The organism is Paraniabella aurantiaca (genome assembly GCF_050309965.1).
Lineage (GTDB): Bacteria > Bacteroidota > Bacteroidia > Chitinophagales > Chitinophagaceae > Niabella.
The window spans coordinates 173,014-230,684 of record NZ_JBLOSY010000003.1 but is presented as its reverse complement, the minus strand read 5'-3'; the positions used below and the strand labels follow the sequence as shown (position 1 = coordinate 230,684).

Here is a 57,671-nt window from a genome sequence, read left to right as displayed (position 1 = left end):
TACTACTAACGGAAACTCTTTTTTCAAGATCTCTTTTTCTTTGTCTTTTAGATATCTCGGAAGCATCCAAAGGTGGCGTAATTTTTTTAACCCATGTAAAGCCGTCCAATCAGGATTCTTTTCCCCGATAGTGACGCCGAGGCGTAAATACTGAAGCTGGGTGAGTGCTGTTAACGGCTCAATGCTTTTAACTGGTTTTCCAGTACCGCTCATTTTTCCGTGGTCAATACAAAGCTCTTTTAAGCCGGTCAAACCTGCAATGGGACTTAGATCGTATAGATTGTTAAATCCATAGATATAAAGGGTTTTCAGGCTTTTCAATTTTTCGATAAAGTGGATATTTTCGACTTTTTTGATATTAGCCAGTATCAAAACTTCAAGCGATTGTAGTGCAGAAAGATCGGGTATTTCGTTTTGCGAATTAACGCTTATTTGTAAATATTTTAAATGGGGTAGTGTCGCAAACACAGCAAGGCGCTCTTCATCAATATCGTTTACACTTATCGCTTCTATTTGGTTGTTTCCCTTAAGAGATGAGAGGTTGGTGTATCCGAGTTTAAATTTTTTAAGTGGGGTACTCATGCTTACAATGTGTGCATCCACCGGCAATGCTGACAAGTCAAATGGAGCGTTAATGGTGCCGTCTAAAATACCTAAATGTGCAATAGCGCCGCCTGGTGCTTTCTCTTCTAACAAATAGTTATCCCAATTCATTGGTATGCATTAAATTTTACTGCTGGTCACAGGTGTGTGGGGGAGAACAACCCAACGAAACCTTATTTTTTTGGAGTGATCACTAAATTTCTAAAATAGGCTTCTGTCCCGGGACCTATCCATAAGCCGATACTCCCTTTGGCATCAGCGCCATGTTTCAGATCCGAAACGATCAAGGTGGGCTGACTGGCATTATGAACAAATAATTTTGCAGTGTTGCCCTGTACCTCAATTTTTACTTTTGTCCAGGTTCCCACTTCTAAGTCAACATAAGATTCATACTTCTCAGGAAAATCTTTACGCAGCTTATACCAGGGGAAATCGGGGTAGGAAATATATTGAGCAGCGTGGTTTCTTCGAACCTGGTCCGCCGCACGTCCGTTGGTGGGGCGCAGATAAAAGCATTCAAACTCTTTATTGGAGCTATCTATGCGAAACGCTATGCCCACAAAACCCCGGGCCCCTTCTGAGGCATTTTTCATCGGCTGACCCGCTAATTCAACTTCGATAGTGCCATTATGGAACGAGGTGTTTTCCAGTTTGGCTATTCTTAATTCGGTATCGGCCTCGGGTTCTACATCCGTCACTTCTACCGATTGTTGTTGCTTCAAAATCCCTGCTTGAGCAGCTACATTCAGGGTTTTTAGATGACTGGTATCCTTAAGCGGATATACTGTTTTGCCAGACTGGCTTTTGGCGATAAGGCCGGCCAGGGCACAGGCCAGGAACAGGGTGAGTCGCTTCATTGTTTTGAGTTTATCAGGTTATATGTTCACTGATTCTTATAGATGTTAAAATGCCGAAAGATGATTGACCCAGCTCTCTGCTTTCATCATACGCTTTATGTTGGGTTGTCTGCAGTTCGCAGGAAACCAAAAAGATGGCGACTAAGATGGTAACTACGAATTTCATGGTTATGGAATTGTCTTAACGCTCAACATTGTTAAGTTTATCGATGCTCTTAAAACCTTTCGCCTTTAGAATGCGTACTACCGCTGACTTGCAATCAACAGGTTGAGATCTGTATACTTCAGGTCAAAACGCTGACTTAAATAGAAATTGGTCAAATGTCCTTTAAACAGGTAAATGCCGTTACGTAAATGTATCCGGTGCCAGGCCAGGTCTTCAATGCCTCCTTCTTCGCCGGCATCTATCAATAAAGGCATTAAAACGTTACTAATGGCCTGGGATGCGGTACGCGAAAATCCTGATGGTATATTGGGCACACAGTAATGGATCACACCGTATTTCATAAATATGGGCGACTCGTGGGAAGTCACTTCCGAGGTTTCAAAAACGCCTCCGCGGTCGATACTGGCATCAATAATGACAGAGCCTGGTCGCATGCCACTAACCATTTCTTCGGTCACGATCATTGGCGTACGGCCACTTAAATTAGATAAACATCCCACCGCAACTTCGCAGGTACGCAGTTGTTTGGCCAATAATTTGGGTTCAATTACCGAAGTCCATAACCGGTGACCAATTGTATTTTGCAGGTTCTTTAAACGGCTTACGTTGTTGTCAAACAATTTAACCGATGCGCCTAAGGCCAGCGCCGCGCGCGCAGCATATTCGCCTACAATGCCGGCACCAATAATAATAACCTTAGTAGGAGCAATGCCCGAGATGCCACCGAGCAACACACCCTTGCCATGATTAGCAGAGCTTAAGTATTGCGCTGCGATCAACATAACCGCGCTACCGGCAATTTCGCTCATGCTTCGAACAATCGGATAGGAATCTGTATCGTCTTTGAGGTTTTCGAACGATAAAGCGGTAATCTTCTTCTTCATCATCGTGCACAAAACCTCGGGCTGCAGTACCGATAAATGCAATGGCGAAATAATAGATTGGTTCATTTGCAGCAATGGTAAATCTTCCTCAATAACCGGTGCGCTCTTTACCATTATGGGTGCTTTAAATACTTCTTCACGGCTGTACACAATTTTAGCGCCGGCGTCAGCATAATCCTTATCGCGAAAATGAGAGGCATCCCCCGCATTATGCTCCAGCATTACATTGTGTCCATTATTGACGAGAACGCTCACCGCATCGGGAGTTAATGCGATCCGGTTTTCCTGGAAGGCAATTTCTTTAGGTATTCCAATAGTCATACCTTCTCCCTTCAATTTAATGTCCAGGGTTTCTTCCAGCGTTTCGTAGCTGAATGATGTGCTGATAACAGGCTGTTTTTTACTCATACTTGTGACAGAAGTGTACTAGTTTATCTCGGTTATATTTAATACGACTAAAAAATATTCTTAACCAGGTTAATTGCTTACTTATAGTTCATCGGTGATCAATAATGGTTCATGGTCTGTTCTCGGTATCACTGTTTCATCTTACCTGATCACACATTATTCATCACTCCCCAAATTTACTCTTTTTTAAGCTATTTCCAGCGACCGGTGCATGTCTCCTTCTACGCTTAGGTGTACGTGTACGGTATCATCCGGCAACAAAGCTGCAGCCCTTTCAGGCCATTCTACAAAGCAATAATTGCTACTGTACAGGCAATCTTCTACACCGGTCCGGATGGCTTCTTCCTCGTCCTTAAGCCGGTACAGGTCGATATGGTACAATCGCTTTTGGGTCCCGTTATCATCGTAACGATATTCATTGATCACGGAGAAGGTAGGGCTGCTTACCACGTCTTCCACCTTTAATAAATGGCAAATGGCGCTGACCAGCGTTGTTTTTCCTGCGCCCATAGTGCCATGTAGCGCAATCACTTTGCGACCCTTCAGCTCGCTCAACAGCCATTGTGCCGCCTGGCTGATCTCGTTTAGTGTATATTTTTTTATTGTAGACATGCCTTAAAATGTAGAATGCAAATATCTTTTTTTATTACTAAAATACCATTACCCCGATACAACTATACCTGTTGCGATTTTGATAACTTGTAAAAATCGTAAGTGTAGGCATTGTAGGGAAGCAGCCGCTGCGAGAATAATTTAGCGGTAAAGCACCCGATGGTGATGGGGATAAACAAGCTATAGCCATTAGGTACCAGGTTACAGGTTAATATCAATGCAGTGAAAGGGGCGAAAATAGCAGATGAAAGGGTAGCAGCTGCGCCAACCAGGGCAAAATTAAGTGGTATCAAATCTGTATGAAAATAGGTATTACAGAAAATAGCCAGTAATAAACCCAGCAAAGCGCCCGCTACAATACTGGGCGCAAAAACACCGCCGTCGCCGCCGGCGCCCAATGTAAGCGAAGCTGCTAAAGGTTTTAAAAGGATCAATGAAGCCAGGAGTAACAATGAAACACGTTCTTTGCCGATTGCTGTTTCAAGTATATGATTCAGGCCATGGTAACTGTCGCCATATAAAGCCGGGAAGCACACAATGGAAAGGCCCACTATTAATGCGCCGATGTTTACCCTCAGGAAGTTATTATGTATCTGCGCAAAAAGATGCTTGATACGGGTTACCAGAAAAGTAAAGTACACTGCGAGTGCGCCACTTAACAAGCCCAGCAGCACAAAGAAAGGAATGGCATACCAGTTCCAGTTTTGAATAGAAAAATGAAGCAAGGGCTCATTATCAAAAAAGAAAATAAACGCGGCGGCTATAATGGCAGAAGCTGTGCAACTAATGATCAGTGATTTGCCTACTTTCCGGGCAATCACTTCCATGGCGAATAACCAACCCGCCAGGGGGCTTGCGAAAAGTACAGCTACTCCTGCTGCTACGCCAGCGCAGATCAGCTCGCGCTTATACATTTTTGCCGAAAACTCCCTTTTGTAACCCATATTACCCACAGTAGCTGTTGCTACTACGGTTGAAACTTCTACGCCAGTTGATCCGCCGAAGATCACTGTAAGAAAACCATTGATATAATGGGAGGGTATTTTAAAGAAGGGGAGATGCTCTTTTCGTTGGTCAAGGGTTTTATAGATTTCTGTAATGCCTTTGTTTTTGCGATTCAGAAACAGGTGTTTACGGAGAAAATAAATGGCCGTAATACCAATTGTAGGCAGTATCACCAATAATATCCTGTGGGTGTTTTCTACCGTATCAAATACCCGGTGCTCGAAATATTCTGTGACGTGTTTGAGTGAAAATGCCAGCAGGCAGCTGATTAAACTAATGAGAATAGAAATGAGTGCCAGCTTGTAATAATGATGAGCGATGACTTTTTTCCTTTCCACGCGGTTCCTGTTTAAATGAGGAGCAGGGAAAAGCCCAACACCTGTTTAATAGGGTGCAAAGGTAACAACTGTTGCTGTAAACAACAGTTGTTAATGGTTATTTGATTGGTTGTCAGCTAGCCTACAATTCTTAACCGGGCATAGTTGAGCAGGATCTTCTTCTCTCCGTTGGTCTCAAACTTTATGAGCGCCATAGGATTGTGGCTGGCTCCCTCCATTTTGATGATCTCTCCAAATCCAAATTTCTGGTGCTCCACTTTTTGTCCTACTGCTAATTCAGCAACCTCATTGGCTACGAAATTTTCTGTAGGTGTGTGGTCGGCCACCTTTTTCTCCATCTTGGGAGGTAAGTAGCTTGGAGTTGCTGACTTTTTACTGGGTGGCGGACCGTAACGTTTTTCCGCATCTTCAGTAGCTTTCTTACCACCGCTCCAGCCGCCGGCAAATCCATTGTTCATCCGTTCAAAAGCACTGCCGCCCCCAAAATTGTTGCTCATTTTGGTGCCTCCGCCTGCGTAGCTGCGGTCCAGCAGTTGCTCCGGCAGTTCTTCTATAAAACGGCTGGGCTCATTTTGCACCAGCTGGCCAAATTTATAACGGGTGTTGGCGTAAGTAACCCATAATTTCTTTTTAGCCCGCGTTACTACCACATAAAAAAGGCGGCGTTCTTCCTCCAGCTCTTCCCGGGTATTAATGCTCATAGCGTTGGGAAATAACATTTCTTCCAGCCCGGCTGCAAATACGCATTCAAATTCCAAACCTTTTGCTGCGTGAATGGTCATCAGCTTTACCGTATCCGCATCGGGGTCTTTCTCATCAGCGTCTGTCAGCAAAGTGATCTGTTGCAGGTAAGCACCGAGGCCTTTGTCTACTACTTCGCCATCTTCGTTATCCGGGCTCTCCACCCACTCTTTAATAGAGTTTAGCAACTCCTGTATGTTCTCGTAGCGTTGTAATCCTTCTGTGCTTTTGTCATTGAAAAGTTCTTTTACCAGGTTGGTATTCTTACCTACGTGAAAGGCTACTTCATAGGCATTGTGTTTCTCCAGCATGCTGGAAAAGCTCCGGATCATTGTAACAAAATTGTTGATCACTTCCAGTGTACCGGCGCGAAAACCATGCTGTGCAGCTTCAACCAGTATTTCCCACATGGTTTTATTGTGGGTGTTGGCCAACAATATAATTTTATCTATGGTTGTTTTGCCAATGCCACGTACAGGATAATTAATGATCCGCTTCAGCGCTTCCTCGTCGCGGCTGTTAATGATAAGCCTCAAGTAAGCCACGAGGTCTTTAATCTCTTTACGTTGGTAAAAGCTAACGCCTCCATACATCGTATACGGAATGGCCATGCGTCTTAAGGCTTCCTCGAAAGCCCGGCTTTGCGCATTGGTACGATACAGGATGGCAAAATCTTTATTTAAGAAGTGATTCCTTAGTTTTTGCTCCTGTATACTGTCGGCAACAAATTTTCCTTCTTCGTTATCCGACATGGTTTTTACGATCCGTATCTTCTCGCCCTCGGCATTTTCAGTAAACAGTACTTTAGGTATCTGTCCCTTATTTTTGCCGATCACGTCATTGGCAGCGTTGATGATCGTTTGTGTACTGCGGTAATTTTGCTCCAGCTTTACTACTTTTACTTCGTCGTAGTCTTTTTGAAATTGCAAAATATTCTGGATGGTAGCACCCCGGAAACTATAGATACTCTGGGCATCATCTCCCACCACGCAAACATTTTCGTGCATGGCCCCCAATAGCTTTATTACCTCATACTGTGCCGGGTTGGTATCCTGGTACTCATCAATTAGTATGAATTTAAATTTATGCTGGTATTTGCTTAGAGATTCGGGGTTGGTTTTAAGCAGCTCGTAAAATTTCAGTAACAGGTCGTCGAAATCCATTGCCCCGTTCTTAAAGCAGCGCTTGCAATAAGAATCGTAAATTTTAGCGATCGCCGGCCGGTTAGCGCGAATGTCTTCCTGCTGTACATAGTAATCCGTTGCATAATCGGCTGGTGAAACCAGCGCGTTTTTGGCAGAGGATATACGGTTGTACACCTGTGATGGTTTGTACAATTTATCATCCAGGTGCATTTCGTTGATCACCGCTTTTACAACGCTTTTGGCATCGTCGGTATCATAAATAGTGAAATTATTGGGATAACCGATCCGGTGTGCTTCTGCCCTTAGAATTCTTGCAAATACACTGTGAAAAGTGCCTATATATAAATTTCGTGCCTCGTTGCCTCCTAAAATGTGTTCTATACGTTCTTTCATCTCCCGCGCCGCCTTATTGGTAAATGTCAGCGCCAGTATATTAAAGGCGTCAATACCGCTGGCCATTAAATGGGCGATACGTGTAGTTAATACCTTGGTTTTGCCACTTCCTGCACCCGCAATAATCATAATGGGCCCCTGAATATGTAATACTGCCTCTTTTTGCCGCTCGTTCAATCCTTTTATATAATCCTGCATGGGCGCAAGGTACGAAGAGCGCATGATTTATAGGGTAGGCTACGCTCAAAAAGTATCGGCGTCAAAAAAATCTCCCGGCGAATTAGTATATTTTAACAAACACCCGTTAAACCTCCTAAGTTATTTGTAGTCAGATAACTGTTTGTAAATGTTTAACAATAATTAGCAGAAAGTTTGTTTTTTAAATATCATCTAAATAAAAAGCAAAGACGATGTATTTGATAACGAAAAAAGCAGGACTATTATCGTTGGTATGGCTGTTGACCAATGTGTTAATGGCCCAGGAAATTCCTTCAAGAACGAACGACGGAGTAAGTAGTGCTGCTCCCAGGGAAGCGCGTAAGGACGCATATTTTAATTTGAAACTTACCAAGGAGCAGCAAAAAGATCTGCAGGCAGTTAATAAAGAAAACCGGGAAAAGATCAAAGAAATTGCTGCTGATAGTGCACTGGCGGCCAGGGATCGGAAAGAGAAAATGCTGGTTGTGAGAAAGGAGCTGGCGGAGAAACGTAAGGCTGTTCTTACACCTGAACAATATGATACGTATGAAAAAAACTTAAAAGAGATCAAAGAAAAGGGGGTTGTGAGCGCGGAAAAAAATGTGGTAAGCAAGGTTGATAAAAATAAAGAGAAAGATCTCAATGGGTTGAGCAGGGATGAGCCGAAAAAGACATCTAAAAATGGGAGAAGTAACTGGAACGATTTGCAGATGACCGGGGAGCAGCGGGAAAAGATGAAAACGGCCAATCAGGATTATAATTCGCGGGTACAAACTATAAGGAGCAATATATCTGTTACATCCTCAGAAAAACAAGACCAGATAAGGGAAGCTTACCGGGCCTACGAGATGGAGGTAGGATCTATTCTTACTTCTGAACAGAAGTCGAAATGGGATGATCAGCAACGAAGAGCCAGGATGACCATGTCGCCAAGAGAATTGCAAGCCGATCGTAGCAGGAGAGGGATGAGTAAATTAATTTCAGATCAATAAATAAATGCCTTCACAGGCGTTTGGGATTACAACAACAAATAAAAAAACAAAAATGAAAAAGTCAATTTTCCTCGCTGCCATGATCAGCGCTTTCAGTATTACTGCCACTTATGCACAGGATGCTCCAAAAGAAAGACCTAAAGGAGAAGCACGCCAGGGAGGCGAAAGACGAGGTGGCGGTGGCGGGTACAACGCTGCTGAAATGTATAAAGATCTGAACCTGACCAAAGACCAGGAAACTAAGTTGAAGGATCTGAACGATGAGCAAGGCAAAAAGATGCAGGAGTTAAGAAATGACAATTCTTTAAGTGACGATGCGAGAAGAGAGAAAATGCAGGAAATGAGAAAAGATAGAATGGAAAAAGAAGGCGCTATTTTAACTAAAGAGCAGAAGGAAAAACTGGATGCTAAAAGGAAAGAAAGAATGGAAAGAGGCGGTAACAGGGGCCCTCGCGAGAACAAGCAATAAGCAGATGCTTCTATAAGGAACTGTGTTTGTAAACTACTTTCTCTGAGAAAAAGCTCGTGATTTAAGTCACGAGCTTTTTTAATGTTATCTTTGTGGTTTAATTACTGTTGGAAAACAGCAAAATATCATTACATGAAAAAAATAGATCCCCGCTTTCAGAAGTTTGCTAAAAAGAAAAGCAATGCTGCCATAAAAGAAGGCTTTAAGCAGGAGAAAAGAAAGTACAAAAAGGAAAGGGCAGAGTTCTTTGAGCAAAAAAAGAAAGAAGCCCGCGAAAAGCAGACAACTGCTCCTGTAATTGAGCGTGAAAAAGTAGCCTTGGAGCAAATGCCGCTTAACAAATACCTGGCGCACGGCGGGGTAAGTAGTCGTAGGGAAGCTGCCGATCTTATTAAGGATGGCAACGTGAAAGTGAACGGTAATGTAATAACTGAGCCTGGTTATAAAATGGCAGATGGGGATGAGGTCACCGTAAACGGAAAGAAGATCTTTATTACAAAAAACCTGGTTTACATCCTGGTGAATAAGCCCAAGGATTATATAACCACTACTGATGATCCTCAAAAACGTAAAACGGTTCTGGATCTTATTAAAAAAGCTACACAGGAGCGTGTTTACCCTGTGGGAAGGCTCGATCGTAATACTTCGGGGGTTTTATTGATTACCAATGATGGAGAGTTGGCGCAAAAGTTAACACATCCAAGTAATGAGGTGAAAAAGATATATGCTGTAACATTGGATAAACCGCTGGAAAAAGGAGACTTTGATAAGATATTGAAAGGAGTAACGCTTGAAGATGGCCCTGCTTATGTTGATGTGTTGGCTTATAGTGACGCGAATGACAGAACACAAATAGGGGTAGAAATTCATAGCGGACGCAACCGTATTGTTCGCCGGATCTTCGAAAGCCAGGGCTATGATGTAAAGAACCTGGACCGGGTGATGTTTGCGGGGCTTACCAAGAAAAATGTAGAACGTGGTAAATTTCGTTTTCTTACGGAAAAGGAAGTACGTAACCTGAAGTATTTTGGAAAGGAAAATAAGAAAGTCGGCAAGGGGCAGGCTTCGGCGAAGAAAGATAATTATGTTGCAGGTCAGGACGAAGAATTAAGTACCCCGGCGAAGAGATTAAGAAGGCCGGTCAAAAAGGAAGGATTCCCTGAAAAGCGACACTCCGGGACAAAGGACAGTCATTTCAAAAGGGAAGGTTTTGCTGACAAAGCTCCGGCTAAAAGAGCGGAACGATCTTTTAAACAAGATGATCACGCAGGAAAAGCTTATGCAAAGCCAGCTGGACGTGCTTTTAAAAAAGAAGGTCATGGAGGTAAAGCTCCTGCAAAAAAAACTGGCAAGACCTTTAAAAAAGAGGGATTTCCAGAAAAGCCTTATTCGAAGTCTGCCGGTAGTGGTTTTAAAAAGGAAAGCTATTCGGGAAAAGCTCCGGCTGGAAAGACAAGTAAGCCGTTTAAAAAGGAAGGTTCATCTGGCAGCGGTTCAAAGGGCGGCTATAAGGGAGCTTCAGGATCTGCCCGGCCAGCAAGACCGCGTAGAGACAATAATAAATAATTCATAAACTGATCAATATATTAATATGTCGTTAGAACAAACTATTAATGCAGATATTAAAACTGCGATGTTGGCTAAGGATGCCAACGCATTAACGAGTCTTCGTGCGGTGAAAGCTGCTATTCTTTTGGCTAAAACCGCCGAAGGTGCAAAGGGCGAATTGAGTACAGATGATGAGACTAAGATCGTGCAGAAGCTGGTAAAACAACGCAAGGATTCACTGGAGATTTTTGAGCAGCAAAATCGCGCAGACCTGGCTGAAAAAGAACGCCAGGAAATAGCGGTTATTGAAAAATATTTACCCGCACAACTTTCACCTGAAGAGCTAAAAGCAGCGCTTCAGCAAATTATTGCCGAAACCGGTGCTTCTTCTCCTGCTGATATGGGTAAGGTAATGGGGGCTGCCAGCAAAGCATTGTCCGGCAAAGCGGAAGGGAAAGCTATCTCAAGCATGGTAAAAGAATTACTGGCGTCTTAATTATAACGTTATAGGTTATTTAGCTGCTTGCTCCTGACGGGGCAAGCAGCTTTTTTATTGGGGATAATGTTTTTGTATTAAAAAATAATAGGGGGCAAAATGATGGTGAAGAAAATCATCTTTTCCGTCATCTTTGAACTTTGCATCATATGCTGCGTCAGGTATCAGTACAACCGGGCTTCCTGCTCTCATGTAATTATTGGATGCAGAATAGGCAGGTTGTTTAAATTGAGGCAGGGCTTTTTTGATGGCCATTTTATGAACGGTTTTGCCGAGGTATTTGGTATACATTTTCTGTGCCTTCCGTGGTTTACGGTTGACTCTTCCATATAAAATGCCGCCAATAAATCTTACACCAAATTTTTGCTTTTTCAGCAGCGCCTTTGTTTTAATCAACGGATTGGGCAGGCTCATATCCTGTATGCGTTGAATAGTGTAAGGGGACTCGGGTACCCAGTCTTTACGGTTAACAATTGTAAAGCCCCATCCGTTCCGGGTTATATTTTCATAGTCGTAGGCATAATACATATTGCCGGGTTTGGGAGCGGCACTGCAATAGGTTTTAAATTGTATGTCTTTAGCCAGTTTGCCATCCTGCTGTAAATAATGCAGGTAAGAGCGTAACAGGAACGCGATAGCCGCTCCCTGGCTATGACCGAATATGTAAATATCACGCACTCCTTTCTGGTAAAGACCCTGTATTTTTTCTACAATATCGGGCGCCATAGATGCCAGTGATACCGTCCAGCCTACATGCACAGTTGCTTGCTCGTCTGACGAAAGCTTATAGTGAAATTCAGTAGAGTCGTTCAGGTTAAGTTTGCCCGTTGCTGGTATCATAGCCGCATAAAAATTGGCCAGCCAGCTTATTTTATCTCCAATCGTTCCTCTTATTGATATCGCAGCCGTGTTATCCTCTCTCAAATAAAGCGACCATTGATTCTTCAAGCCCACTTCAGGAGAACGGTATAGCCTGTTATAAGGGTCCCTGGTAGTTTTACGCAGGTTGCTATCAGGAATACTGTTTCCAAAATAAAACAGGGAGAATAAGGAGATATACTCGTTTACATCAAAGCCTGGTTTTAATTTTGTTTGAGCCCGTAGTGCATGGCTACCGGATAAAAGCAACGTAGCAGCGATGCATAAGGTTGTTAGTAAGCGTTTCAATTGGATTCTTTTTAAGAGGTGAATATTTCCCGCTTTTTCAAATTGCTGAAATCAGTATTACAAAAAAGCCAGCGATTTAAATCGCTGGCTTTTTGAAGGAAGTATTATTAAAGCGTTTTCAAAACATCATTCATAGCTCTTACCGCATCAGCGCTTTTGTTGAAAGCAGCCTGCTCTTCATCGCTTAGTTTAAAGTCGAGAATTTGTTCCCATCCATTTCTACCGATAGTAACGGGCACTACCAGTGAAATATCATTTTGGCCATATTCGCCCTCCAGGAAAACACCACTTGAGATCAGTTTTTTCTCATCACGTAAAATACTTTCTACCATGGCTGCAGTTCCTGCACCTGGCGCATACCAGGCAGAAGTTCCGATGAGCTTGGTTAAAGTGGCGCCACCAACCATCGTATCTGCTACAATTTTCTGTTGCTGCTCCTCACTTAAAAAATTGGTTACGGGAGTGCTGCCCCATGTAGCGTGCTTGATTAAAGGGATCATAGTAGTATCGCCATGACCTCCAATTACCACTGCGTTCAGGTCAGCCGGAGAACATTTCAGCTCCTGGCTCAGGTAATAACGAAAGCGGGCCGAATCCAATGCGCCACCCATACCAATCACTTTATTTTTCGGTAAGCCCGAAGTAGTATAAGTGAGGTAGTTCATCGTGTCCATCGGGTTAGACACTACGATGATAATAGTATCAGGAGAATGCTTTAGTATATTTTCAGTAACACTTTTTACAATGCCCGCGTTTACACCAATCAGCTCTTCCCTTGTCATGCCTGGTTTACGTGGTAAACCTGACGTAATTACCACCACGTCTGAGTTTTCTGTAGCCACATAATCATTGGTAACACCTTTGATTTTTGTATCGAAGCCCAGCAAGGCAGCCGTCTGCATCATGTCTATCGACTTTCCTTCGGCAACACCTTCCTTTATATCTAATAAAATAAGTTCTGATGCCAGTTCTTTGCGGGCGATATTGTCGGCACAGGTGGCTCCTACTGCACCGGCTCCAACTACGGTTACTTTCATTTGCATTGTATTTTAAAGATGATCAATCGGTTACTTGCAAACGTACATTAAATTTCTCATCCATAAAATTACATCGGCGATGGATGAACAATTTAACAGAAGTTGCCGGCGACAAAAGTAAAGCCCGTAAATATTACCTGAAGAGAGGTTCATTGGGTAGATAGCAAACCAACCAGTTCTTTCGACTTTCAATATTATCTTTGATCAATAATTGATCAGTATGGAAAATCAGAAAGGCGGTTTTTTTAGCGGGTTAAAAAAAATGATCTTTAAAGAGGAAGACGTGCCATTACCTGCGCAGCAACCCGAACCTACTCCTGCTAAAGTGGCCAACCCGGTTGTAGTAGAATCCAGGCCGGCTAATACTTTTGATGCAGGCAGTGTACCGGTTGAAGCAAGGGAAGATGCGGCAAAGAAAGCCTACCAGCTTATTGAATCTATTAATCAACCCGGCGTTGATTTTTTCGAGGTGTGGAACGCGGTAGAAGAAAGCGGTGGTGCGCAAGCCGCATCATTGAAACAGGCATTTAATACTTTAAAATTCGCTGATAAAACCCTGACCAAGGAAAAGCTGTTGAGTAGTGGTAATTACTATAAAAACGAATTACAAAAAGCCCTGGATAGTGATGTACAAAAGAAGAACAGTGAGAAGGCTGCTATTACCAACAAGATTAAAGAGTCGAAAGAGACCTTAGCCGCAGAGGTTAATTCGTTGGAAGAACAGGTAATCAGATTACAAAAAACAATTGCAGAAAAGCAGGCTGAATTGTCGAACCTGCAGGCGCATTGGCAGCCTAAGTTAGAAGATATTGAGAAAAAGATTCAAACCGGAAAACATGCTATAGAGGGGGTGATCAGTAAAATGCAAACGCTGTTGGGCTTAGCGGAAAAAGAATTGTAGCGTGTTTAAGACCTTTGTTTCCTGTTCGTGTAATATCGAGAAATAGCAGTTCTTTTTGCCCTCATTTTTTGACCGATATTAGATCTGTATTTACCGATTTACACCGTGCTGAACCCAGTTTTATCAGTAATTTTACTCTATAAAAAAAATAGTTAATGACCTCATCCAACAACAATTCGCTCGCTAATACGATACCCGCGTCGTTAAAAAGTCAGCTCCCTATTTTCCAGGTAATTGGAGATAAGTTGCCTGCGGTAGTTAAAACGCCCGAAGCCAAGAAAACATTCAGTGCCCTGATCTTCTGGGTTCTGATGATCGGAGGGGTTATTGCTTTTGTAAAATACTTACCCCTACTGCTTCAATACGCCCAACAAAGTGTACTGTTTGTATTGTTTGGTATAGTATTTATTGTGCTGCTGATGCTGGCGCCAAAAATAATAAGTGTGTTGCATCGGCTAGGTACCGTGTTATTGTTTAAAGGCGAAAAGGCAATTATCCGCAATAATCCTATTGAGTCTTTACAATTATTATCGCGTGAAGCAAAAGATACTTTAAAGCGTGTTAAGGAAAAGATCGCCAATGTTGATGGTGTGCGCATTGACATGATCCAAAGCGGCGTAACCGCGCAAAATGCGGCACAGGAAAAATATACTTTCGCTAAGAGATTTACTACCGAAGCCGGCAACCTGGAGCAAAAAGGCAAGGAGGCCGAGCAGGCGCAGGACAGGGAGAAGGCAAATGCCTTAAACCGGGATGCCAAAGAAACCCGTACCAAGGCGTTTCTATTAGGAAAAGAAGGAGAGGCTGAAGAGCAGAATGCACGCAGCTATGCGCAATATGCTAACCAGTTTGCTAAAGTGCTGGAAGTATTAAAGGATAATGAAAGTGCTGCGCGTATTTATGTGAGCACGCTGGATAGTAGTATCTCCATCATCAATAAAAAAATGGAAGCTACCAGTAAAATGAAGAATGCTACAGATGGCCTGGCCGAGGTCTTCAATATTAAAGACGGCTGGGTCTTCCAGGAAGCAATGGGGGCGGCAACCAGCGCTATCAGCCAGAATATTGCGGCGATACGTTCGAACCTGGAGTTCCTGGATCAGAATAATTCAGTGACAGTGGGCGGTACGCCGAGCCAGGAAGAGCTGACTGCATTCATTCAAAAAGTAGATCAGAGAAATTTGACTAAATTAAATGTGAATGAAGTAGGACAAAGCTATCATGAGTTAACCAACGAAGAAAAAGTGGATAAAGGCTTTTCCCTGTTGGACTAATTAGAGTTTCATTTTAATCGCTATTAAAAATCTTTTTTTTACTAAACCCAACACAATCAAAATGTCAAACGGATCAACATGGAGCAGGCTGCGCTGGCCGGTAAAAGCGCTCATAGTAGGTATACCTCTTGTAGGTCTTATCTGGTATGGTAGTCAGAACGAAAAACTAAAGGACAAACTATCTTCTGATACCACAACCACCGAGGTAGCAACCGATGGAGAAAAAAAAGAAAGTTCTGAAAATAAAACTGCGACCAGCAGCGAACACAGAACTTTTGCTTACCAGCCTGAAAAGCCGGTAAATGGTGAGCTAAAAGGCGTAGTAGAAGTAGGAGCTTCGGGCTTTAACTCTTTTGTAGTTAAAATTGATAAGGAAAAAAGATGGGAAGTGGTATCCAAAGAATTTGGAAATTCAATGGTGTACGAAGGGTTGGCTACGGCTGACGATATCCGCCTGGGATTGAAAAAATACCTGGCTGGTATGTTTGATAAAGGGGTAGCCAATAAGAATATGCATTTCGTGATCTCTTCCGGCGCACAAAAGGAGCCTAAAACCGAAGGTATTGTGAAAGAGTTGAAGAAAATGGGTTATGTGGTAAACCTGGTTACTGCTGAGCAGGAAGGCAAACTGGCACTAAAGTGTGTGCAACCTGCATCCTATAAAGAAAGTTCTTTCGTAACCGATATTGGCTCAGGAAATACAAAACTGTCCTGGTATGAAGGTTCTAACCTTAAAGCGGTAGAGGCAGAGGGCGCCAAATACTATGAATTGAATAAAAGTGATGAGGCTGTTTATGATAATGTAAAGTCAAAAGCAAGTGCCATTCCACAGAAGAACAGGGATGTATGTTTTATCGTTGGTGGTGTGCCCTTTGAACTGGCAGATCAGACCAAGCAGGACGGAGAGCGTTATACGGTGTTGAAAGCTCCGGCTGACTACAAATCAGACAAGGCTAAAACAAAGGCCGGGATTAATATTTATAAAGCGCTTACAGATGCTACCGGTTGCGATACTTTTGTTTTCGACTGGGATGCCAACTTCACTATTGGATTTTTATTAGGTCTTCCCTAAAAAAATTGTTGATTAGTTTTGTTGCATAAAATGAAATTTCCTTATTTTTGCAACCCGATTGAGAAATCGGAGCAGGATTGACCCATGGTGTAACGGTAGCACTACTGATTTTGGTTCAGTCAGTTAAGGTTCGAATCCTTATGGGTCAACAAAAGAGCAGGTTCTTAAGAACTTGCTCTTTTTGTTTTAAATGAACTTTTGATACAGGTTATTTTAAAAATGAATATTTTTGACGATGCTTAAAATAGGAATAGTTGGTGTTGGACATTTGGGGAAATTTCACCTTAATAACTGGTTGGAAATTAATGATGTAGAAGTTGTTGGGTTTGTAGATCCCAGTGATGAGATTGCTGCCGATGTGATTGCCAAATATGGTGTCAAACGGTTTTTTGATACGGATGATTTCCTGAATCAGTGCGATGCCATTGATATTGTAGCTCCAACCAACTATCACTACGAGTGGTGTGAAAAAGCCATTAAGCTGGGCAGGCATGTGTTTGTTGAAAAGCCTTTTGCGCACACTATGGATGAAGCCCGGCAATTAGTAAAACTCGCTAAAGAATCGAATATTAAGCTGCAAGTGGGCCATGTAGAGCGGTTTAACCCCGCGTTCCTGGCTTTGAAGGGTTTCGACCTGAAACCAATGTTCATTGAAGTGCATCGCCTGGCACAATTTAACCCGCGTGGTACGGAGGTTAGTGTGATCCTGGACCTGATGATCCACGATATTGATATTATTTTAAGCCTTGTAAAAAGCGATGTAAAGAAAATTTCTGCCAGCGGCGTAGCGGTGATGACCGATACGCCTGATATTGCCAATGTACGTATTGAGTTCGATAATGGCTGCGTAGCGAATCTTACATCCAGCCGTATTTCCATGAAAAAGATGCGCAAGATGCGGGTATTTCAAAAAGACGCCTATATAGGTATTGACTTCCTGGATAAGAAAACAGAGATTATCAAGCTCAAAGAAGACCAGGATACCAACGTCTTTGCCTTTGATATGGCTACTCCTACAGGTACCAAAACCATTGCTGTAGCGAATCCGCCTGTTCCCCCAATCAATGCGATTAAGCGCGAGCTGGAAGAATTTAAAGATGCTATTAATAACAATACCCAAACGGTTGTTTCAGAGATTGACGGCCTGAAAGCAATGGACGTGGCCCACCAGATACTGGCAAAGATCGGCAATACCAGCATCGCGGGATAATACAATAATTAAGATTTTTATGGTACGTGAGGCAGCTAATTACTTAGTCCTGTCTGCGAGCACTTGTTCTACAATAGCCAGATCTACAGGGTGCGTAATTTTGAGATTTTGCTTCTCGCCTTCAACAAGTGTTACCATCATGCCAAATGCTTCTACCACACTGGCTTCATCGGTAAACCAGTCTTTATAATCGATATTAAAAGCCGGAATTAAGATCTTGCTGTGAAATACCTGGGGTGTTTGTACCAGCACAATTTTTTCGCGGTCGATTGCTTCGTTCAGTCCATCATCGTTGATCATACGCATGCTGTCGCTGCTTTTAACAACGGGAATCGCAGTTCCCATTTCCAGGGCAGTTTCATAACAACGATGAATCAGGCTGGTGGTTAATGCACAACGTACTGCATCGTGTACAAATATGATGGCTTCGTCTTCTACCAGGGCAAGCCCGTTCTTTACGGAGTCAAACCGGGTAGCGCCGCCAACAGCAATCCTGATCCGGTCGTTTTCAAAATAAGCGTCTATGATCTCACGCCCCATGTCAACATAATCCTCGGCTAATACCAATACAATTTGCAAATCGTCATATGCCGATAGAAAAGTATTTAAGGTATGATACAGAACCGGCTTATTCTGTAACATTAAAAACTGTTTGGGTAGCTCACTGCCCATTCTCTTGCCGGCACCTCCCGCCACTATGATCGCAACTTTGTTCATGCGCCAAAAATATCAATATTTGGTTGGAGAGATTTAAGATTTTTTAATTTTGTAGAGACAAAGCAAACCTTCCACCTGTTTATATTTGCGTATGAACTATCAGCAAACCTTAGACTACATGTATGCCCGGCTACCTATGTTTAGCAAGATAGGCGGACAGGCTATAAAAAACGGGTTCACTAATATAATAGCACTTTGTGAAGTATTGGGCAACCCTCATCAAAAAGGAAGGTTCGTGCATGTTGCAGGTACCAACGGTAAAGGATCAGTGAGCCATATGCTGGCTTCGGTTTTGCAATCGGCAGGCTATAAAACGGGTTTATATATTTCTCCTCATTTAAAGGATTTCCGGGAGCGCATAAAAATTAATGGTGAGATGATCGCCGAACAGGAGGTGGTTGATTTTGTTGAACAAATGCAAACGCATATCGAAAGTATTCAGCCCAGTTTTTTCGAATTGACGGTGGCCATGGCTTTCCATCATTTTACAAAGCACCAGGCAGATATTGCCATCATAGAAACAGGACTGGGAGGCCGGCTGGATAGCACTAATATTATTAAACCGGTTATTTCTGTTATTACCAATATTGGTTATGATCATGTGCAGATACTGGGTAATACATTAGAAGAAATTGCAGCAGAGAAGGCCGGTATTATCAAGCCCGGCGTACCGGTTGTAATAGGAGAGAAGGCTGCGGAAACCGAGCCTGTGTTCAGAAATAAAGCAACTATGGAAGCTGCTCCTATCTTTTTTGCCGGAGAACATTTACAGGTAGCCGACTGGAAGCAGGAGGAGCATGGTTTAGTAGTATACGTTGCAGAAAATAATAAAACCGACCATAAAAAACATCACCTGGATCTTACCGGGCAGTACCAGACCAAGAACCTTTTAACGGTATTGGAAAGTTGTCAGCAGTTGAAAGCGGCTGGCATTGATCTGCCGGAGCACGCCATAGAACAGGGTTTAAGGCAGGTGAAAAAGTTAACCGGTTTACATGGCCGCTGGGAAACCATACATCAGCATCCGCGTATTGTATTGGATGTGGCTCATAATGAAAGTGGCATGCGGGAGGTCTTAAATCAACTGGAGATAACTACTTATCATCGCCTGCATATTATATTGGGAATGGTAAAGGATAAAGATGTAGACACCGTGATAAAAATGCTCCCTGTAAATGCTACTTATTATTTTACCAATGCTGATATTCAAAGGGCTTTGCCTGCAGGTGAACTTCGCGACAAAGCGTTGCGGCAGGGTTTAACCGGACATGCGTTTCATAATGTAAACGAAGCACTGGCAGAAGCCCAGACACATGCTCATCCTGATGATTTGATATTGGTATGTGGCAGTGTATTTCTTGTAGGAGAGGTAGCGCTACATTAAACTGTTACTCACTCCTCAAAGAGAATTGTTGTCTCGACGCTTTTACGGCAGGAATCCAGGAAGCCAGGAAGGATACAATCAGAACAGTAGTAGCTACCAATACGAAATCAACCAATCGAAGCTCAACAGGGAAATAGTCGATAAGGAAGGAACCCCCTTCTAATGGTACCAGGTGAAACTGCTGCTGTAATAATACCACTGCCAATGCAATTAACATTCCTATGCCGCCGCCAATAGCTGCCAGTAAAAGTCCCTCGCTCAAAAATATTTTTAATACAAGGTTCTGGTTTGCCCCCAAAGCATTCAAAACGCTAATGTCTTTTCGCTTTTCCAATACCAGCATAGTAAGCGCGCCCACCATATTAAACGCAGCAACAACAAGTATAATGCAAAGGACTGCGTAAAAAATCCAGCGTTCGAGGTTCATGATGGCATAAAGACTTTGGTTTTGCTGGTAACGGTTTTGTATCTTAAATCCTTCTCCAAAAATACCAGATAATTGTTGTCCTACTTTATCTGCTTCCTCGGGGTTATTCACTGCAATCTCTACGCCGCTATATTCGTTGGGATTAAGCTTCATGGCATTTTGCAGGAACCGCAGATCAGTGATGGCGTATTTATTGTCAAAATCCTGTTGTATCATAAAAGAGCCTGCAGTATGAATAGTATCACTACTGATGTCTTCCATTTCATTCAGCTCTTCAGAATTATTTTTACGGGGAACATAGATCGTTAAAGGAAGCACATCGCTACCAGCCCTGACACCTAAAGTGCCTTCGATTCCTACACCCAAAACCAGGAGCGGTTTTTCTGTTGTGCCGATGCCAAATTTACCCGAGTAAATATGCCGGTTAACTGTTGTGGTTGTTTCATAATTATTGTCTACCCCTTTTAAGTGAACGATTGCCTGGTTGTCGCCATTTTGAAGTATTGCTTTTTCTTCCACTACCAATGCAAAGTTCCGGATACCTTTTACGTTCCTCAGTTGTTGTAATTGCTCAGCAGACAGGGTTATTGTTTTCCCTGATGCCGGGCTGATCTTAAGATCGGTATAAAAAGATGCGTACAAAGACTTGACCAGCCCCTCAAACCCGTTAAAGACGCTAAGCACCAGAATAAGCGCAGCCGTGCCCACTACCATTGCTACAATACATATCCATGAAATGATATTGATGGCATTGGTAGACTTTTTTGCTTTAAAATAACGCCACGCAAAAAGGGAATACAATGAATAACAGATTTATAATTTAGAGAAGATTGCTGTATACATACTATCACCGGTTACTTATTACTCACCATTGGCTTTCCGCTCTTCTTCAATTTTCTTGAAAAGCTCTTCCATTTTAAACACATGATCCAAAGTATCATCTGCAAAGAATTTTAATACCGGCATACTGCGTAACTGATGTCTTACCGCAGCGGTTAATTCTTTTTTTATTTCATGATGGCGTTCTTCTACTTTTTTCAATGCTGCATCTTTATCGTTCACCTGGAAAAAACTCAGGTAAAATCTTGCTTCCAGCAGGTCGGGTGTGATTTTTACGGCGGAGATGGATACCATTCCCCCACCAATCATATTTAACCCCAACTTTTGAAAAATAGTATTCATTTCTTCATTCAATAAACCTGCTACCTGCTTTTGTCGCTTACTCTCCTGCATAATCATTCATTTTATAGGTGTAAAAGTAGCTACTTTGTTGGTTTTTGAGAGCAATTCCTGATTTGTTGCAAGGTTTTAACGTATGCGGAGCAAGGGGAATTAAGTTTATTGGGATTTAGCGCGTGAAGACACGCGCAAAGCTGTGGTTGGGTATCTTACGGTTAAACCCAACTTGTTTTGATCAGTTTCCCTATTTGTATTCCCGTCTTTACCAGATTGATCCTGGTATTTTTAAGTGATGTTGCCAGACTTGTTTTCGTCGGATTAATATTGATCAGCTGGTCGAAATAATAAAGCAGCTTCTGGTTGACCGAATCTAACTGCCCACTAACCCCAATCACTTTAATGCTTGCATTTTTCGCTCTCTTTGCTACACCCAAAGGAGCTTTACCTTCCAGTGTTTGCGCGTCCAGCGATCCTTCTCCTGTAATAACAATGTCGGCGCCCTGCAGCAGATTATCAAACCGTATAATATCCAGGAAAAAGTTAGTTCCGTTTACCGCTTTTGCGTTACACAAGGCTGCCAGGGAAGCGGCTATTCCTCCTGCAGCACCGCCATGGGGCAATGAACTCATTTTAATGCCGGATGTTTGATGTACTATTTTATCCAGCCGCTTTTGAGATTTCTCAAGTACACGGATGTTTTCAGCTGTCGCACCTTTTTGAGGGCCAAATATTTTTGCCGCACCATTAGGTCCGAGCAATTTATTTTTTACGTCGCATAGTATTACCAATTCTGTTAGTTGAAGCCGGGCATCCATTCCCGACAGGTCAATATTCTGAAGCTGGGTAAGGTCCTGCGGCAATTTTTGAATTGCTGTGCCCTCACGATCTAAAAATCGAATACCTAAAGCGGTTAACATTCCGGTTCCACCATCTACAGTAGCACTGCCTCCGATGGCCAGCAAAATTCTTTTCACTTTTCTATCCAATGCTTTTTTAATGAGTATACCGGTGCCATAACTGTTAGCCCGCAGGGGATTATATTCTATGGGTTGCAGCAGTTTTAATCCTGAGGCATCCGAGAGTTCTATAATGGCTGTTTGATCGCTGGTATAATAAACAGGAGCAGTAATGGGCCTTCCGAAGGGATCAACCGTTTTATAAATTCGCTTTCGGGCTTTTAAATGCGATGCCAGTATTTTTCCCGTGCCATCACCACCATCGCCTACAGGGCAGCAATTAATAGTGGCCTCAATTCCGGATTGCTTCAGGCCTTCTGCTAATGCTGCTGCCACCTCATCAGCTCCTAGGCTGTTCTTAAAAGCATTGGGTGCTAAAAGTATATTTATTGAATTTGTATTAGAAGGCATCTTTTATTTTGTAAACCCATGCGTGTTGATTGCTCAATTCGCCGGGAGAGGGTGCAGGAGCTGTTATACTTACATTGTTTCCCTGGTGTTTGTAAGTTACTTTTCCTTTAAAGCCCAGCAATGCTACCGACGTAGCTTTTACAGCCGGAATGCTTACCTGTTGTTTCCAATTGGTAAGTATTACATATAGGTCGTTTTCTTTGCGGGTATAGAAAACAGTTTTATCTTTTTGCGTGGGTGCGTCCCGCCATGCAGTGGTGCCATAAATAGCATCGCCGTTGATTTTTAGCCAGTCACCCATGTCTTTTAACCGTTGTTGCATAATCACCGGAATGGTGCCGTCGGAAGCAGGTCCTATATTCAACAACAGGTTACCTCCGCGCGATACCACATCAATCAGCATATGTATCAGTTGTTGGCTGGTTTGATATTGCTCCAGGTTTTCGTTGCGATTGTAGCCAAATGATTCACCAATACCGCGACATTCTTCCCAGGGTCTTTCCAGGCTGGCTTTGCCGCTTCCGTATTCTGTTGTAGTAAATCCGCCATGATTACGGCCTCCGCCCCAGCGGTCATTGGTTACTACTGTTTTTTTCACAGGCGATTCATTATAAAGCCAGCTTAAAAATTCGCGGCTCCGCCAAACAGTGTCACTGTGATCCCATTCGCCGTCGGGCCAGATGATGTCTGGTTGGTAGCGGTTGACCAGGTCTTTTAACTGGGGCAACATGTGTTGATCTACATATTTGTTTACATCCTGCTTGTACAGAGGGTTATACCACTCGTATAATGAATAATAAAAGCCCATATGTAAGCCGGTTTTCTTAACCGCTTCGCTCAAGTCGCCCGCCAGGTCGCGATGAGGGCCGGCATCATAAGCGTTCCAGTTCCACGATTCGCGGCTGGGCCAAAGCGCAAAGCCTTCATGATGCTTGCTGGTTAGTACAACGTATTTAGCACCTGCAGCTTTAAAAAGCTCCGCCCATTGCGCCGGCTCAAATAATTCTGCTTTAAACCGGGTAACAAAATCCTGGTATTTAAAATTCGGTCCATAATTTTTGTTATGAAAATCAACGAACTCTTTGTGTATTTTAAGTTTGGTGTTATTGAGCCGCTCCCAGTACCATTCGGCATAATTACTGCCAAAACCATCGGCATTGGAGTTGGTGGCCCATGCCGGAACACTATACAAGCCCCAGTGAATAAATATTCCGAACTTGGCATCTGTAAACCATTTAGGTATTGGCCTGGATTCCAGCGAGCTCCAGGTAGGCTGATAAGTTTGGGCGGTTATGTCCTGACAGCAAAAAGCCAGGGCCAGCAACGTTATAATTTTTCGCATGAACTAAGTTTAAACAATTTCAGGCCTGTTCCTCAGGCAATGTCCAAACCTACATAAAAAAATGGCCGGTTCTTATCCAACATTAGTTTTTTAATAAGTGCTATGCAAATCTTAAATTTTTTATAAGCTGTTACAAATGGCAGCCGGTTTACGTCTTATTTAAGGGTCATTTACATCTATGATCTTTTAAATCAAAGACAAAATGAAAAAGATTCTCTTTTATCTTTCATTACTGCCATTGATGTACAGTTCTGAAAGGATTAGTATTGATCATATTCTTTGATCGTCAGTAGTTTGTATTTTGCTTTGTATATAAAAAAACGATTTTGGATGTAGTTTTTAGCTGCTCGTGAGTTATTTTTGTATAAGCCCCTCCTTCCCTCATATTGTTTCATTTCCTTCGGTTACGGGGTTATTGCCATATTTAAAACTAGTATAGCATGCAACAACGTAGCTGCACGGGTGCTTATTATGCCTTATTTCTCCTCTCTTTTATCAGTTGGGTAGTTGGCGTCGTCAACTTGGTTTTTTTTCTAAGGGAACCGGTTTTAGCTATTCTATGGCCGGTGAGCCTGGTGTTTGCAATTATGTTAATGTGGTGGATCAGCAGGCAGCAATGGGCGCCCCAACTGGATTTTGTAAGGACTGTTATCTACGGATTAGTGACCATAATTGTATCACTGCTTTGGAGCGCATTTTATTTTGATCTTTCCTGGGACGGACAGTGGTATCACCAGGCGGCTGTATATGCTTTGGCAGACGGATGGAACCCCATTGCAGAGCCACTAAAGACCTTTAGCGAACACAACGACTTATCTATCCGGCATTTTCCCAAGCTGGTCTGGTATTATAGCGCAGCGGTAACGGCCACTTTCGGAACAATGGAATGGGGTAAAAGCATACAGGTTCTGGTTTTCTTCATCGCAACAGCGACTTTTTGGGACGTTTTTCGCGATCTGGGTTTCAGCCCGCGAAGGTCTATAATAGCAGTACTGCTGGTTACCATTTGTCCCGTTGTATGGAGCGAGATGGCTACCTACCTGGTAGATGGGATGTTGTATCTATTTCTGTTGGTGTTTTCGGGAAGTGCGATGGCATGGATCAGAACCCGCAGGAAAATTTATTTAGGACTGATCGTTTTATCGGCTGTTTGGGCAATTAATATGAAGTTTACAGGAGTGGTTTTTATAGGAGTCGCTGCTTTTTTTATTGCTATCTACCTGTTAATAAAGAAGCGCGCGCTTTTTACCCGTTTTGCCGCGCTGATGGTAGCGGCCGTGGTGCTGGCCCTGTTTTTCTTCGGTTTCAACCCTTATGTCACTAACACCGTACAGCGTGGGCATCCATTATATCCTTTAATGGGAACAAAGGTTTATCCCGGTATATATGAGCAAACAGGAAAGGATAGTAACGAAGAGCTGGAAACACCAAAAAATCTTGTGGGCAAGCCAGGATGGTATTCTTTTTTGTACACCAGTTTCAGCCGGCCTGGTAATGCTCCTTATAATGACATAGAAAATGCAGAGCTGCTCTTTCCGTTTTCTTTATCGCTGAAGGACTGGAAAGCCTACGAGTTTCATGAAACCAGGGCTGCTGGGTTTGGCCCGCTTTATGGTATAGCGCTGCTCCTCTCCATAGCGGCCATCTTTTTATTATCTACCCGGTCAGCTAAAAGCATTCGATTGCCGCTGCTATTAAGTTTTGTGTCCATTATTGTTACCTTGTTCTTGAGCAGGCATTTCTGGTGGCCACGATTTTTACCTCAGCTTTGGTTGCTACCCGTTATCCCTGTATTATTTTTATTGTTAAAGGCCCGAAGGCCGGGGCACCGGCTTTTTGCCCTGGGCTGTGCGGTTGTCATAATCATCAACGGGTTGATAGTACTGGCAGTACACATGAGTTGGGAAATAAGGTCGTCGATTCAATTAAGAAGGCAATTAAACCGGCTGGCAGCCTCCGGGCGACCAATAGAAGTATTTTATGGAGCCTTTCAGTATTCGGTAGAACGAAAGCTGAAAAAATTTAATATTCGCTATGAACCTGTAAAAAGGAAAACGCTAAAGAGTACGCCGCATGACACATTGGTGAGCGTAGTACAGAAATATCCCAATGCTGTTTTGTATAGGGTGAAACCGAAATAGACTGATTTTTTGGGATAACATGCCCTTGAATTTACATAAGGCATGCCTATTTTGATGTTTCCACTTGTAAATTTTTAGACTTAATCCTAACTTTGCGCCGTGATGAGCACGGATGTGTTGCAGAATTTTTACGTTGATGATACCCGCTGTTTACAAATAGCGGAAGGGCTTTCTTTGTCCCAACCTTCAGAAACAGCCCTTACAGGCCTTTTTGGTAGCTCCGCTCCTTTTGTATTTGCTGCAGCCGCAGGACATGCTCCCGAATTCAATCATGTGATTGTTTTAAACGAATCGGAAGATGCGGCTTATTTTCATAATACGCTGGAAAACATTACCGGAGCACTGGATATTTTTTATTTTCCGTCCTCCTTTAAAACCAGGAAGAACTACCGGCAGCTAAATGCCTCGCATGTAATGTTGCGAACGGAGGCACTAACCAAGCTGGCTTCCGGTACCGATGCACAGCCCATAAGAAAGAAGATCCTGGTTACTTACCCGGAGGCATTATTCGAAAAGGTTGTCATCTCCAAAACATTATCGGAGAACATTATTCATATAAAAGCTGCTGATACCATTGATATTGGCCAGTTATTATTAAAGCTGGATCAATACGGTTTCGTACGTAGCGATTTTGTGTACGAGCCCGGGCAGTATGCTTTGCGTGGCGGTATTTTCGACATTTACTCTTTTGGAAACGAAAAGCCTTATCGTTTTGAGCTGTTTGGTAACGAGGTAGATTCGATCCGTATTATTGATCCCGAAACTCAGTTGAGTGAGCGGAAGCTCTTATCTGTATCGATTATCCCTAACGTAGATACGCAGTTTGGTTCAGAAGAGAGAGTCTCCCTTTTTGATTTCCTGCCGGCTAATACAGCAATTTGGCTGCAAGACCAGGACTTATGTGTAGAACGGCTGAAAGATAATGAGGAGGAACTGAACTATTTTTTAGAGTTGTACCCCGTAGGTCAGGCTGCGGCCAATAGTGATGATGAAAGGCTTTTGAAAAAAGACCTTTCTCCCGATGACTTTATCAAGGCAGATGACCTGGTTACCTCGTTGAAAGACAGGTCTGTTTTTCATTTCGGTGGAAACACTTATACGGCTAAACAGGAGTTGGAGTTTAATACAAAGTCGCAACCTGCTTTTAACAGGCAATTTGACCTGCTGATCAAGGACCTGAAGGATAAAGAAAAGAAGCAGTATAACGTTTATATTTTTTCTGAGAACTCCAAGCAACTGCAAAGGCTGCAAACCATTTTTGATGACCTGAAAGCAGAGCTGGTTTTTAACCCGGTATCTGTTTCTATTCACCAGGGATTTATTGATGATGATCTGAAGGTAGTGTGCTATACCGATCACGAAATTTTTCAGCGTTACCATAAGTACAGGGTTAAGCAAGCTTACAATAAAAGCAAAGCTATTACATTAAGAACGCTACGTGAGCTACAGCCCGGTGACTATGTAACGCATATCGATCACGGAGTAGGTGTTTATAGCGGCTTGCAAAAAATGGATGTAAACGGTAAGGTGCAGGAGGCGGTGCGATTAATCTATAAAGACAAAGATGTCTTGTATGTTAACATCAACTCCCTTCATAAAATAGCCAAGTATACAGGTAAGGATGGTAGTGTGCCCAAGGTGAATAAGCTGGGTAGTGATGTATGGAACCGTTTGAAGGAAAAGACCAAAGCCAAGGTTAAGGAAATAGCGTTTGATCTGATTAAGCTATACGCTAAACGTAAGGCCCAGCAAGGCTTTGCGCATACGCCTGATAATTATTTGCAGAACGAACTGGAAGCTTCTTTTATATACGAAGACACACCCGATCAAAGCAAGGCAACGGCAGATGTGAAGAAAGACATGGAATCGGCCTCACCTATGGATCGCCTGGTTTGTGGAGATGTGGGTTTTGGTAAAACAGAAATCGCTATTCGCGCGGCTTTTAAAACCTGCGTAGATGGCAAGCAGGCAGCAGTACTGGTTCCTACAACGATTCTCGCTTTTCAGCATTATAAAACTTTCAGCGATCGCTTAAAGGATTTCCCGGTTACGGTGGATTTTATCAATCGCTTTAAAAGCGCGAAAGAGAAAAAGGAAACCCTTGAAAAATTAAAAGCCGGAAAAATTGATATCCTTATCGGTACCCATGGTATTATAGGGAAAGATGTGAAGTTCAAAGACCTGGGTGTACTGATTGTGGATGAAGAGCAGAAGTTTGGTGTAGCGCATAAAGAAAAGATCAAGACCATTCGTACGACAGTTGATTGTTTAACATTGACGGCTACGCCAATACCGCGTACACTGCAATTTTCATTGATGGGTGCAAGGGATTTGAGTATCATCAATACACCGCCACCCAATCGTCAGCCGATACAAACCGAGGTGCAGGTATATAATGAAGATTTTGTGCGTGATGCCGTTTACTTTGAAACCGAGCGGGGTGGACAGGTATTCTTTATTCATAACCGTGTGGCGGGACTGGCTGAAATGGCGGCTCTTATCCAGGGCTTGTGTCCGGATCTTTCCGTTGGTTTTGCGCACGGACAGATGGAGGGCCACCATCTGGAAGAGCGAATTCTTGATTTTATCGATCGAAAATATGATGTATTGGTTTGTACCAATATTGTGGAAAGTGGTGTGGATATACCAAACGTAAATACGATCATTGTTAATAATGCGCATCACTTTGGTTTAAGTGATCTGCACCAGTTACGTGGCCGGGTAGGACGTAGTAATAAAAAAGCATTTTGTTATTTGCTGGCACCGCCTATGAGTACGCTGCCAAGCGATTCGCGTAAGCGCCTGCAAACACTGGAGCAGCATAGTGAACTGGGAAGTGGTTTCCAGATAGCGATGCGTGATCTGGATATACGCGGAGCCGGAAACCTATTGGGCGGCGAGCAAAGTGGCTTTATGGCCGAGATCGGTTTTGAAATGTACCAGAAGATCCTCGATGAATCGATTCGCGAATTAAAACGTACCGAGTTTAAAGATCTTTTTAAAGAAGAGATCAGCAAGCAGGATGATTTTGTACATGACTGTACCATTGATACGGATCTTGAAATTTTGATACCCGACGAGTATGTAGAAAATATCACCGAGCGTTTGTCGTTGTACCAGCGCCTTGATAATTGTGAGAATGACCGGGAGCTTGAAGAAATGCATAATGAACTGGCCGACCGTTTCGGAGCAGTACCCCCGCAGGTAGATGACCTGTTTGAAACTGTCAAATGTCGCAAACTGGCTATAGAATTGGGCTTTGAAAAAATGAGTTTGAAGAGTGAAACGCTTCGTTGCCATTTTATTAACCGTCCAGACTCTCCTTATTTTGAATCTGATATCTTTCAGAAAATTATTGAATACCTGCAGATAAAAACCAACAAAGCCCGGTTGAAGCAAACCGGTAAATTATTCTTATTGATAGCTGATCCTATTCCCTCGATGAAAGAGCTGCATGAGTTTTTAAAAGATATGCATGCTTTTGTATTTAACCATTCATAAAAGCGTAGTTATATAGTTCTCCGACCTGAGCCGTATAGCCAAGTAACTTAGAGCCATACACCCAAGTTGTTTTGATAAGTCTTCAGGAGCTTTGCATCAACAAAATGATACAACATGGAAAAAGTATGGTTTATTACAGGGAGCTCCAGGGGACTGGGCAGAAGCATAACAGAAGCCGTTTTAAAAAGTGGCGATAAGGTAGTAGCAACCGCAAGAAGCAAACAGGATTTGCAGGCATTGGCTGATCAATATCCCGGCCAGGCGTTGCTTTTGTCATTAGACGTAACCGATCAGGCACAGATCTTATCGTCGGTGAGTAAAGCAATAGAATACTTCGGCAGAATTGATGTTTTGGTAAACAATGCAGGTTTTGGCATTACCGGTGCAACCGAGGGATTCACCAATGAGCAGGTAAGCAGCCAGCTGGATGTGAACCTCGTGGCGCCTATTCAGGTGACGCGCGCCGTATTGCCTTATATGAGAAAGCAACGGTCAGGAAGAATATTGCAGATAAGCTCGGTTGGGGGCAGAGTGGGAAATGCGGGGCTGAGTATCTACCAGGCGGCTAAGTTTGGTTTGGCAGGGTTTTCGGAATCGTTAAGTAAAGAAGTGGCTCACCTGGGCATACAGGTAACATCGGTGGAGCCAGGTGGGTTTAGAACAGACTGGGCAGGCGCTTCTATGTCATTTGCTCCCCATATAGAAGGCTATGAGGCTACAGTAGATGCCACCAAAGAATTTTTAAGTTCAGGAAAATTTGTTCCATTGGGCGATCCTGGGAAAGCAGCTCAGGTGATTGTAGAACTGGCCAATCACCCGCACCCTCCGGTGCATTTAATATTGGGTAGTGAGGCTGCAGCTATTTTGCAAAAAGCTGATGCGTTAAGAAAGGCTGAGATGGAGCAATGGCTACCGGTTTCTCTGTCGACGGATCATGATGATTCGGCAAAGTTTTATGAAACGGCAGAAGGAAAGGATTACCTGGCGCTTAAAGGTATTGAGGTTTAAACATGGCTTTATATAGCCACTGTTTGCCCTTGTATTTTAAACAGGTTTAATGACTATCTTGGATAATATTTTGTAATGAAAGAAGAAGGAGATCATTTACGACCCGGTATCTTTTACTCCTGCTATCACCAAATTAGCAGGGATGGAGAACATTTTGTACCCGAGCATACATTAAGTTTTGTTACGGCCGGCTCGATGACGCTGAATGATGGCACCAGGGAATATCCTTCGCGGGAGGGGTATTTGAGATTTATAAGGAGAAACCAGTTACTGAAGTTTATAAAGCATCCACCGGCTCAAGACAGTTTTAAATCAATGAGTATCTACCTTAGCCAGGAAGTATTAAAAGAGTTTAGCCTGACACATGGTATGCATGCCGGTAATAAAATACAGCAACCCGGTATTATCGATCTGGAGAAAAATAAATCGACGGACGGTTATATGGATTCGGTGGTCCACTATCAGGAAGCAGGTTATTTGAATAATGCTTCCCTGGTAAAGGTGAAAATTTATGAAGGTATTTTGCTGTTGCTGCAATTATATCCCGGGTTAAAAGAAGTATTATTCGATTTTACTGACCCGCATAAAATAAACCTGGAGGCATTTATGAATCAGAGTTACCAGTTTAACGTGAAGCTGGATCGCTTTGCTTATTTAACCGGTAGAAGCCTGGCAACTTTTAAAAGGGATTTCGAGAAGATATTTAATACACCCCCACGAAAATGGTTGCAAACAAGAAGACTGCAGCGGGCACATTACCTGATTGTCAACGAGGGTAAAATGGCCTCTGATATTTACCTCGACCTGGGATTTGAAGATCTTACTCATTTTTCGCATGCCTTTAAAAGAGTGTACGGATATTCTCCTAAAAATGCCGCCGGTAATTAATGGTATCAGGCAGTGTTTGCGCGCTGCCTGTTGCTTTTTCATCATTAGACAACAAATGATTAGATTTACTTTTCCAACAGAAAAGTATGGCTAGAACAAAACGACTCCCCCAGGATATTTCTAATACAGGGTATACGGCTAATGCCGGTATGCAGCGAATCATGAACCGGGATGGAAGTTTGAATGTGCAACGAAAGGGGCTTAACTGGTGGCAGCGCAATAGCATTTATCATACCATGATCAGCCTTTCTCCCGGGCGATTTATGCTGGTGGTATTTTTGTTTTATACTTCTACGAATTTGCTTTTTGCTTCTATTTATACATTGCTGGGTATTGATAAATTACAGGGTATTGATCCTGTATCGGGGTTTGGTGAGAAGTTTATGCAGGCTTTTTTCTTCAGCTCCCAAACCCTTACAACGGTAGGGTATGGGCATATCAGTCCCAAGGGAATGGCTGCCAATATTGTTGCATCCTTAGAATCTTTTATCGGCATCATGGCTTTTGCCATTGTAACCGGTTTGTTTTTTGCCCGTTTTGCCCGGCCTCGCGCTTTTTTAAGGTTTAGTGATAATCTTATCATGTCGCCTTTTAAAGAATCGGCGGCTTTTATGTTAAGAGTTATATCCGCGAAAAATATTTCGCTTACCGATGTGCAGGCCGAAGTGACCACCGCCTTTGAAGTGGAGGAGCATGGTAAAAAAACTACCCGCTATTTTCAGCTTCCACTTCAGTTTAGCCGTATTAATTCCCTGGCTTTATCATGGACCGTTGTGCATATCATTGATGATAAAAGTCCTTTTTATGGTTTGAGTCTTGAAGAGATTAAAAAAAGCAACCTTGAAGTTATGATCAATGTAAGAGCTTTCGACGAGCATTATTCTAATACAGTGCAACAGCGAATTTCTTATAAAGGTGATGAGATTTTATACGGCGCCCGGTTTCTTCCGGCTTTTGCTCCTTCAGAAGACGGGAGGTCTACTATATTAAAAGTACAAAAGCTCAATCATCATGAAAAGTTAGAGGAAGCTCATGTAGCTGCTATACTCGAAAAGATCAAATTGGATCAGGGAAAGAATGTTGAAGTAAAAGCCTGATGTGATGGTTAGATATAGTATCATCTAAAAGAAAACCCTCCGCTATTATTTATAACGGAGGGTTTGACATATCTACTAAGTTAATTACTAGAAGTACTTTGTTTTACCCGGTGTAGCTATCGGGTAATTGCCATCCGCATCAGGTACAATAGGCGGTGTAGCGCTAAAGCTATATTCCTGGGGCATTAAACTAATACCGCTATTCAATGCCTTTTCAAAATCGATCACCTGCCCGCTATAAGTAGCCATACGGCCTATGATGCCTGTTAAGGTGCTTTTCGCGCCATGCTCTGCATCGGCAAATTTGTATTCGCCTTTGGCAATAGCGGCAAACAGCTCGTCGTGCTCTGCCTGGTAAGGGTTGTTTTCTCCTTTTTTATCAAATGCAAACAGGGTGTTGCCCTTATTGTCCTTAATAACGGCAGCATCTCCATAAATTCTTCCTTTGGTGCCAATGATCAGTTCATCTACCTTACTCATGGTTCTGGGTATGTGGCGGCACTGGCTGTTCATAATGCTTCCGTCGGCATAATGAAATTCCACGAAATGGTGATCATAGATCTCGCCATATTTTTTATCAGTTCGCACCTGGCGACCTCCCAATCCCTGTGCTTTTACGGGGTAACCACCCTTAAACCAGTTGATCACATCAATATTATGCACATGTTGCTCTACGATATGATCGCCGCAAAGCCAGTTAAAATAATACCAGTTGCGCATCTGGTATTCCATTTCAGTTTGACCGGGCTGGCGTTCTTTTACCCATACGCCATCGTTATTCCACCAGGCCTGGGCAGAAGTGATGTCGCCAATAAGGTCTTTCTTCTTATATAACTCACGATAAGAGTTTTGATATCTTCTTTGCAGGCCTACTACTACATTCAGCTTTTTTTGTTTAGCGATCTCTGCAATATCCAATACTTTTTTAATGCCGGCCGGATCGGTGGCTACCGGCTTCTCCATAAATATATGCTTGTTGTGTTTTACCGCAGCTTCAAAATGGATAGGGCGAAATCCTGGCGTGCTGGTAAGAATTACTACATCGGCCAAAGGAATAGCTTTTTCGTAAGCATCAAAGCCAACAAATTTTCTTTCTTCAGGAACATCCACCCGACTTTTATCAATACCCGATTCGGCCAGGGCACCGGTAATAGATTTATAACAACTGTCGAGACGGTCTTTGAACGCATCGGCCATTGCTACCAGTTGTACATTTTGTTTAGTGCTTAAAGCCTGTATCGCCGCACCGGTACCGCGTCCGCCGCAACCGATAAGTGCCACTTTTATTGTGCCGGCCGAGCCTGAGAAGAAATTGGCATTACTTAAAAATGGTGCAGCCACCAATCCTCCGGTAACCAGGGATGTTTGCTGTACAAATTTTCTGCGCGTTGTTTTATTATCCATTGTTGGTTGTTTTGATATATGTATTTTAAGGTGATTGTTATGTTTTAACTGGAGGAGCTGTATCTTATTATATGCTCACCACTCCTTACTCATCATTGATCACTTACAAGCTCAGATAAGTTTCAAAGAACTTTTCAGCTTCTTCCTTAGTTGGTTGCTTCACCGGGCGCACTAATCTAAATCCAACAAAAGGGGCGTCGGCATTCCACCATTTACTTTTAGGTATTTGCGGATCGCGACGATTCCAGATGAGATCGGAAGCCTCGCGGTTGGCACTGGTTAAAGCACTGGCCGGATCATTGTAGTCGCCACCCCGTACTACCAAAGGGTGTTTGCTGGTGGGCGTATTAACCGGATCTGCTACATTTTTTGCCGATTTAGCATAGGCGTCTGCACTATACTGGTCCAGCACCCATTCCTGTACATTGCCCAGCATATCATAAAGCCCCCAGGCATTGGGTTTTTTCAATCCTGCTTTTTGATACCGGTCGCCGCTGTTGGCTGCATACCATGCATAATTTTTTAACTGGCTGCTGTCGTTACCAAAAGGGTAAAGGGTAGTGGAGCCGGCACGGCAGGCATATTCCCATTCTGCTTCCGTTGGCAGCCGGTAAAAAATGCTTGTTTTCTCATACAGCCATTTACAATACATAATGGCGCCGTGTTGCTTCATGCTGTTGGCAGGAAAACCCCCTTCTTTTCCCATGCCTAATGTCATTTCAATATAAGGGCGTGAGGGCCGGGTGATGGCATCTACATCGCTATTCTCTGCGTAAGTTTCGTCGTTAAGGTAAAGTGCAAATTCGTCATGGGTTACTTCTTTGGCTCCCATCCAAAATGCGCTGAGCGTTACTTCGTGTTCAGGCTGTTCGTCAGCCTGCTTCGATATTTTACTTCCCATTTTAAAGCTGCCGGCCTTAACAGGTACCATTTCAAATTTTACCGGGCTGCCCGGAATAGCTTGTTCATATTTTTCGAACGACTGGTTTTGAGCGTGAAGGGCTGCTGCCATGGCACTGCAAACAGCAATCAATACAATTTTCTGCATGGCTTAAAGATATAGAAATTCGATGAAAACGATTTTGTGCAAACGGTTGTTTAGGTTGGTTAGCGAAGTTTTACTATTTTTCACGAAAAAATAACGATGCAAAGAAGGTCCTTCTTAAAAAACACACTGCTTACCACAGGTTCTTTTGCAGCCGCTACTGCAGCTTTCGGCCAGACTAAAACCAACGTTTCAAAAGGACAGCCGTTTCATTTAGATTATGCGCCACATGACGGCATGTTTGCTACCAGTGGCGGAAAAGATTTTATCGACCAGATCAAATATATGCACGACCTGGGTTTCAGGTCGATTGAAGATAACGGAATGACAGGGCGCTCTACCGAACAGCAAACGAAAATTGGCGAAACACTTGCTAAGCTAGGTATGCGGATGGGAGTTTTTGTGGTGCCTAAGGGCGGGAACGGTGCTAACACCCTGGCGGCAAAAAAGAAAGAGCATGTTGATATTTTCCTGGAGGGTTGCCGTAAGTCGGTGGAAGTAGCCAAGCGTTGTAATGCCAAATGGGTTACAGTGGTGCCTGGTGATTTTGAGAAGAATTTACCATTATCTATACAAACGGCTAACGTTATTGAGGCTTTACGTCGCGGTGCGGAAATATTTGAGCCGCACGGTATTGTAATGGTGCTGGAGCCGTTGAGCGACACACCGGATTTATTCCTGAGGTATTCTACCCAAACCTATGAAATATGTAAGGCTGTAGATAGCCCCAGTTGCAAAATATTATACGATGCCTACCACATGCAAAAGAATGAAGGTAACCTGATCAAGAATATTGAGCTTTGCTGGGATGAGATTCCTTACATACAGGTAGGAGATAACCCGGGGCGCAGAGAACCCTCTACCGGCGAGGTCAACTATAAAAATGTATTTAAGTTCCTGTATGAAAAAGGCTACAAGGGTGTTGTAGGGATGGAACACGGCCTGTCGAAATCAGGCAAAGAGGGAGAAGAGCGATTAGTGCAGGCATACAGGGAAGTGGATAGTTTTGTGTAGGGGGAAGTTGACAAGTTGACTAGTTGATTGGTTGAAAGGGATACCCCTTGTCAACTTATTAACCAGTCAACAGTTTTTCCATCATTCCGGCAAATCATAAACCGATTACTTATTTAGGGTCGTGGAAGTGAACATCGGTGTTCATCGATAAATCAACTGCTTCACCATATTACTCTGTGTGGGTTACTGGCCAACCAATTAGCTTATCAACCAGTCAACCAACTTACTTCACATCCCCCATCCATTTCTTTACCAGTGGTGATAATAGCAGTATCAACGCTCCGGCAATGGCTGACGCTATAGCGATCTCTTTTAATATAGTAGCATAATAAGGAAGAGAGGCAACCGCATTATTTTGTACTGCTTCGGGCACGCTCATCATTTTGCCAATTTTACCGGCCAGAAATTCACCACCGGCGCTTGCAAAAAACCAGATACCCATCATTACAGCTACCATTCTTATCGGTGATAACTTAGTAACCATTGACAGACCGATAGGAGACAGGCAAAGCTCACCCGAGATAATGAACATGTAGCCCATGGCAAAAGCAAACAAACTGATCAGCCCGCTTTCTGCATTTAAACAGGCCAGGTAAAATACCAGGAATCCCGCAGCCATTAACACAAAAGCAAAACCAAATTTTACGGGAGTTGCCGGCTCAAGTTTACGCTTAGCCAGCCAGGTCCATAACCAGGCGAAGAAAAAGCTAAGTATAACTACCCAACCCGGAGGAAGGAAGTTGTTTACCGACAATGCAGGCAGTTCGGTACCCATCACATGCATGTCTACATTACGCATGGCAAACAGGTTAAGCGCTCCGGCATTCTGCTCATAAAAGGCCCAGAACAGGATGGAGAAAATGATCATAAACAATGCAGCGATCAGCTTGTTTCTTGCAGCAGCTTCCATTCGGGAGGCTTCCCATAGCACATAGGATATAGCAACGATACCCAGTACCGCCATAAAATAATCCATGATCTCATAACGGTTAAATAATGCTACCACCACCGGGATGATCAATAAAGAGCCCACATAAATCAGCTGCTCGTTAGTAATGCCTGCTACCCTTTTCTTAAGTGCTGCCAAATTAGGAGGAAGGCCGCGATGCCCTAAAGATTTCTGCCCTATTACAAAAACGATTAACCCTAAAACCATAAAAATGCCGGCTAGCCCAAAGCCATAGTGCCAGTTGATTCTCTGGCCCACATAGCCGCAAAGCAAACCTCCCAGAGCCGCACCAATATTGATACCCATGTAAAAAAGGGAAAAGCCACTATCGCGCCGGGGATCGTTTTCTTCATACAGAGTACCCACCAGGCTTGATATATTGGGTTTGAAAAAGCCGTTGCCGCAAATAATAAAAGCCATACCGTAAAAAAAGCTCCATTCCTGGGGCAGGGCCAATACCAGGTGCCCAATGGTCATTAAAATACCTCCATAGATAACGGCTCTCCGGTATCCCAGGAAGCGATCTGCCAGCATACCTCCCAGCATCGGCATGGTATATACCAGCGCAGAGTAAGCTCCTAATATTCCGTAGGATTTGGGTTCGTCAAATTTTAATTCGGTAACCATGTAGGCGATAAGAAGCGCTTTCATTCCATAAAATGAAAAACGTTCCCACATCTCTGCAAAAAACAACAGATACAGTTGGCGGGGTTGTTTGCCGATAGTTCTTTCAGTCATATAGTACAATTAAAAAAGTCCCAAAACTTGTTTAGGACTTGCTAAATAAAAATAAAGTAAAATTATCTGATACCATGCATGAGTTTTCTGATTACCGGGGTAAGCAGTATAATTAAAACTCCCAGCGCCATAGGTATGAGTGTAAATATCAGGAAGAAAGTCTGCATGTCGTATTTGGCCGTAATCTTATCGATTTCGCCACCAATGCTGCCTGCAAGTTTGTTACCAATAGCTATTGCCAGGTACCAAATACCAAACATAATGCCTATCATTCTGCCAGGAACCAGTTTACTTACATAGGATAAGCCCACAGGTGATATAAAAAGTTCTCCCAAGGTATGGAACAAATAAGCTAACACCAGCCAGATGAGACTTACCTGGGCAACTTTCGCTCCCTGGGGAATCGATGAAGCACCGATAGCCAGAGCAGCAAAGCCGATACCCAGCAGGATCATGCCGATGCCATTTTTTACAGTAGCGGGTGGATTCAGTTTGCTTTCCCATATTTTGGATACCAGCGGAGCCAGGCTGATAATGAACAGTGAGTTCAGAATTCCAAACCAGGTAGCAGGTATTTCTGATTTTTCTTCTGCATATTGCTGGCTAAGCATGTATATTACCAGCCCCCAGATGAGTAAAAAACCAAAAGCCAGTACAATATTGCCCGCGCTATATTTTTTGAAGGTCTGTCCAAATAATTTCGCTAAAACAAAAGAGATGATCAGCATTGGAATGATGGTGATCATCGTGTTGACAATATTGAAAATTACTTTCCCGGTTCCCTCCAATATTCTGTCCGTATAATCTTTTGCAAAAATGGTCATGGATCCGCCGGCTTGTTCAAATGAGGCCCAAAAAAATACCGTAATGAAAGCAAGTACAACAATAGCAATCATACGGTCTCGCAATACAGGCGCATACTGCGTGATCCTTTTTACAAGAATAAATAGAAACAAGGCCAGGGCTATCAAAACAACAAGGTTGCTGCCATCAAGACTGCCCACCGAAAAATTAAAAAGGTTGAAGGAGGTAATTTTAGAAACCGGATCATTGATTACCCAAACCAATCCGATTGCAGATACAATAGTTATAACGATCAGATCGAAAGTAGAAAAAGGATTTTTAGGCGAATTGTCAATGTTTTCCACATTTGTTTTGCTCTCTACCACCTCGCCTTCGGTGCTTTCAGCCACATCGTTTAATCCATCATTTGTTTTAGGTCTCAGGCCAATTTTACCAAAAATTCCCTGGGTGAAATAGAACTGCAACATGCCCACGAGCATGAAAATACCGGCCAATCCAAAACCCCAGCTCCAGCCTACTTTTTCACCTAAATAACCGCATAACAGCATTCCCAGGAAAGCCCCGGAGTTTACGCCCATGTAAAAGATGGTATAAGCGCCATCTTTTTTTTCCGGATGTGACTTATACATTTCAGAAAGGATGGACGTCATATTGGGTTTGAAAAAACCATTACCAAGTACAAGCAATATCAAACCGAGGTATAAAAAGAAGGGGTTGACTTCTACTGCCATTGAGGCATGTCCTAGTGTCATTAAGGTGGCGCCAACTACTACTGCCCATCGGTACCCCAAAATTCGATCAGCAAAATAACCGCCTAAAATAGGGGTGAGGTAAGCCATAGCCGTGTAAGATCCATATAAAGCAAGAGCATGCTCTCTCGGCCATCCCCAGCCCGGGTTATCCCCTATTAATGATGACGTTAAAAAAAGTACCAAAAGCGCTCTCATGCCATAGTAAGAGAACCGCTCCCACATTTCTGTAAAAAATAAAACAAATAATCCCGAAGGGTGGCCTAATACGCGGCTCTTAAAAAAGTCATTTTCGGTTGCTGACATACGAATTAAATTTTATACAAGATCAGTAAATATAGGAATTTAGTTGAATGTGGATACAAAACTGTTATGAGCGGTTATAAGGGAAAAAATTACCCTATTCATTATCACAGCCTTCATAAGAGATTTATTACCTTCACGACCTTTAAAAATAGTGAAAAATGAAAATATTGATATTGGGCGGCGGGGGCAGAGAGCATGCGCTGGCCTGGAACATTAAGGAAAGAGGAAACGGGCAACATGAATTGTTTATAGCTCCTGGTAACCCCGGAACGGCACAATGCGGCACCAATATTAATATAGCAATCACTGATTTTGAAGGTCTGGGGCGATTTTGCCTGGACAATACCATTGATATGGTAATTGCCGGACCTGAGGAGCCGCTGGTAAAGGGCGCATGGGATCATTTTCAGCAGGATGCGCTTAAACACATTCATTTTATAGGACCGTCACAGTTTGGTGCACAATTGGAAGGCAGCAAGGCTTTTGCCAAGGCTTTTATGCAGCGGCATAATATTCCTACCGCTGCTTACCGCGAATTTACTGCCGAACAGTTTGAAGATGGTGTGAATTACCTGCAGCAACATTCTTTACCGATTGTATTAAAGGCAGATGGGTTAGCGGCGGGTAAAGGTGTGGTTATTTGTACCACGCATGCCGATGCGATCATAGAATTTGAAGCCATGCTGGTGCAGGCTAAATTTGGCGATGCCAGTAAAACCGTGGTAGTAGAGCAGTTTCTGGATGGCATAGAGATGAGTGTGTTTATTTTGACGGATGGTAAGGAATATGTGTTATTGCCCGAAGCCAAAGATTATAAGCGCATCGGGGAGAAAGATACCGGTTTGAACACGGGCGGAATGGGCGCTGTTAGTCCCGTACCTTTTGCAGCCGGTGATTTCATGCAAAAAGTAACAACTCAGGTTATTGAGCCAACCGTAAACGGATTGAATAAAGAAGAGATTAACTACACCGGTTTTGTTTTTATCGGTTTAATTAAAGTAAATAATGAGCCATTTGTAATTGAGTATAATTGCCGTATGGGCGATCCGGAAACCGAAGTGGTAATGCCCCGTTTAAAAAACGACCTGGCCGATCTTTGCCTGGCAGCGGCGGAGCATCGGTTGGACGGTATCAGCATTGAAACCGATCCGCGCACCGCAGTAACGGTTGTGGCAGTGAGCGGTGGCTATCCGGGTAGCTTCGAAAAGGGTTATAAAATAGAAGGCTTGTCTGATGTGAGTGGTGACACAATCGTTTTCCAGGCAGGAACTAAAGAGAAAGATGGCCAGATTGTAACCAACGGGGGACGTGTGCTTTGTGCTACTTCTTTTGGATCGAATACTTCCGAAGCGGTTACTCAATCTAAAGGCGCCTTATCAAAAATCAATTTTGACGATATGTACTACCGTAGTGATATTGGTTACGAGTTTGAATAGTTGGTTGAAAGGTTAATAATACATGGCATCAATCTTGCCTTTTCGAAAAATGTTCTTTAACAGGTACTCATCCTCTAAACTCTCGAAAAAATATACCATGCAGTTAAAAAAATTGGCTTTCATCGTATCCCTTACGGCTTTAACTGCCGGTGCCAATGCGCAGGGCAAAATAGATAATGATACGAAACAGAAGCTGGCAGCCCAGGCGCCAGTAACAGTGAAAACTACGGTAGGACCGCTGGTTTTACAGCCGCCTTTTAAAACAGAGTCTGCCAATAAAAACAGTAAAACGATTCCCTGGCCGGAGGGTGCAACCCCTAAAGCTCCAGAAGGATTTATAGTGACCCGGTTTGCCGATAAGCTCGAAAACCCGCGCTGGACCTATGTTGCGCCTAACGGTGATTATTTTGTGGCAGAGGCAGGCACCCGTAAAAGTGCCAACCAGATCACTTTACTAAGAGATACTGATAAAGATGGAAAAGTAGATGAACGCTATGTTTTTATCAATAACCTCAATCGTAATTTTGGTATGCTGGTATTGGGCAATTATTTCTATATCGCTAATACCGATGGCGTTTACCGTTATGCTTATAAAGCCGGCGATACTAAACTGGAAGGCGAAGGAGAGAAAATTGTATCACTTTATGCAGGGGGATATAATAATCACTGGACAAGAAATATCATTTCCAATAAAAAAGGCGACAAAATTTATATCACGGTAGGATCGGCCAGTAATGTTGGAGAACATGGTATGGAGGCTGAAAAAGGGCGTGCCCTGGTTTATGAAGCCAACCCCGATGGAAGTGATCTGAAAATTTATGCGAGCGGTTTGCGCAATCCTGTTGGGTTAGACTGGAACCCGGTTACAGGCGAGCTTTGGACCGCAGTAAATGAGCGTGATGGACTGGGTGATGAAATTGTACCCGATTATGCCACAAGTGTTAAACGTGGTGGTTGGTATGGCTGGCCCTTCAGCTATTTTGGAAAGGTGAAAGATCCGCGCTGGGCTCAGGATCCGCATGATGACCTGGTGAAGAAATCGATTATTCCTGATGTGCCCCTGGGGCCACATACAGCTTCATTAGGGCTGGTATTTTATAAAGCAGGCAAGTTCCCTGCAAAGTATAAAAATGGTGCATTTGTGGGGCAGCATGGCTCCTGGAACCGTTCTAAACTTTCTGGTTATAAAGTGGTATTTATCCCATTTGAAAAAGGCAAACCCAAACCAGCAGTGGACTTTTTAACCGGCTTTATTGCCAGTGACGAAAAGAGTGAAGTGTATGGACGGCCTGTAGGTGTTGCTGTGACAACAGATGGTTCCTTACTGGTGAATGATGATACAGCGGGCATTATTTGGAAGGTGAGTGCGAAGTGATGAGTAGTTGACAGTTGATAGGCGGCAGATGACAGTTGAAAGTGCGGAAGGTGCGAGGCATTGTGTGTTGAAAATTGAACATTGAGCATTGATTATTCTCATCACCTTAATAAGCTCTCTTATTATCTATTGATCATTCACTATTCACCTTCTCTATACTCCAGAATATCCCCAGGCTGGCAATCCAGTGCTTTGCAAATAGCATTCAGCGTTTCAATACGTACTGCTTTGGCCTTCCCGTTTTTAAGAATAGAAAGATTGGATAAGGTAATGCCTACTCTATCGCTGAGTTCATTCAGCGACATTTTGCGTTTTGCCATCATCACATCCAGGTTAATAATAATTGCCATACTATACTGTTAATTCGCTTTCTGTTTGCAGTAAAATGCCTCGTCTGTAATATTTGGCAAAGTATATACTTAATGCACCGAAGAATAGGTAAATGCCGCCACCAGAGGGGACTTTATATAAAGAATATCCCAAAGTTTTTAATAGCCACCAATTTAAAAAGTACTTATCCAGGTAAATGACTATACCTGCAAATATCAATATGCGGCCGATTTTGTAAATAGCTTCGAAGGTAGTCTGTTCAAAGCTGTCTTCGCTTTGCATGTTTTTTATCGCCTTCAAAATATACCACAAACTAATAAAGGCAAAAATAAATCCAGATAATTCCCGCACTAAAAAATAGATACCCCAGCTTGAGCCAGGTTGTATTTCGAGTTTAAAATCTGGTTGGGCTATCAATCGTGAATGAGAGATGCTGTCTGTTTGTATCAATGTGTTGCTAATTCGAACTGGCGCATTTTCCCTTTTTTGTACATCCAATCTTACCCAGTTCTCTCCGGTAAAATACCCGGTAAATTGCGGAACTATAAAGAATAAAGTAATAGCAATAAAAGCTGCAAATATGATATAAGCCTGACGGGTAGCATTTTTTCTTGTATAAGTAGCCATTATAAATTTTTATACAGTTAAGTCGGTTTCATTTTGTAATTCAATCCCTCTTTTAAAGATATAGGCCACAACAAAAAGCGCCAGACTCATAAAGATCCATACATCTGCACCGCCTATATGAAGTGCTTGCAGATCGGGTAATTTCACGCCTTGCACGCTTAACCAGACAGCACCCTTCGCACCCAGTATGGAAAATAATCCAATCAAAAGTGACAGGGAAGCAATCCGTACAATAAAACGCTGGGCAATAAAAGTGAACGGTTGTTCTATGCTGAGTTTTTTGTTATGTAGTATACTGATGATCAAATAAAACAAGATTGCTTTGAGTACCGTCACGATGCTGACGATCATTACCATGGTAAAGAAAAAGCCGTGTCCGTATTGAAACAGATCTCTGAGGTCAACCTGTTGCCACAGATGGGGGACCACTTCAGGCTTAGCCAGAATGAAAACAGTATTGGTGATAAAGCTACCTGCTTCTATGCTCAAACCCACAAATATGATCCAGGCAATAATGTAGAGCAGGATTAAAATGATTCTTGTTTTGGTAGAAGGCCTCCAGGAGCCCTGGGATACCTCGTTGGATGCAATATTGACTGATTTCATGATATAGATTTAAACAGTGAATATGTTTTCATCACAAAGATATACAAGTGTTTGTCAAATCTCAAAATAAATTTATTGAATTGCAATAAATTTATTTTGAGATTTGATTGATGAAATAAAATCAGCCTTATGTTCCGGACTTATTTTCCTATGAAAACCAGCATTTAACAATTAGCTATCATATCATCTGAGCGGTCTCAATTATATTTGGCGAATTAACTGCTATTTTCTTTTGTGAAATATTACATGCTAATCGGTTGGTTGATCGGGATACTGGGTACGGTTCGTGCCCAATCCATACCTGTATTAGATCCGTCCCGGGCTATCGACACCAGTTTTTCTGCTCTTTTTGAGGACGCTGAAATTATTCCTTTAGAAACCTCCCGTGCATCTGTCTTTGGAATCGTAAAGCAATTGCTGGTAACCAATCAATATTTTATCATCCTCGATCCTGATACTGACGCCGTGCTCTTTTTTGATAAGAATGGCCGCTTTGTAACAAAGTATAAAAACAAACAGAGCAGATACAGGATCAACTTTATCCGGTTGGACCCGGCGCATCATGCTTTGCTTATTTTCAGCCAGAATGAAAATTATAATATTTCCGCTACAAAGCTACAGGCTTACCTGGAGAAGGGCCCCGGAAAAGAGCTACCGGGATTGATACAAAGCACCAGGTTGTACCTGGGCGATATACTTAAGTTGCGCTCAGAAGAGTTACCGCCTTATGCATACTGGCTTGCCAATCCTGTATCGCTGGATAGTAATCACCTTGCTTACAGTGTCATAAAATCAAATCCCAATAATAAAGACACATTAGATCATCAGATACATATAGTGACAGGCAACAAATGGATAAAGAGTTTCTTTCCATACAGTATAAAAAAAGATTCAGCATTTAGCGGTAGTGGCGCCGTATGGCAATGCAGTTTTAGCGCTACATTAAATGATTCGGTATTCCTTATGACAAGGCCGTTCGATTCGATCATTTATGCTTTAACGCCTTCATCTGTTACCGAACGTTATAAAGTAGTTGCACCTGTACAAGAAACAAACGAAATGTCTTTCGGAACAGGGGCTGCCTCATTTTTTGTTGGAGATATGCCCATAATGTCAGCACCTGGTTTTGGCCCCGGGAGAACCGGTGCTTCAGTTGTCTTCAACACCAATAATATTCGCCAGGTATTTAGTCTAGAACCCTATCTTTTCTTTAGCATAAACAAATCTTTTGCTTATGACTATTTTATATACAACAGAATTAATCATTGTATTTATAAATACAAAGAGCTGTCGCCTGATAGCAGTAATTACATGTTCCCTCCAACGGGAGCGATACTGGCTGCTGATCAATCCGGCATCTATCAAAGCGTAACGGCGCGCAGTCTTTTTAGAAAGAGAAAAAACGCTGCCAAATCCAAATGGAAATACCAGGCGAGCCTTACCCGGTTTTATAATACAGCAAAGGAAACGGATAATCCTGTGCTCATTCGTGTAAAACCCAAAGAACAACAGGACCTTCAATGAGATCAATCGTCTTCATCCTATTCCTGCTGCTGCCGGTTATTTTATTTGCTCAAAAAGAGGGGAGTGTTAAGGGGTATGTGGTTAGTTCAACCGACAGCAATGCATTGCGTTCGGCAACAGTAACTGTTTATAAAAAAAGTGACTCTGCGTTGATAGGTTACCAGATAACCAAAGAGCGGGGTGCTTTCGAAATAAAAAGTCTTCCATTAAAAACGGATCTATTTGTTGCTGTAACTCATACAGGATATGCCGGCTTTTCAAAAGCTATCTACCTTGATTCTATAGAAATTTTTATTAATCTTCAAACAATTGGGCTGGTAAAAGACACCGGGCAATTGCTGGAAGAAGTAGTAGTGAAATCGGTAGCGCCGGTAACGATGAATGGTGACACGCTGGAGATTAATCCCGCCGGTATTAAGCTGGATTCTATAGAAGTGGTAGATGAGCTGTTATCAAGAGTGCCCGGTATTACAAGATGGCAGGATAGTTCGCTTACGGTGAATGGAAGGAAAGTGACTAAGTTATATGTAGATGGCAGGCCTTTCTTTGATGGCAGTTTTAATATGGCTGTAAAAAATCTGCCTAAACACGCAGTTGATAAAATACAGGTATACCAGGAAAAAGATATTTACAAACAAACAGCGGCCGATATCGCCAAAGACTCTACAGTGGTAATGAATATTAAGTTAAAGCCCGAGAAGCGAAAGGGATATTTTGGTAACACAACAGCACTGGCAGGTACCAACGATAGTTATGGAGGAAATATGTCGTTGCAGCTGTACAATAAAAAAACACATTTCGGTTTTAACGGTAGTGGCAATATCGTTCAAAGAGCCCTGGGTGATATAGAGCCGGTTCTTCAAAACAAAGATCTGAATATCCGCAATAACTGGACTATAGGTACTACGTTCCGGCAGTATTTTAAGGAGGCTCCGGGTTTATATAATGATCGGTCTTTGCATGGAGGGTACAATGTTTCAGGCAACCGCAATAGTTCTGTTACAAATCGTACAACAGTAAAGAACCTGGCTGATTCAAAATTAACCGATATTAACGAAGGATATAATCTTTCCCGCTCTTTCATGCAGTCTGTAAATGCAAACTACGAAGCCCGCAAAAAGCAACAGTCTTTTTCAGCCAACATCAACTTTTCCCGGTCGCAGGGCAGTAATGCATCAGATGGAAATATTACCACTTACCGGAACGATTCTGTAATGGCCAGCCGGTCTGCTAATACCTCTCAAGGTGAAAATGTAAATAACCAGTTTCGCCTTAGTGGAAACTATAACAACACTTCAGTCAATGAAGATCCGGGTGCGGGCGGCCTCTCCATCAGTTATTCGCTTAACTACGATAACAGTTTAAGTAATAGTACCACCTACAGTAAATTTGAAGCCCTGTCTGATAGCGCTTATACCAATCTTTATGATAGAAAATATAGTAACCGTAACTCTAATTTCAATGGTAATGTAAGCTTGAATTATAACGGGCTTCGGCAACTTTTGTTCAAGGATCATAATTTTTGGGGTATTAATATAGGTTTGAATAACACCACTCAATATGGAAGGTCGGATATCAACGCTGATGTAAGTGACATGGATAGTGTCACGAATTCGTATCTTACCAATAATAATCTTACCAACCTGAGCGGTGTTTCAGATGTAAACAGCAGAACTGGCTTGCGACTGGAGAAAATGTTTTTCAAGCAGATTACAGACCGCTACCAAAGAAGCATACAAGTTAGTACCAACCTGCAAAACCAATTGTTATATCAAAAAAATACATCTACTTTAAGTTACCGCAACCGGACCTTTATTTATAATTTTTTTACGCCATCAACCAATATCAACTACAACTACAATAAAACCGATCAATACAATATTGGTATTGGGTTGGGACATAGCAGCTCTGCAACTGCACCCACTATCGATCAGTTGTACCCGATACAGGATAGCGCTGCCAACAGGTATAATATGATTGTAGGTAACCCCAACCTCAAATCAAAGTTCAACGACGCATTTAATTTGGATCTTTCTTTTAATAAGAACAGGGGATTCGAGGAGCAAAGGTCATTTAATGCAAATGTGAATATGGGATATGATATGGAACGAAACGGGATCATCGACAGTACTATTTACGATAATGATGGTGGCCGCACGACTTATTTCATCAATACACCTGGATCGGGGTCTTTTAATACAGGACTTTATATGGCTATGTCGTTTAAATTCGACAAGACCACCTTACAAATAGGCGCAGGTGGTGGATGGAACACGGGATATACCCATTTTGCAACAGGCAGGGGTTATAGCAATGCTCTTTCCGGTAACATGAACGTAAATGTTTCGCATCCTTTAAAAAAGGGCAGTATTCAGCTTAGCTACCGAAGTGATCTTTCCGATGCTGAAAGACCCCAGTACATTAATATGGAAAGGCTTACCTATAACAACAACAATCAGAACCATTCAATTTCTTTATCTTTTAATTTACCCGGTGTTATAGAGGCCGGCCTGCAACAAGCCATACGGAGAACCAGTTCCGAGCAGGCAGGCAGTTCCAGTATTTATCCTGCTGCTCAAACCCGATCCTATAATACTACTGCGCGCTTTACCCTTAAAGTACCCAAAAATTTTAATTTGGGAAGTAACGTACGCTACAGCAACAATATTTCTGTAAATGCCCAGCCTATCAGAAATATTAACTGGGATGCCAACATGGGATACTTCTTCCCTAAAACAAAATTATTTGAGGCACGCGTGTCGGTGTTTAATATATTAGGACAAAATCAAAACATCAATAACTATTCATCGGGTAACACTACTACCACATCGGTTACACAAGGATTGCAACGATACTTTCAATTTACATTCTCTTACTTCCCCAGGCAATTTGGTGGTCGCGCCAAAAGGTCATCGCATATTGCAGATGATGCAGATTAGGGTTCCAGTCGATTTATTATTAAAACATCAACACCCTTTTCTTCTACAAGATTGATCATCTTGCAATCGTTTGCGGGATGCCAGGGCTATTCAACTATTTTACTAATCATTCCAAAAAAAGCATTGGGTGTTTTGCTAAGTATTTGATAATTAAAAAGATAGTTGTTAATAATGGCCAATTGATTGTTTGGGCTTGTTTGGCTTCTAAAGTGTTTTTTCTAATTTGTCTTCGAATTCAGGCAATATTCTCCCTGTTTGAACAGATCGATTGCAGTGTATAAGAACCGTTAAAAGAATCGTCAGTTGTATGAAAAGTATAAAGCCCGGTAATCCGGAGATGTCGCTAAATCCCCCAAGTTTAATAAACCAATATTGGGTAATGTCCGGGGGTGTCGCCCTGTATAAAGCTTAAAATCGAATATTCTCTATAAAGTACTGGTTGGTATCAAAATGCCAGATCGTCACCGATAGGCCTGGTTACCCCCCGGGTTGAGCAGGCCATCGCCAAATAGCATTGTAATAGTTTAAAGTAAGGTTATGAAGTATAAGTATTTAGTAACAAATGTTACAAGGATTGCGTTGCTGCAATTGATTTGTATGCTTTCTTTTTCGGGTAGTTTGCTCGCCAATAGTACAATGGCAAACGGGATTGAGTATTATTGGGAGCCAATAAAAGGTACCGTTCGTAATAATGACGGGGCTCCTCTTTCGGGGGCATCGGTAAATGTAAAAGGTACTACCATTGCAACTCTGACAGATGAAAAAGGACAGTTTACCATTGATGCGAATGTAGGACAAACACTGGAAATCACTTTTGTAGGCTATACGACAAAGGAGGTAGTTGTAGCTGGGCTTGAGGAATTAAACATCAATCTGGCAGCAACAGAGAGCAATATGGAAGGTGTAGTGGTAGTGGGTTATGGTACTATGCGTAAGAAAGACCTTACGGGCTCTGTGGTGCAGATACGCCCTGATAACATTGCTAATGAAAACCCTAAAACGGTTCAGGATATTTTGCGTGGGGCGCCGGGTGTTCGGGTTGGTTTCGACCCCTCTGCAAAGGGTGGTGGTAATATTGAAGTGCGCGGTAGAAGAACTGTTTATACTGCCGGCGGACATAATAATCCATTAATCATTTTAGATGGAATGCTCTTTTATGGAGAGCTTTCAGAAGTAAACCCCGACGATATTGAGCAAGTAGACATCTTAAAAGATGCCTCGGCCGCGGCTGTTTACGGTGCCAAAGCCGCAAGCGGTGTTATTTTGATTACTACAAAAAAGGGTAAACAAGGTAAGCCTGTTATTACAGCTACCATGAATGTGGGTGCCACTCAACGCAGTAATTTTAGAGAGCGGTTTAGTCCTGAAGCTTACCTGCAACACAGGGTTGACTGGTTTACAAAAAATACTTACGGGATCAATCCTGAAACCAAGGCTTACGAGGCTTATCAATCGGGTGTATACGTTAACAGGCCATGGTTTTTTACGCAACCAGATCGCCTGCCTTCAAATGTTTCCATTGATCAATGGCGTGGATATACCACTAATGTATCAGGTGAGTCTGATTTGAGTATCTGGGCTAAGCGGATAGGTTTTCAGGGAAATGCTTTACAGAATTTCCTGAATGGAAAGACTACAGATTGGACGGATCTTACTTTTCGCACCGGCTTTAACCAGGATTACAATGCGAGCGTGAGTGGTGCCGGCGATCGTGTTAACTACTATTTCTCCCTGGGTTACCTCAATAATCAGGGTGCTGTTAAAAATGATAATTATACAGCCATCAGGTCTAATTTAAAGTTGGATGCCAAAGTAACAAAATGGCTGGATATTGGAGCCAACATCAATTTCCAAGACCGGTCGGATGGTAATATTGGGTTAGACCAGGACCAGATGATGCGGAACAGCCCTTATGCAGATTACGTTGATTCTGCAGGAAACTTTACCCAATTTCCGTTAAGCGGTGAATTTAGTCAAAGAGGGTATAATTTTGATTTTCAGAAAAAATACCTGGAGCTGGAAAAAGGATATACAGTACTGAACAGTATTTTGTATGCGAAAATTAAACTGCCTTTTAATATTACTTATTCTTTCAACGCGTCTCCACGCTACCAGTTTTTTTATGACAGATATTTTATGTCGGCTCAATTACCTGGCTCCGATCCCAAGGCAAGGGGAGTTAACAGGGAACAGGCCAAGCGCTTCGACTGGTCTCTGAACAATACTATTAACTGGGAGCAGACATTTGCAAGAAAACATCGCTTAATGGTCACACTGGTGCAGGAAGCAGAGGAGCTCCGGTATTGGTCAGACCGCATAGAGGCTCGTAACATATTACCTTCTGATGCCCTGGGATTTCACAATACAGGCAATGGCTCTAAAGCTGATAGTAAGTTCTCAAGTAATGATGTACGCGAAACAGCTAGTGGATTACTGGCTCGTTTATTTTACTCCTACGATAACCGATACATGTTAACCGCCTCTGCGCGTAGGGATGGATATTCGGCTTTTGGTACATCTAATCCGTACGCTTTTTTCCCCTCTATCGCGGCTGCATGGAACTTTACCAATGAGAAATTCTTTAACTGGAGTGCAATGACAACTGGTAAGCTGCGTTTATCATACGGAAAAAATGGCAACCGTTCCTTAGCCAATCCATATGTAGCGCTGGCCAACTTGTATGAGGGCGCAGGAAAATGGCAGGGCTACCTTAATGCTTCCGGGCAGTTACAGTTGTATAAGTACCTGATGCAGGAACGTTTAGCCAACCCCAATTTGCAATGGGAAAAAACGGCGTCATGGAATCTTGGATTAGATTTCGGATTCCTGAATGATCGTATATCGGGAACGGTTGAGTACTATCGTATGCAAACACATGATATGGTGATGGATCAAAGGTTGCCTGAATTTACCGGTTTCCCATGGATTACCACTAACCTGGGGCAGGTAGATAATTCAGGATTTGAACTTGCATTGAATACCGTGAATATCACTAATGATAAAATACAATGGACCACGACAATAGGTTTATCGTATAATAAAAACAGGATCAAACACCTTTACTATGACAGGGAGAATATACTTGATGCTAATGGTAATGTGATCGGCACGAAAGAAAGGGATGATATTGCTAATAGCTGGTTTATTGGCCAGCCTATCGGCGCCATCTGGAACTATCGCGTTACGGGCATCTGGCAAGCCAACGAAGCCGCAGAGGCCGCTAAATATGGCCAATTGCCTGGTGACCCCAAAGTTGCCAATAATTATACAGCTGATGACGTAACAGATGAAACCGGAAAAGTTAAACATGTGTATAATGACAGGGACAAAGAGTTTATGGGAGTAACCGTACCACCTTTGCATTGGTCTTTGCGTAGTGAGGTTGTTATGTGGAAGAACCTGAGTGTTTCCTTTAATTTATATTCTTACATGGGACATAAAAGCTTAGCCGGCTTTTATCTGAATAACGATGATGATGGCGGACGTATGACCTATGCGTTGGCCAACCTGCAGGCTAAAGAGTACTGGACTATTGATAACCCCACTAACAAATACGGTCGTATTGAAGCAAGGGGTCCCGAAGGTGCTACCGGTGCCGGTAGACTTTATGACCGCTCTTTCATTCGTTTGGATAACATCTCTGTGGGGTATACTATTCCTCAACATTGGACCTCAAAATTCCATATCAACCGGGTTAAAGTGTTTGGTACCGTGCGTAATGTGGCGGTATGGAACAAAGACTGGGAGTTTGGTGATCCTGAAACTTACCATAGTGATGATAATCCTCAGGCCTGGGCCTCTAGAGTATACAACCTGGGATTAAACATAATTTTCTAATTGACTAAGATGAAAGATATGCAACAGATAACGCAAAAACTGAATCATGTATACAAAGCCCTGGCTTTGTGTTTAGGCAGCATCCTGTTCCTGGGGAGTTGCTCCAAAGAATTTTTAAAACCCGACCCGTTGTCATTTTACGATCCGGAAGCTACTTTCAGAACAGAGGCGGGGCTTGTATCCGCCATTGCTATCAGCGACCGCCATTTGAAGACTTACTGGGCCACCGATCATAATGAAATGTTGACGTTGGGCACTGAGTATATATTCTCCGATCTGATGGTTGCAGCTGCTACTGACAGACGCAGCATGCTCTGCGATGTAACCAATATGCTGACGCCCACCAGTGATCAATCCACTCTTCAAAATCTGGATAGAACCAATAGCATGTGGTATTTATGGCAGGAAACTTACAAAGGCATTATGTATGCTAACACTGTAATTACCTATGCCGACAAAGTTGAAGGCTTAAGCGAAGCTACCCGCAATACCTATAAGGGGCAGGCGTATTTCCACCGGGCGTTCCGGTATATGGCGCTGGTGTTCCAGTACGGGGATGTTCCGTTGGTTGCCAGAATTGTAGATGTTCCCAAGCAAAATTACCGCAGCACCAAACGCGACGCGATTTTGCAGATGATAACAAAAGACATGGAGTTTGCCGTGCAATGGGTGCCTGAACAAAAAGATATGCCGCTGTTAGGAAGAGTTAATAAAGGCGCATGTAGAATGTTGCTGACTAAATGTTACCTTGCTATTGGTGAATATGCCAAGGCTAAAGAGCAAACTGATATTTTAATCAATCAGTCGGGCTATGCACTGATGATGGATAACTTTGGTACTTTTAATGATGGTGGTGAACCACTTACGTGGCCCATTACCCGCAATGTAATCTGGGATCTCCACCGCGCCGAGAATAAGCTTATTGGGGCTAATAAGGAAGTGATTATGGGAATGCCTAACCGTGGATCCGATGCAGAATCTTTTCAACAAATGCTCACTATGCGTATTCTTTACCCGTTTGTATTTGACAATCGTATCCAGACTAAAGATGGCAAACAAGCCTTGTTAAATATAAGACGCCAAAATAACGGGGGTGTGCCTAATGCTGATTACAATTCCAGATATGATTATATGAGAGCTTTCGGGCGCGGTATCGCCACATTCCGCCCCACTTATTTTTCAACTCATACCCTCTGGAATGTAAATGGGGTAATGGATGCAGGCGATCTAAGGCATAATTCTGCCAGTGGTAACTGGGTGCGCATGGAAGACTATAAGGTTAATAATAAAGCTTCAACGGAGTTTGGCAAGAGTATAACATTGCGTAATCCAGACAACGGAGCATTATTATGTAGTGATACCATTCGCCGCTGGTTCGATGTGCCGCACTATAAGTTTTTCCTGGATGATCCGGTTAATGAGGCGAATATTGTGGGTTCCGACGGATTAAGGGGAGCTACGAATGGTGGTATTGCCGACTGGTATTTGTATCGTTTGGCTGAGGCCTATCTTTTGAGAGCAGAAGCCAAGTTTTATCTGAATCCCGGTGATGCAACTATTGCGGAGGACTTAAATGTTATCAGACGTCGCGCCAAGTGCACTCAGTTATACCAGGGAGCAGTTACCATCGGCGATATTATGAATGAGCGTGCCCGCGAATTATACTGGGAGGAATGGCGTAATGTGGAATTGAAACGTGTATCGCTTTGTCTTGCCCGTAGTGGAAAGCCTGATGAGTGGGGTAATACCTACAAGCTTGATGATTTTGACAAACAAAGTGGTACGGGGTCTTCCGGCGGAAGTTACTGGTATCAGCGCATTGTACATTACAGTATATATAACAAAGGCCCAATCCAGATCAATGCTACAGGAAATAGTAATCCGAATTATACGATGGATAAGAAAAATATGTACTGGCCCATTCCTTTCAAGGCCATTACCTCAAATAATAAGGCGCCATTAGCACAAAATTTCGGATATGATGGCTATGATGCCAATACTCCCAAATGGGATACCTGGGAAGATGCTGTGGCCGACGAAAATTCAACAGGTGAATAGATTAGTTGCAGCAAATAATAGATAAAAAAATGGTGGTCAGCAAGCTGATCACCATTTTTTATTGGCGGCTCTAAGGGCCGATATTCTGTTGTTTTTTTATAATCCTAAAACGCCTTTTAGTTTACCGTATCCATTGCGGCTTACATTGATCTTAGCGCCATTTTTAAGTATAGCCACGTGTCCGTCTTTCTCGTAAGGATCAATGCGGGTGATTTCCTGAATATTTACGATAAAAGAACGGTGGCTGCGTACAAACATATCTGCCGGGAGGAAAGATTCAAAAAATGACATCGTCTTATTCTTGAGGTAATAACCTTCTTTGGTAAATATTTTTACAAAGTCATCAGCAGCTTCAAGGTATAATACTTCCTGCACCGGTATGATCTTGATCTTACTGCCATTTTTTACAACGATGCGGTTATTGCTGCCGGGTAACTGAGCGTCGTTCAGTAATTCTTTGGTATTTTCCACTGCTGCCGGGCGATTCTGGGCTGCAAATTTAGACACGGCCTTATCAAAACGCTCCTGGTCGAAAGGCTTTAAAAGGTAATCGATAGCATGCGCTTCAAAAGCTTTTATAGCATACTCATCGAAAGCAGTTGCAAAAATAACTGCAGGAGGATTTTCTACGAGTTCCAGCATTTCAAAACCACTGATCTTTGGCATTTGTATATCCAGGAAGATGAGGTCGGGCTCGTGTTCCTGGATCGCCTTCAAGCCCTCGAAGCCATCGCCGCATTCCGCCACCACTTCGAGCTGCGGATGTTTTTTCAGATATTCTTTAACCATGCTCCTGGCTAAAAACTCATCATCTATAATAATTACTTTACTCATACCTGTTGCGGAATTTTTACGGTTGTTTCAAAAATAGTATCGTGTGTAGCAGTGCTTAACAAATCATTTCTTGCGAAAAGCAAATATAATCTCCTTTTTATTGAGGATAATCCAAAGCCGGTTCCTTTTTTAGGCATAGATGTTTCAGGATCGAAAGGGTTTTTGACACTAATGATCAGCTCATTACCTTCTGAGCGGCAATCAATGGTAATCAGTGTTTGGCCGGTGGTGTCGTATAAACCAAACTTAATAGCATTTTCAACAATAGGTTGCAACAATAAAGTGGGTAATAAGGCCTGCTTGCAGCCTTCGCTAATATCTATTTTTGTTTGCAGCCTGTTGCCAAAACGCACCTTTTCTATTTCGAGGTATAGGTTTAGGTAGCCTATTTCTTCATCTAAGGTAACCATTTGCGACTCTTCCTTTTTAAGTGTGCCTCTCAGGAAGTCAGATAGCTGCTGTACCATTTTTCGCGCCTGTTGAGGGTCCAGCCCTATCAATGCATTAATGGAGTTCAAACTGTTGAACAGGAAATGGGGTTGTAACTGCTGACGCAACTTAAATAATTCTGCTTCCCGGGAAAGTGCCTCCACATCAGATTTTCTTTTGAATTCCTTTTTTCGCTCCTGCCAGTTATACCATAAGATAGAAGCAATAGTGACAATAGTGAGTACCAGGAAGGCAAAGGCATACCGTATAACTAATGAGTTGTGCAGGAAGCCCAGGTAGGCAGCCTGTTCTTCAAACATGATCTTCAGGGAACTGTTCGAAATCAGTAGCCATAAAAGGGATAGTACAGATGAAGATGCGATAATACCAATGTACTGGTAGGAAGTAGGTAGATAATAACGGGTTATATTCAATACCAGGAGGCTGGCCAGCAATAGCATAGTAATACTTAAGAAACTATCGCCCAGTACGATGCTGATAGGAAAATTATAGTCGTATAGAATAAGTGCCTGTGCGCTTACCAATACTATCCAACCAATGATTAGCGACGCAATAAATCTTTTTGCTGAAAGAGGTGAAGCCATCGGGTTGGTTTATAGTTATTTTGAATTTAATGCCAAGTCCATGGCCGTTAAAACCATGGACTAGCCAGTTTGGATATATTGATTTGATCGGTATTCTTATGGTTGCTAGAAACTTTTAATGTCAATACCTCCGAATATCACGGTTCCCTTAATTAAAAGCGTTTTGTTGATTTCGGGTAATCCTTTCATAACACGTTTATCCTTTACTTCGCCCATAATAGCAACTGCTTCTGAAATAACATTCCAGTTAGAAGGTACAATTAATGTGGCTCCGCCAAATAAAGCGGTTACATCTAAAACGGCCGTGCCCATTAAATCAGCCTGCGAGAGGTCAATCTCGGTACCGCCAAAAATATTAGTCATATCGCCGCCCCTGAAGTTTTTGGAAAATACTTTTTTCTTAGAGCCGCCAAATATAGAGGTTGTGTCGATATAATCCTGTCCGGAAGCGCCCGCGATGGGAGAAGTGCCCCCATCATCAAACTGGATGTAGTTTTTTGAACCTTTTGGACGGAAAATAAAAAACAAACCTGATCCTATTAAAATAATGGGCAGTATAAACCTCCTTAATTCTCCCGGAAAAAAGTAATTGTTGATAAGGAATATAGAACCAATCAGCACCATGATCATCCAGCCCGGTCCTTCGAAATTTTTACGTATGCCAACGAACAGGCCTAATGTGATAAGAAGCATCGGCCAGGAGAAGATGAAATCCGGCAGGTCGATGCCAATACGTCTTAATAAATAAACAACACCTATGATCAGCAGGAAGCCGCCTATCCAAAGATGGCTCTGTGATTGTTTAGGTCGGAAATTGTTAGGATCTGGCTGCTGGTAGCCTCCTGGCTCACTTTTATACATTTCTGTGTTGTATGGATTGTTTTCGCTCATTGTTTTCAATTTTAAGTAAAAATAGCACGCCTTAACTCCTGTTGCAACACATTTATTGTATGTAAACTTAATATATCGGTGAACGGCGGAGTTGGGTCGGTCAGTAACATTGCTAATTTTCTGTTACCTCCACAAATTCAAATTTAGTGCCGTCAAAAAGCCCTTTATCGCTCAGTTTCAGGGCCGGAATCACCAGGAGGGCCATAAAAGACAAGGTCATAAACGGGGCACTTAGGCGGCTGCCCATGTCCTTAGCCATTGAGTCGATAGCGGTATAAGACTTGGCAATTGTATACCCGTCTTCAACGCTCATTAACCCGGCAACCGGCAGGGATAGTACTGCTTCTTTTGTGCCATTTACCGCACTTATGCCCCCTTTCTGCTCAATTACCAGGTTTGCTGCTTTACAGATGCTTTCATCATCTACACCTACCACTACAATATTATGACTGTCATGCGCTACCGATGAGGCCAGCGCTCCTTTTTTCAGGCCAAAATTCTTAATAAATGCAGTGGCTACCGGAGCATCATAATACCGGTTGACAACCGCTATTTTAAGAATGTCATTTTCAACATCGGCAATGATATATCCGTTCTCGGTTTT

Annotated in this window: 45 protein-coding genes and 1 tRNA gene (2 of these 46 only partly in view); 22 read left to right on the top strand and 24 right to left on the bottom strand. The window is 42.7% G+C overall.

The genetic code is table 11. The features are described 5' to 3' along the window. The 6 genes from ACLOAU_RS24185 to ACLOAU_RS24160 form a co-directional block, all read right to left on the bottom strand. A protein-coding gene (locus tag ACLOAU_RS24185) for a leucine-rich repeat domain-containing protein (protein ID WP_427864502.1) crosses the window boundary here: on the bottom strand, window positions 1–714 show its 5' portion. The gene continues 9 nt to the left of window position 1, outside the view; the window shows 714 of its 723 coding nt (coding positions 1–714); it begins with the start codon at window positions 712–714; its stop codon lies beyond the left edge, outside the window. A gap of 62 nt (window positions 715–776) precedes the next feature. Then, window positions 777–1,460 carry a hypothetical protein gene (locus tag ACLOAU_RS24180; RefSeq protein WP_427864501.1) on the bottom strand — a complete coding sequence of 228 codons (684 nt, stop codon included), beginning with the start codon at window positions 1,458–1,460 and terminating at the stop codon, window positions 777–779. Window positions 1,461–1,703: 243 nt separating this feature from the next. After that, window positions 1,704–2,918, bottom strand: a complete 1,215-nt coding sequence (locus ACLOAU_RS24175) for an alanine dehydrogenase (RefSeq protein WP_427864500.1) — start codon at window positions 2,916–2,918, stop codon at window positions 1,704–1,706. Window positions 2,919–3,104: 186 nt separating this feature from the next. After that, window positions 3,105–3,530, bottom strand: a complete 426-nt coding sequence (gene tsaE, locus ACLOAU_RS24170) for a tRNA (adenosine(37)-N6)-threonylcarbamoyltransferase complex ATPase subunit type 1 TsaE (RefSeq protein WP_427864499.1) — start codon at window positions 3,528–3,530, stop codon at window positions 3,105–3,107. A gap of 62 nt (window positions 3,531–3,592) precedes the next feature. Beyond that, window positions 3,593–4,873, bottom strand: a complete 1,281-nt coding sequence (locus ACLOAU_RS24165; RefSeq protein ID WP_427864498.1) for a chloride channel protein — start codon at window positions 4,871–4,873, stop codon at window positions 3,593–3,595. Window positions 4,874–4,989: 116 nt separating this feature from the next. Continuing rightward, window positions 4,990–7,374, bottom strand: coding sequence for an ATP-dependent helicase (locus tag ACLOAU_RS24160; protein ID WP_427864497.1), 2,385 nt, complete (start codon window positions 7,372–7,374; stop codon window positions 4,990–4,992). Between the two features lie 188 nt (window positions 7,375–7,562). Here ACLOAU_RS24160 and ACLOAU_RS24155 point away from each other — a divergent pair, with 188 nt between their 5' ends. From ACLOAU_RS24155 to ACLOAU_RS24140, 4 genes are all read left to right on the top strand, one after another. Next, window positions 7,563–8,342, top strand: coding sequence for a hypothetical protein (locus ACLOAU_RS24155; protein WP_427864496.1), 780 nt, complete (start codon window positions 7,563–7,565; stop codon window positions 8,340–8,342). A gap of 52 nt (window positions 8,343–8,394) precedes the next feature. Beyond that, a complete protein-coding gene (locus ACLOAU_RS24150; RefSeq protein WP_427864495.1) occupies window positions 8,395–8,811 on the top strand; it encodes a Spy/CpxP family protein refolding chaperone in 417 nt (138 codons plus the stop codon). A 132-nt stretch (window positions 8,812–8,943) separates the two neighbouring features. Beyond that, window positions 8,944–10,377, top strand: coding sequence for a pseudouridine synthase (locus tag ACLOAU_RS24145; protein WP_427864494.1), 1,434 nt, complete (start codon window positions 8,944–8,946; stop codon window positions 10,375–10,377). A gap of 25 nt (window positions 10,378–10,402) precedes the next feature. Beyond that, window positions 10,403–10,855, top strand: a complete 453-nt coding sequence (locus tag ACLOAU_RS24140; protein WP_427864493.1) for a GatB/YqeY domain-containing protein — start codon at window positions 10,403–10,405, stop codon at window positions 10,853–10,855. Window positions 10,856–10,909: 54 nt separating this feature from the next. Here ACLOAU_RS24140 and ACLOAU_RS24135 read toward each other — a convergent pair whose 3' ends face one another. Next, window positions 10,910–12,022 (bottom strand): lipase family protein, encoded by a 1,113-nt coding sequence (locus ACLOAU_RS24135; RefSeq protein WP_427864492.1) that lies wholly within the window; start codon window positions 12,020–12,022, stop codon window positions 10,910–10,912. A gap of 107 nt (window positions 12,023–12,129) precedes the next feature. Beyond that, complete coding sequence (mdh, locus tag ACLOAU_RS24130) at window positions 12,130–13,059, bottom strand: malate dehydrogenase (RefSeq protein ID WP_427864491.1); 930 nt, start codon at window positions 13,057–13,059, stop codon at window positions 12,130–12,132. A 220-nt stretch (window positions 13,060–13,279) separates the two neighbouring features. Between mdh and ACLOAU_RS24125 the strand changes: the two genes are divergently transcribed. The 5 genes from ACLOAU_RS24125 to ACLOAU_RS24105 all read left to right on the top strand — a co-directional run bounded on the left by ACLOAU_RS24125 (window position 13,280) and on the right by ACLOAU_RS24105 (window position 17,516). Further along, window positions 13,280–13,960 carry a hypothetical protein gene (locus ACLOAU_RS24125; protein ID WP_427864490.1) on the top strand — a complete coding sequence of 227 codons (681 nt, stop codon included), beginning with the start codon at window positions 13,280–13,282 and terminating at the stop codon, window positions 13,958–13,960. Window positions 13,961–14,115: 155 nt separating this feature from the next. Beyond that, window positions 14,116–15,234: a hypothetical protein gene (locus ACLOAU_RS24120; RefSeq protein WP_427864489.1), complete on the top strand. Its 1,119-nt coding sequence runs from the start codon at window positions 14,116–14,118 to the stop codon at window positions 15,232–15,234. Window positions 15,235–15,295: 61 nt separating this feature from the next. Further along, complete coding sequence (locus tag ACLOAU_RS24115) at window positions 15,296–16,306, top strand: hypothetical protein (RefSeq protein WP_427864488.1); 1,011 nt, start codon at window positions 15,296–15,298, stop codon at window positions 16,304–16,306. A 78-nt stretch (window positions 16,307–16,384) separates the two neighbouring features. Next, window positions 16,385–16,455, top strand: a tRNA-Gln gene (locus ACLOAU_RS24110). A gap of 86 nt (window positions 16,456–16,541) precedes the next feature. After that, complete coding sequence (locus ACLOAU_RS24105; RefSeq protein ID WP_427864487.1) at window positions 16,542–17,516, top strand: Gfo/Idh/MocA family protein; 975 nt, start codon at window positions 16,542–16,544, stop codon at window positions 17,514–17,516. Between the two features lie 39 nt (window positions 17,517–17,555). On the opposite strand, the gene ACLOAU_RS24100 is transcribed toward ACLOAU_RS24105, so the two are convergent. Further along, window positions 17,556–18,233, bottom strand: a complete 678-nt coding sequence (locus ACLOAU_RS24100; RefSeq protein WP_427864486.1) for a 2-C-methyl-D-erythritol 4-phosphate cytidylyltransferase — start codon at window positions 18,231–18,233, stop codon at window positions 17,556–17,558. Between the two features lie 91 nt (window positions 18,234–18,324). Between ACLOAU_RS24100 and ACLOAU_RS24095 the strand changes: the two genes are divergently transcribed. Beyond that, window positions 18,325–19,617 carry a bifunctional folylpolyglutamate synthase/dihydrofolate synthase gene (locus tag ACLOAU_RS24095; RefSeq protein ID WP_427864485.1) on the top strand — a complete coding sequence of 431 codons (1,293 nt, stop codon included), beginning with the start codon at window positions 18,325–18,327 and terminating at the stop codon, window positions 19,615–19,617. Window positions 19,618–19,621: 4 nt separating this feature from the next. Here the strand turns inward: ACLOAU_RS24095 and ACLOAU_RS24090 are convergent, their stop codons facing one another. The 4 genes from ACLOAU_RS24090 to ACLOAU_RS24075 all read right to left on the bottom strand — a co-directional run bounded on the left by ACLOAU_RS24090 (window position 19,622) and on the right by ACLOAU_RS24075 (window position 23,932). Beyond that, window positions 19,622–20,845 carry an FtsX-like permease family protein gene (locus tag ACLOAU_RS24090; RefSeq protein ID WP_427864484.1) on the bottom strand — a complete coding sequence of 408 codons (1,224 nt, stop codon included), beginning with the start codon at window positions 20,843–20,845 and terminating at the stop codon, window positions 19,622–19,624. Between the two features lie 60 nt (window positions 20,846–20,905). Then, the gene (gene rbfA / locus ACLOAU_RS24085) at window positions 20,906–21,277 is read right to left on the bottom strand and encodes a 30S ribosome-binding factor RbfA (protein ID WP_427864483.1); all 372 of its coding nucleotides are present in this window, start codon (window positions 21,275–21,277) and stop codon (window positions 20,906–20,908) included. Between the two features lie 161 nt (window positions 21,278–21,438). Beyond that, on the bottom strand, window positions 21,439–22,590 hold the full coding sequence (locus ACLOAU_RS24080) for a glycerate kinase (RefSeq protein WP_427864482.1): 1,152 nt from the start codon (window positions 22,588–22,590) through the stop codon (window positions 21,439–21,441). After that, window positions 22,580–23,932, bottom strand: coding sequence for an alpha-L-fucosidase (locus tag ACLOAU_RS24075; protein WP_427864481.1), 1,353 nt, complete (start codon window positions 23,930–23,932; stop codon window positions 22,580–22,582). Before ACLOAU_RS24075 ends, ACLOAU_RS24080 begins: the two co-directional genes overlap by 11 nt. A 440-nt stretch (window positions 23,933–24,372) precedes the next feature. Here ACLOAU_RS24075 and ACLOAU_RS24070 point away from each other — a divergent pair, with 440 nt between their 5' ends. From ACLOAU_RS24070 to ACLOAU_RS24050, 5 genes are all read left to right on the top strand, one after another. Then, on the top strand, window positions 24,373–26,073 hold the full coding sequence (locus ACLOAU_RS24070) for a hypothetical protein (RefSeq protein ID WP_427864480.1): 1,701 nt from the start codon (window positions 24,373–24,375) through the stop codon (window positions 26,071–26,073). Window positions 26,074–26,175: 102 nt separating this feature from the next. After that, window positions 26,176–29,574, top strand: a complete 3,399-nt coding sequence (gene mfd, locus ACLOAU_RS24065; RefSeq protein WP_427864896.1) for a transcription-repair coupling factor — start codon at window positions 26,176–26,178, stop codon at window positions 29,572–29,574. Window positions 29,575–29,688: 114 nt separating this feature from the next. Beyond that, on the top strand, window positions 29,689–30,582 hold the full coding sequence (locus tag ACLOAU_RS24060) for an oxidoreductase (RefSeq protein ID WP_427864479.1): 894 nt from the start codon (window positions 29,689–29,691) through the stop codon (window positions 30,580–30,582). 75 nt (window positions 30,583–30,657) lie between these two features. Beyond that, window positions 30,658–31,470, top strand: coding sequence for a helix-turn-helix domain-containing protein (locus ACLOAU_RS24055; protein WP_427864478.1), 813 nt, complete (start codon window positions 30,658–30,660; stop codon window positions 31,468–31,470). Window positions 31,471–31,556: 86 nt separating this feature from the next. After that, window positions 31,557–32,567, top strand: a complete 1,011-nt coding sequence (locus tag ACLOAU_RS24050; RefSeq protein ID WP_427864477.1) for an ion channel — start codon at window positions 31,557–31,559, stop codon at window positions 32,565–32,567. Window positions 32,568–32,654: 87 nt separating this feature from the next. Here ACLOAU_RS24050 and ACLOAU_RS24045 read toward each other — a convergent pair whose 3' ends face one another. Together ACLOAU_RS24045 and ACLOAU_RS24040 are read right to left on the bottom strand one after the other, a co-directional pair. Continuing rightward, window positions 32,655–33,971, bottom strand: coding sequence for a Gfo/Idh/MocA family protein (locus tag ACLOAU_RS24045; protein WP_427864476.1), 1,317 nt, complete (start codon window positions 33,969–33,971; stop codon window positions 32,655–32,657). Between the two features lie 103 nt (window positions 33,972–34,074). Continuing rightward, on the bottom strand, window positions 34,075–35,019 hold the full coding sequence (locus ACLOAU_RS24040; protein WP_427864475.1) for a formylglycine-generating enzyme family protein: 945 nt from the start codon (window positions 35,017–35,019) through the stop codon (window positions 34,075–34,077). A 96-nt stretch (window positions 35,020–35,115) separates the two neighbouring features. Between ACLOAU_RS24040 and ACLOAU_RS24035 the strand changes: the two genes are divergently transcribed. Next, window positions 35,116–36,030 (top strand): hydroxypyruvate isomerase family protein, encoded by a 915-nt coding sequence (locus tag ACLOAU_RS24035; RefSeq protein WP_427864474.1) that lies wholly within the window; start codon window positions 35,116–35,118, stop codon window positions 36,028–36,030. Window positions 36,031–36,253: 223 nt separating this feature from the next. On the opposite strand, the gene ACLOAU_RS24030 is transcribed toward ACLOAU_RS24035, so the two are convergent. Together ACLOAU_RS24030 and ACLOAU_RS24025 are read right to left on the bottom strand one after the other, a co-directional pair. After that, the gene (locus ACLOAU_RS24030) at window positions 36,254–37,717 is read right to left on the bottom strand and encodes a peptide MFS transporter (protein ID WP_427864473.1); all 1,464 of its coding nucleotides are present in this window, start codon (window positions 37,715–37,717) and stop codon (window positions 36,254–36,256) included. A 62-nt stretch (window positions 37,718–37,779) separates the two neighbouring features. Continuing rightward, window positions 37,780–39,576, bottom strand: a complete 1,797-nt coding sequence (locus ACLOAU_RS24025; protein WP_427864472.1) for a peptide MFS transporter — start codon at window positions 39,574–39,576, stop codon at window positions 37,780–37,782. A 158-nt stretch (window positions 39,577–39,734) separates the two neighbouring features. Here ACLOAU_RS24025 and purD point away from each other — a divergent pair, with 158 nt between their 5' ends. After that, window positions 39,735–41,012 carry a phosphoribosylamine--glycine ligase gene (gene purD / locus ACLOAU_RS24020; protein ID WP_427864471.1) on the top strand — a complete coding sequence of 426 codons (1,278 nt, stop codon included), beginning with the start codon at window positions 39,735–39,737 and terminating at the stop codon, window positions 41,010–41,012. Window positions 41,013–41,109: 97 nt separating this feature from the next. Next, window positions 41,110–42,387 carry a PQQ-dependent sugar dehydrogenase gene (locus ACLOAU_RS24015; RefSeq protein ID WP_427864470.1) on the top strand — a complete coding sequence of 426 codons (1,278 nt, stop codon included), beginning with the start codon at window positions 41,110–41,112 and terminating at the stop codon, window positions 42,385–42,387. A 140-nt stretch (window positions 42,388–42,527) separates the two neighbouring features. Here the strand turns inward: ACLOAU_RS24015 and ACLOAU_RS24010 are convergent, their stop codons facing one another. Genes ACLOAU_RS24010 through ACLOAU_RS24000 form a run of 3 tightly spaced genes read right to left on the bottom strand, consistent with a single transcriptional unit; the run spans window position 42,528 to window position 43,950 of the window. Continuing rightward, on the bottom strand, window positions 42,528–42,737 hold the full coding sequence (locus ACLOAU_RS24010) for a helix-turn-helix domain-containing protein (protein ID WP_427864469.1): 210 nt from the start codon (window positions 42,735–42,737) through the stop codon (window positions 42,528–42,530). A gap of 1 nt (window position 42,738) precedes the next feature. After that, on the bottom strand, window positions 42,739–43,344 hold the full coding sequence (locus tag ACLOAU_RS24005; protein WP_427864468.1) for a DUF2975 domain-containing protein: 606 nt from the start codon (window positions 43,342–43,344) through the stop codon (window positions 42,739–42,741). 9 nt (window positions 43,345–43,353) lie between these two features. After that, window positions 43,354–43,950: a hypothetical protein gene (locus tag ACLOAU_RS24000; protein WP_427864467.1), complete on the bottom strand. Its 597-nt coding sequence runs from the start codon at window positions 43,948–43,950 to the stop codon at window positions 43,354–43,356. 234 nt (window positions 43,951–44,184) lie between these two features. Here ACLOAU_RS24000 and ACLOAU_RS23995 point away from each other — a divergent pair, with 234 nt between their 5' ends. The 4 genes from ACLOAU_RS23995 to ACLOAU_RS23980 all read left to right on the top strand — a co-directional run bounded on the left by ACLOAU_RS23995 (window position 44,185) and on the right by ACLOAU_RS23980 (window position 54,308). Then, entirely contained in the window at window positions 44,185–45,474 is a 1,290-nt protein-coding gene (locus tag ACLOAU_RS23995; RefSeq protein ID WP_427864466.1) for a 6-bladed beta-propeller, read from the top strand. Continuing rightward, window positions 45,471–48,413 carry an outer membrane beta-barrel protein gene (locus ACLOAU_RS23990; RefSeq protein WP_427864465.1) on the top strand — a complete coding sequence of 981 codons (2,943 nt, stop codon included), beginning with the start codon at window positions 45,471–45,473 and terminating at the stop codon, window positions 48,411–48,413. The genes ACLOAU_RS23995 and ACLOAU_RS23990 overlap by 4 nt, the downstream gene beginning before the upstream one ends. Before the next feature lie 537 nt (window positions 48,414–48,950). Then, window positions 48,951–52,250, top strand: coding sequence for a SusC/RagA family TonB-linked outer membrane protein (locus ACLOAU_RS23985; protein WP_427864464.1), 3,300 nt, complete (start codon window positions 48,951–48,953; stop codon window positions 52,248–52,250). An 18-nt stretch (window positions 52,251–52,268) separates the two neighbouring features. Beyond that, entirely contained in the window at window positions 52,269–54,308 is a 2,040-nt protein-coding gene (locus ACLOAU_RS23980; protein ID WP_427864463.1) for a RagB/SusD family nutrient uptake outer membrane protein, read from the top strand. 96 nt (window positions 54,309–54,404) lie between these two features. Here ACLOAU_RS23980 and ACLOAU_RS23975 read toward each other — a convergent pair whose 3' ends face one another. The 4 genes from ACLOAU_RS23975 to ade form a co-directional block, all read right to left on the bottom strand. Continuing rightward, on the bottom strand, window positions 54,405–55,142 hold the full coding sequence (locus tag ACLOAU_RS23975) for a LytR/AlgR family response regulator transcription factor (RefSeq protein WP_427864462.1): 738 nt from the start codon (window positions 55,140–55,142) through the stop codon (window positions 54,405–54,407). Next, the gene (locus tag ACLOAU_RS23970) at window positions 55,139–56,176 is read right to left on the bottom strand and encodes a sensor histidine kinase (protein ID WP_427864461.1); all 1,038 of its coding nucleotides are present in this window, start codon (window positions 56,174–56,176) and stop codon (window positions 55,139–55,141) included. Before ACLOAU_RS23970 ends, ACLOAU_RS23975 begins: the two co-directional genes overlap by 4 nt. 105 nt (window positions 56,177–56,281) lie before the next feature. Next, window positions 56,282–57,067 carry a LiaF transmembrane domain-containing protein gene (locus tag ACLOAU_RS23965; protein ID WP_427864460.1) on the bottom strand — a complete coding sequence of 262 codons (786 nt, stop codon included), beginning with the start codon at window positions 57,065–57,067 and terminating at the stop codon, window positions 56,282–56,284. Between the two features lie 112 nt (window positions 57,068–57,179). Continuing rightward, on the bottom strand, window positions 57,180–57,671 hold the 3' end of the coding sequence (gene ade, locus ACLOAU_RS23960) for an adenine deaminase (protein WP_427864459.1). 1,137 nt of this gene lie beyond the right edge of the window; the window shows 492 of its 1,629 coding nt (coding positions 1,138–1,629); its start codon lies beyond the right edge, outside the window; its stop codon occupies window positions 57,180–57,182.

Excerpts from the sequence above, each read along its gene's own strand:
- ACLOAU_RS24075 (WP_427864481.1), bottom strand. The coding sequence starts at position 23,932 with ATGCGAAAAATTATAACGTTGCTGGCCCTGGCTTTTTGCTGTCAGGAC.
- ACLOAU_RS23990 (WP_427864465.1), top strand. The coding sequence starts at position 45,471 with ATGAGATCAATCGTCTTCATCCTATTCCTGCTGCTGCCGGTTATTTTA.
- ACLOAU_RS24055 (WP_427864478.1), top strand. The coding sequence starts at position 30,658 with ATGAAAGAAGAAGGAGATCATTTACGACCCGGTATCTTTTACTCCTGC.
- ACLOAU_RS24035 (WP_427864474.1), top strand. The coding sequence starts at position 35,116 with ATGCAAAGAAGGTCCTTCTTAAAAAACACACTGCTTACCACAGGTTCT.
- purD (WP_427864471.1), top strand. The coding sequence starts at position 39,735 with ATGAAAATATTGATATTGGGCGGCGGGGGCAGAGAGCATGCGCTGGCC.
- rbfA (WP_427864483.1), bottom strand. The coding sequence starts at position 21,277 with ATGCAGGAGAGTAAGCGACAAAAGCAGGTAGCAGGTTTATTGAATGAA.
- ACLOAU_RS24060 (WP_427864479.1), top strand. The coding sequence starts at position 29,689 with ATGGAAAAAGTATGGTTTATTACAGGGAGCTCCAGGGGACTGGGCAGA.
- ACLOAU_RS24080 (WP_427864482.1), bottom strand. The coding sequence starts at position 22,590 with ATGCCTTCTAATACAAATTCAATAAATATACTTTTAGCACCCAATGCT.
- ACLOAU_RS24040 (WP_427864475.1), bottom strand. The coding sequence starts at position 35,019 with ATGCAGAAAATTGTATTGATTGCTGTTTGCAGTGCCATGGCAGCAGCC.
- ACLOAU_RS24115 (WP_427864488.1), top strand. The coding sequence starts at position 15,296 with ATGTCAAACGGATCAACATGGAGCAGGCTGCGCTGGCCGGTAAAAGCG.
- ACLOAU_RS24015 (WP_427864470.1), top strand. The coding sequence starts at position 41,110 with ATGCAGTTAAAAAAATTGGCTTTCATCGTATCCCTTACGGCTTTAACT.
- ACLOAU_RS24160 (WP_427864497.1), bottom strand. The coding sequence starts at position 7,374 with ATGCGCTCTTCGTACCTTGCGCCCATGCAGGATTATATAAAAGGATTG.
- tsaE (WP_427864499.1), bottom strand. The coding sequence starts at position 3,530 with ATGTCTACAATAAAAAAATATACACTAAACGAGATCAGCCAGGCGGCA.
- ACLOAU_RS23970 (WP_427864461.1), bottom strand. The coding sequence starts at position 56,176 with ATGGCTTCACCTCTTTCAGCAAAAAGATTTATTGCGTCGCTAATCATT.
- ACLOAU_RS24175 (WP_427864500.1), bottom strand. The coding sequence starts at position 2,918 with ATGAGTAAAAAACAGCCTGTTATCAGCACATCATTCAGCTACGAAACG.
- ACLOAU_RS24050 (WP_427864477.1), top strand. The coding sequence starts at position 31,557 with ATGGCTAGAACAAAACGACTCCCCCAGGATATTTCTAATACAGGGTAT.
- ACLOAU_RS24180 (WP_427864501.1), bottom strand. The coding sequence starts at position 1,460 with ATGAAGCGACTCACCCTGTTCCTGGCCTGTGCCCTGGCCGGCCTTATC.
- ACLOAU_RS24095 (WP_427864485.1), top strand. The coding sequence starts at position 18,325 with ATGAACTATCAGCAAACCTTAGACTACATGTATGCCCGGCTACCTATG.
- ACLOAU_RS24105 (WP_427864487.1), top strand. The coding sequence starts at position 16,542 with ATGCTTAAAATAGGAATAGTTGGTGTTGGACATTTGGGGAAATTTCAC.
- ACLOAU_RS24140 (WP_427864493.1), top strand. The coding sequence starts at position 10,403 with ATGTCGTTAGAACAAACTATTAATGCAGATATTAAAACTGCGATGTTG.
- ACLOAU_RS23965 (WP_427864460.1), bottom strand. The coding sequence starts at position 57,067 with ATGAGCGAAAACAATCCATACAACACAGAAATGTATAAAAGTGAGCCA.
- ACLOAU_RS23980 (WP_427864463.1), top strand. The coding sequence starts at position 52,269 with ATGCAACAGATAACGCAAAAACTGAATCATGTATACAAAGCCCTGGCT.
- ACLOAU_RS24010 (WP_427864469.1), bottom strand. The coding sequence starts at position 42,737 with ATGGCAATTATTATTAACCTGGATGTGATGATGGCAAAACGCAAAATG.
- ACLOAU_RS24000 (WP_427864467.1), bottom strand. The coding sequence starts at position 43,950 with ATGAAATCAGTCAATATTGCATCCAACGAGGTATCCCAGGGCTCCTGG.
- ACLOAU_RS24155 (WP_427864496.1), top strand. The coding sequence starts at position 7,563 with ATGTATTTGATAACGAAAAAAGCAGGACTATTATCGTTGGTATGGCTG.
- ACLOAU_RS24120 (WP_427864489.1), top strand. The coding sequence starts at position 14,116 with ATGACCTCATCCAACAACAATTCGCTCGCTAATACGATACCCGCGTCG.
- ACLOAU_RS24070 (WP_427864480.1), top strand. The coding sequence starts at position 24,373 with ATGCAACAACGTAGCTGCACGGGTGCTTATTATGCCTTATTTCTCCTC.
- ACLOAU_RS24125 (WP_427864490.1), top strand. The coding sequence starts at position 13,280 with ATGGAAAATCAGAAAGGCGGTTTTTTTAGCGGGTTAAAAAAAATGATC.
- ACLOAU_RS24005 (WP_427864468.1), bottom strand. The coding sequence starts at position 43,344 with ATGGCTACTTATACAAGAAAAAATGCTACCCGTCAGGCTTATATCATA.
- mfd (WP_427864896.1), top strand. The coding sequence starts at position 26,176 with ATGAGCACGGATGTGTTGCAGAATTTTTACGTTGATGATACCCGCTGT.
- ACLOAU_RS23985 (WP_427864464.1), top strand. The coding sequence starts at position 48,951 with ATGAAGTATAAGTATTTAGTAACAAATGTTACAAGGATTGCGTTGCTG.
- ACLOAU_RS24045 (WP_427864476.1), bottom strand. The coding sequence starts at position 33,971 with ATGGATAATAAAACAACGCGCAGAAAATTTGTACAGCAAACATCCCTG.
- ACLOAU_RS24150 (WP_427864495.1), top strand. The coding sequence starts at position 8,395 with ATGAAAAAGTCAATTTTCCTCGCTGCCATGATCAGCGCTTTCAGTATT.
- ACLOAU_RS24145 (WP_427864494.1), top strand. The coding sequence starts at position 8,944 with ATGAAAAAAATAGATCCCCGCTTTCAGAAGTTTGCTAAAAAGAAAAGC.
- ACLOAU_RS24025 (WP_427864472.1), bottom strand. The coding sequence starts at position 39,576 with ATGTCAGCAACCGAAAATGACTTTTTTAAGAGCCGCGTATTAGGCCAC.
- ACLOAU_RS24030 (WP_427864473.1), bottom strand. The coding sequence starts at position 37,717 with ATGACTGAAAGAACTATCGGCAAACAACCCCGCCAACTGTATCTGTTG.
- ACLOAU_RS23975 (WP_427864462.1), bottom strand. The coding sequence starts at position 55,142 with ATGAGTAAAGTAATTATTATAGATGATGAGTTTTTAGCCAGGAGCATG.
- mdh (WP_427864491.1), bottom strand. The coding sequence starts at position 13,059 with ATGAAAGTAACCGTAGTTGGAGCCGGTGCAGTAGGAGCCACCTGTGCC.
- ACLOAU_RS24100 (WP_427864486.1), bottom strand. The coding sequence starts at position 18,233 with ATGAACAAAGTTGCGATCATAGTGGCGGGAGGTGCCGGCAAGAGAATG.